Consider the following 49,306-nt stretch of genomic DNA (forward strand, 5'->3'; position numbering starts at 1 on the left):
TCGCCCAGTACATGGGCGAGTGCGCCGAGGCCCACTGCGAATGGCAGCCATGCCGGATTGCCGTCGATCCATTGGTCGATGGCAAATGTTCCCGCACTGGACATGACGACAATCGGGCCCCATGCCTTGAAGCTGTTGCCCGGTGGGCACAGGTGTAGCGCGCGCACGGCCAACGACAGCAGAAAGAAGACGAGGCCGAGAGTGAACCAGCGGCCGAGCCAGTGTTGTCCGGCCCAGGTGCCGTAGAACGCTGCTACGACGAATGCGAACGAATGAGTGGCACCTCGATGGCCGCCCGAAATCCGTGAGATCAGTGTGCAAGCCGAATGTGTGATCGGCCCGAGTGTGTGGGCGATTGTGCCGTTCGGATGGTCGGCGTCGGGCAACAGTGCGGCGCCGGCGGTGAGGAACACTCCCAACAGCAGATCGGCCACGCCGAGTTGCCCGACTGCGTCCTGAGCCACGGGGTAGGACAGAACAGTGGCCGGTAGCATTGTCGCAGCCGCGGACCATGCCAGTGCGCCGCTGGTTGCGTGTGAGTGTCCAAGCACCAGTTGGACAGTAGTTCAGCTGGCCCTCTATTCGCGAACACAGCGTCGTCACCTTCGACGACAGCAGTCGGTCGAAAGCGTTCGTGCTGTGCGTAATTCCTGGTGAGTTGCCGATCCAGTGGTTGCACGGTAGTTCTCGAAGTCACAGTAGCTCACGAAGCGCAGGGGCGTACGGGATCGTGCCGAGTGTGTCCGAGTCAGGGGAGAGAGCTGCCGGTTCGGGATCCTCGATGCCGCGCCGAGTGTCGAACGTCAGTCAGCCGTATGACTTTCTGCCCTATAGACCTGTCCGAGCAAAATGATGGCATGTCATCTTGCGGGTAGTGGGGGAGCGAAAGGAAGGGTCGGATCACGTGAGTTCGTCCGAATCGCGGTCGACCGAGGTAGCCGCGGAGGTATCGCTGGTCGATGTGGCGCGCGAGATCATCGAGTTGGATCGGGCCCAAGCCATGCGTCTGTTGTCGAGTGCGCCGTTGGGGCGGGTGGTGTTCACCCGTGACGCGTTGCCGGCGATCCGCCCGGTCAATCATCTGGTCGACGCAGATGGGGACATCATCGTGCGTACCCGGCTCACCTCGCGGTTGACCAGTGCCGTGCGGGGCAACTCGGCAGTTGTGGTTGCCTACGAAGCCGACGACATCGACCCTGTGCGACACACCGGGTGGTCTGTCGTGGTGACCGGACTTGCCCAGCCGATTACTGATCCGGAGTCGATCGCCCGCTACGAGAAGCTGTTGCATCCGTGGGTCGACAAGGTCATGGACACCGTGATCACCATTCATCCCGAGATCGTCAGTGGCATCAGGCTTGTCGAAAAATGAAGACGGACAGCGATGTGAGCATCTATCCGGCGCGACAGGTGGCGCCGTGGCCGGCATGGTCTCTGCTCATCGGGGGAGTGATCGGGTGGGTCGCCTCGCTGGCGTTGACCATCGAAAAGTTCAATCTGCTCACCGAACCCGGCTACATACCGTCGTGCAGTCTCAACCCGATCGTGTCGTGCGGGTCGGTGATCGCCAGTAGTCAGGCAGCCGTGTTCGGATTTCCGAACCCCATCATCGGGGTCGTCGGGTTTTCCGTGGTCGTCACAGTGGGCGTGCAGGCGGTCGCGGGTGCAGTTGTTCCGCGGTGGATCTGGTCCGGTCTGTGGCTGGGTGTTGCATGCGGTGTCGGATTCGTTTGCTGGCTGATCTTTCAGGCGTTGTATCGGATCAACGCTCTGTGCCCGTACTGCATGGTGGTGTGGGCGGTGACTCCAGCGCTGCTCGCTGTGGTCACCGGTCGCTGGGAGAGTCCACGGCTTCTGGTGGCGTGGGTGACGCAGTGGCGGTGGACCATGCTAGTGGTGTTCTACGCCGTTGTGACGACATTGGTGTTCGTACGGTTTCAGGACTACTGGCTGACCCTTGTGTGAGCAACAGCGACCAGTCTCGGCATGCTGGTCATCGGTTCGTCGCTGTGTTTCGCGAGTATTGTTCTCGTCGGACGAGTGACGGCCCGCTTCTCCCGGTTGGTGATCATTGTGATCGCGGAGTTCGGCATGATTGCCGCGATTGTCGTGTTGTGGTCGCTCGTGGGGCGTTCGTGGCCGATCTGCCTGCATCGGGTGGGGAGGCCCGGAAGACCTCTAGTTGACATAATGTAGATTATCGGCGTTGTAAGCCAGTGGGGTCACGGCTTGCTCGTCATTGCGGCATGTGTGGATGTCGCAATGAATCCGGGGTGTGGCGGGTGGCGGGTATCGAGCGCCTTGTGTGCCTGCAATCGCGTGGAGTCGACGTACATGGTGGGAGGCGGATCTGTTGTTGCCGCGAATGGGAGAAAATTCGATCAAAACGTCACCGTGACATTTTGCTGGAATATTGCCCCGCATTCGTATGAATACGGTGATAATCGTCGTTGTGTGTCCGGATGATGTCCGCGCTGGTCTGCTTGGAGGGCGCATGCGTAGTGCAGTGCGTGCGTTGGCTGTCGCGAGCATGATCGGTGTCGCACTTGCTGCAACGTCGTTCTCCTCCGCGGCGCCGATGTCGGCATTCGCCGAGTATGTCGCGCTCGGTGACTCATGGGCTGCCGATGTTACGTTCAGTCAGACGACGTCCGAGTTCGTGCCGTTGGGTTGCGTGCAGAGCCGGTCCAGCTATGCGAAGCAGGTTGCGGACGCACTTGCGGTGCCGAAATTTCGGGATGCGGCATGCGACTCGGCGACAACCGTCGAAATGACCGCTCCGCAGATCACGCCCGCCGGGGTGAATGCGCCGCAGTTCGATCGCCTCTCCCCCACCACCGATCTGGTGAGTATGGAAATCGGTGGCAATGATGCGGGATTGGCTGCTGCTGTCCGACAGTGTGTGACCGCCGACCCGGCGGTGTCGCCGTGTCATGACACGTTCGTGGTCGACGGAGTGGACCGGATGTCGGCGAATGTGGCCGCATCCGAACCGAAGGTCGTTGCTGCGATCTTGGGCATCCGTGCGAGGTCGCCGCATGCTCGGATCGTGTTGCTGGACTACTTGCAGGGTGTGAGCATCGGGCCGGGGTGTTATCCGAGTATCCCGATCTCACCGATCGATGCGGAGTGGCTGGGCCGCAAACTCGTCGAGTTGAATGCCATGCTGTCGCGAGCGGCGGCTGTGGCCGGTGTGCAGTTCGTCGACACCTATACCTCCAGTGCTGGGCACGATGCTTGTCAGCCGATGGGCACTCGATGGGTGGAGGGTTTGGTTCCGTATTCCGCGCATCCGATGGGTCCGGCGGTGCCGTTTCATCCGAATCAGCTCGGCGCGGATCATCAGGCCAGAATGCTCCTGGCAGCATTGGGTCGATAATTCGATCTGTCCCTGAATATTGCGCTCGTCACACGAGTGGCTGTGGTGGAACCGGCGGCGCTGGGACGTCCGACTAGTGGACACAGGGGATGGGTCGGCCCGGCGCGGGTCGCCACGGTCGAAGGGACATGGCATGACAGTTGGGGCGATCTCGGCGCGAACGGTCTGGTTCGTCTCGATGTTCGGTGCGGTGGTGCTGCTCGTCGTGGCGGCCTGGTCCGCGCAGGACTTTCCGTATCGTGCCGCTGGTACGGCGTATCCGGGACTGGGCCATGCGGCGCTGTACACCGTGTTGCGGGCGGTGGCGATGGTGGCGGGTTCGGTGACCGTGGGCGCGTTGGTGTATTCGGCCTGCTGTACGGCGGTTGGCAAGCACGGTCGGCTCGGTGTGGACGGCTATGCGGGAATCCGTGTGGTCGAACGCGCCAGCGTGGTCTGGGTGGCGGCCGCGGTGGCGCTGATACCGGTGACGGCAGCCGACGTGGGTGGGATCGCGGTGTCGGAGATGCTGCGCGGTGGTGCACTCGGATCGTTGATCGACGCGAGCGAGAAGCCGAAGGCGTGGATGGTGGTAGCCGCACTGGCGGCCGTTGTCGCGGTGGGGTCGAGATTCTCTCTGTCGTGGGTCGTGACGGTGGCTCTGGCGTGGATTGCTGCGATCGGTGTCGTGCCGCCATTTGTTGTTGGCAATGCGGGCGAAGGCCCCGGTCATGACTATGCGACCGGGGCCGCGCTAGTTCTGGTCGTGGCGATGTCGGTTCCCATTGGGTTGTTGTGGTGTGTGAGTGCTCATCTCGGTCGTGGAGGAGACGATGCGGTGGCGTTGGTGCGCCGCACACGGTTCATCGTCGTGTTGTGTCTGAGCGTCGCAGCGATCTGCGGTGTCGTGTTGGTCGCGGTACTGGTGCCGCCATCTCAGGTGTTCGTCACCGGGTACGGGCGTCTGGTGCTGGGGGCGGGATTGTCGGCGTTACTGGTCGCGGTGCTCGTGGGGAGGATGGGTTGCGGCCCGAAGCGCGATGCGGTGGTGTGCGCGGTAGCGGGCGGCGCCGCGCTCGTCGCGATGTCAGCGTTGAGCGGGGCGGGGGTAGGTCCGGCTCCGGCGTTCGCCGATCGGCAGTTCACGGCTCATCAGGTCGGTCTCGGCTTCGATATTGCCGATCCGCCGTCTGCCCTGCGGTTGCTCACGTTTTGGCGATTTGACATCGTGCTCGGCGGCGCGGCGTTGGTCGGGATCGGGATGTATGTCCTGGGGGTACTGCGGCTGCGGCGGCGGGGTGATGCCTGGTCGGTGTGGCGGACGGTGTCGTGGGTCGGTGGGTGTGTCGTGTTGTCGATGGCGACGTCCTCGGGGATCGGCGCGTACGGATATGCCATGTTCAGTTGGCACATGGTGACCCATATGGCGTTGAACATGGTGGTGCCGGTGTTGCTCGTGCTCGGCGCGCCGGCCACGTTGCTGTTGCGTGCGCTGCCCGCGGCGCCGCGCGGGGCGCTGTGGGGTGTCCGTGAGGGGGTATTGGCGTTGGTGCATTCGCGGCTGGCTGCGCTGTTGTCCCATCCGGTGTTTTCGGTGACGGCGTTTGTCGTTTCGCTCTACGGTCTGTATTTCACACCGGCGTTCGAGAGCTTGATCCCCTATCACTGGGGACATGTCTTCATGAACATGCATTTTCTGATCGTGGGCTATTTGTACTATTGGGCGATCATCGGCATCGACCCGGGGCCACGGCGGCTGCCTCATGTGGGCCGGCTCGGGGTCTTGTTTGCTGTCATGCCGTTTCACGCGTTCTTCGGTGTTTCGGTCATGTCGATGACCACGGTCATCGGGGAGCGGTTCTATGCGAAACTGCAATTGCCGTGGGGGGTGGATCTGCTGGCGGATCAGCGTGTCGGTGGCGCTATCGCGTGGGTGGCCGGTGAGGTTCCGATTTTGATCGTCGTGGGTGCGCTGCTCACGCAGTGGGTCGCCCAGGATCGCCGGGTGGCGGTGCGCACCGATCGCAAAGATGATGTGTACGGCGATTCCGACCTCGATGCATACAATGCGATGTTGGTCGAGTTGGCGCGCACGCGTGGTCGGTAGCCTCGCGAGTTACTCGAGTTCTGGGCTTGTCCGGCCTGGGTGTATCCGGCCTGGGTGTATCCGGCGCAGTCGCAAGCTGTTGGTGACGACGAAGAACGAGGAGAAGGCCATTGCGGCGCCGGCGACCAGTGGGTTCAGCCAGCCGATGGTGGCGACGGGTATGGCGATGATGTTGTAGCCGAATGCCCATGCCAGGTTGCCTTTGATGGTGCGTAGCGTGGCGTGTGCGAGTTCGATGGCGTCGGGCACGGTATTCAGGTCGCTGCGGACCAGGATCACATCCGCGGCGGCGATCGCGACGTCGGTCCCGGCGCCGACGGCCATGCCGAGGTCGGCGGTGGCCAGCGCGGCGGCGTCGTTGATGCCGTCACCGACCATGACCACTCTGTTGCCCTGTGCCTGCAGGTGCACGATAGTGGCTACCTTGTCCTGGGGAAGCAGATCGGCGGCGACGTCGGTGATACCGACCTGCCGAGCGATGGCGCGGGCTGCAGGTTCGTTGTCGCCGGTCAGCATGATGGTGCGCAGTCCGCTGCGGTGAAGGCGCGCGATCGCTTCTGCGGCAGTGTCTTTCACGCGATCGGCGACGGCGACGGCGGCGACGACCGCGCCGTCGACTGCGACGAAAACCACGGTGTGGCCGACTGCGGCGTGGTGGTTGCGGTGCGCGTCGAGTACTGGGGGCATGGTGAGTCCGTGGTCGGACATCAGCTGTGGTCGTCCGACGAGTACGTGCTTGCCGAGCACGATGCCGCGGGCGCCGAGTCCGGGTAGTGCTTCGAAGGATTGGGCCTCGAAGGATTGGGCTATGGGTAGGTTCGTGTGTCGGCGCGCGTATTCGGTGACGGCTTTGGCGATGGCGTGTTCGGATGCGGCTTCGATTGCACCTGCGAGGCGCAGTGCCTCGCAGGTGTCGAATCCGTTGGTGACCGTGAAGTCGACGACATGCATCGTGCCTTCGGTGATGGTGCCAGTTTTGTCGAGTACTACGATGTCTACGTCACGGGTGGACTCGAGGGCTTGATGACCCTTGATGAAGATGCCCAGTTGCGCTCCGCGCCCGGAGGCAACCATCAGTGCTGTCGGGATGGCCAATCCGAGCGCGCACGGACACGCGACGACGAGTACGGCGATTGCGGCGGCTCCTGCATTGTCGGTTCCTCCGCCGAGTAGCAGCCATAGTGCGCAGGTCGTCGTGGCGATCGCAAAGACGATTGGAACGAAGACCGCCGACACACGGTCGGCGATTCGTTGCATGCGTGCCTTGCCTTGTTGGGCATGTTCGACGAGTTGGATCATGCCGGACAAGGCGGTATCGGCGCCGACTGCGGTGGCTTCGACGACGATCCGTCCAGTGAGCGACATGGTTCCGCCGATGACGCGGTCGCCGCTGGTCACGTCGACCGGTAGTGGCTCACCGGTCATGGCGCTGGCGTCGATGCTGGACATTCCGCTGGTGACCACGCCGTCGGCGGCGATCGTTTCGCCGGGTCGGACGACGAATCGTTGCCCTTTCCCGAGTTCGGTGGTTGGAATGGTGATCTCGTGGCCGTCTCGGGTGAGTACGGTGACTTCGTGTGCGGCGAGTTCGATGAGCGCACGCAGTGCACTGCCGGCTGTGCGTTTGGCTTTGGCTTCGAAGTAGCGGCCGGCGAGGACGAACGTGGTGATCCCTGCGGCGACTTCCAGGTAGATCGAATCACTGGACCAGACTGCCGCCCATACCCCCTCCGGAGCGTCGGTTCGTCCGGGGCGTAGGTACATGGTGTGTAGCGACCACAGGGTGGCGGTGAGCACGCCTACCGACACGAGGGTGTCCATACTGGCGCTCGCGTGGCGTGCGCCGGCCAGTGCTCGCCGGTGGAACGGCGCTGCGGCCCAGACGACCACGGGCACGGCGAGCACGGTGAGCAGGATCTGCCAACCGGTGAACCGTGTGTTCGGCAGCATCGCGAACATGGCCGACAGATCGGCCAGGGGAAAGAACGCGACGAGCGCGACGCCGAGGCGCCGCCGGAGATCGGCGACCACTTCTTCGTCGTCTCCCCCACCGAGGAGTGCTGGCCGGTGGACAGTTGCGGGTTCGGCGGTGTATCCGGCGGCGGACACCTCCTCGCACAGCTGCTGCACCGAGGTCGGTGCAGCAGCGTCGATGGTGGCGGCGCCGGTGGCATAGTTGACCGACGCGGTCACCCCGGCCAGTTTGTTGAGGCGGCGTTCGACCCTGCTGGCGCAGGCGGCGCAGCTCATTCCGCCCACGGCGAGGGTTACCCGCGTGGGCTGTGGTGATGCGGTGGTCTGCTCTGTGGTCATCGCGTGGTCTCCATGGTCCGTTCTGGCAGAAGGCGGTTTCGCTGGAGGTCGGCCCGTGATCGGGTGTGCGGCACTGTCAGGTAGTCGGTGGTGCGTGGTCGATGGTTCCCGCCGCAGTCGTGCGGTGTCCCGTCGCCGATCCCAGCCGCTCGGGCTGGGAGGATGATCGGGTGGAATGCTCGTTGGCACGAGAGTCGCTGTCGGTCCGGCTCGATGCGGAAGTCGAGGATGTGGCCGCGGCTCGGGTCGATGAGCATCTCGCGCGGTGCGGGCGGTGTCGTCGATGGAATGCATCGGCTGCCGAGGTCACATGGCAGGCTCGGGTGGGTGCTGTGCAGCCAGTTCCGGATCTTTTCGAGCGGATCGTGGCCGAGGTGTGCAGTGCTCGGCCTCGGCGTCGCCGGTGGGTCGGCGGCCGTGGCCGAGGTGAGGTGTGTCGGGTTCTGGCAGGGTTGGTCGGTGCGCGCCGCGGGTGATCTACGGCGCGGTATTGCCGAGGCGGAGCAAGTCGGATACGTCGCTGGCGGATAGTTCGGGTGTCGGGGTGGTGTGGTCGGAAGTCCAGTCGGGGTCGAATCCCGCCAACTGGATGTCGCACCATCGTTGGACTGCGGTGCGCAGTGGTGGGTCGATGTCTTCGCATGCGCTGATCTCGGCGCGCCAGCGTGCCAACGGAATCGTGGTGGTGTGCAGGGTGGTGGCGTGTGCCAGGACAGCGGCGACGGCGATCGGTTCGGGACCGAGGAGATCGAGTATGCGTGGCGTGGTCGTGGCAGCTTCTTTCGTTGCTTCGATGATGGTCTGGGCGGCGACGTCTGCGCGAACCATCGGCTCGCGTACTTCGGTGTGTGGTAGTGCTCCGACCGCGGTGGCGGCTGTTGCCAGATCGTGGAGGAAATCGTGGTCGGGGTCGCGTGGGTCGCTGGGATGTGGGAGCACGCGACCCAATCGCGCGATGGTCGACGGGACTGCGAATTCGGTTGCGGCGACGGCGAATAGATGCTCGGCGACGCATTTGCTTTGTGCATATCCTGTCGGCAGTGTGGCCGGGGCGGCCAGTGCACCTCGGGGTCCGGCAGCTGTGGCAGTCGATACCAGGGTGAGTGCTGCCCCGCAGTCTCGGGCAAGACGCAGTGTGTGGTGGGCGGCAGTGACATTGACGGTCCGTAGGCTCTGGTAGGAGCGCACCGCGCTGATTGCTGCCGCGTTGTGCACGATGTGACTCACTCCGGCGAATGCGGCGGATTCGGCGCCGAAGTTCGGTGTGGTGCAGTCACCGAGGACGATCGACAGTCGGCGCGCGTTCCAGGCCGTGTGGAAGTGATGCGCGGCGGATACCGCGGTGAATGCGCCGCGCAGCCGATCGTAGGCGTGGTCGGTGGAGTCGGCTCGGATCAGGGCCACGATGTCGTGGTCGGTGGATGCCAGCAATTCTGCCAGCAAGTACGCGCCGAGAAAGCCGGTGGCGCCGGTCAGCAGTACTCGTCCTGGGGAGGGTGTCGTGGGAGGGGCCGGTGGTGAGGAGGCGGCCAGGAGGGTGCGCAGGGTCGCGATTTCTCGGTCCATATCGGGGGTATCGGTGCGGGCTGTGTGGTCGGTGGTTCGGGCGGCGAGGTCGGCGGCGGTCGGGTGGGCGAGGATCTCGTCCACGGTGATCGGGTGCCCGGTGAGGACGGTCAGCCGGTTGGCGAGGGCGATGGTCTGCATGCTGGTTCCGCCGGCTGCGAAGAAATCTTCTTCGGCGGTGAGGTCGTCGCGTCCGAGGACGGTTCGGAAGACGCGCAAGATCTGGTCGGTACCGGATGCGGTGCGGGATTCGTGGCGGGTTTCGGGCGCGTCGAGGGCGGTGCGGTCGGCCTTGAGGTTGGAGGTGCGTGGCAAATGGTCGACCGCGATGATTCGTGCCGGGACCCATGCTGGGGGTATGTGGTCGGACAGGCGTTGTCGTAGCGTGTCGAGCCATTCGGGTGGGTGGGGTATGTCGAGTGTCACCAGAGCGTCGAGGGCGAATTCGCCGCGTCGGGTGACCAGCGCGTCGGACACTCCGGGTTCGCGGCGCAGGATGTCTTCGATGGTGCGGATGCCGACACGGTGGCCGGCGATTTTGACGACGCCGTCACTGCGTTCGATGAACTCGAGTATGCCGTTGGCGTGCACGCGGACCCGGTCACCGGTCGCGAACGCGCGAATCGACTCGTGCTGAAGCTGGACGGTCCGGAAGCCGGTTGCGGTGTTGGCGGGCAGGTACCCGTCGGCGAGCATCGGCCCGTAGAGGTGGAGGTGGCCGACTGTTGGGCCGTGGTCGGGGTCGAAGCGGTCGACGGCGAGGAACGCGCCGATGCGGGGGAACAGCCGCCCCAGTGGTACGGGATGTTGCGGGTCGTGGTCGGCCGAGATGTCGGTACTGGCGCAGACGACCGCCGCCTCACTGGGACCATAGCTATTGTGCAGTACGGGGTTGTCGCGGCGTGACCAGCGTGCTACGAGCTCTGGTGATGCCTCTTCTCCGCCGATCACGATCTGACGGATCGTCGCGGGCAGCGTGATGGCGCCGGCGTCGACTGCTATGGCCAGTTCGTGCCAGATGGCGGTCGGTAGGTCGAGTACGGTCGCTTCGGTGCGGTGGGCATGGTCGAGCAGGTCGGTCAACGAGCGCCGTTGGGTGGGGTTGGTGGCAATGACACATGCCCCGGCGGCCAGGGTTGGGAAGATCTCTTCGATGCTGGTGTCTGCGTGTAGCGGTCCGAATTGCACGACCCGGTCCTGTGGTTGCCACTGGTAGCGGTCCACGGCGTCGGCGGCGAATGCAGCGAGCGCGGCGCCGCTGACCCGCACCGCTTTCGGCGTTCCGGTGGTTCCGGAGGTCAGCACCGCATAGCCGGCTGCTCGTCGGGACGGCGTGGGTTCGGGCTGGGCGGTTTCAGGGAGGGCGGTGGCCGGTGGCTGTGTGGTGGGAAACGCTATCGCTGTGATACCGGGGGCCACTGCGGCAGCGAGATCGATGTGGCGTGGACTGCGGATCACCGTCGAGGGCGCGAGGGCTTCCAGCAGCGCGCGCAGGTCCTCGACTGGCATGGTGAGGTCGAGCGCGACATGCGCGGCGCCGGCGAGTTGGGTTGCCAGGATGGAGATGATGTCGCTGCAGCCGTCGCCGGAGGGCAGTATCGCGACGATGTCGTCGTCATCGACTCCTATGGCGATCAGTTCGCTGGCGCGGGAGTGGGACTGAGCGAGTAGCTCGGCCCGTGACAGACGGTGTTCGCCGGTGACGAGCGCCGGGGCGGTCGGGTCGAGGGCGGCCCACCGGCGGAATCGAGTGATCGGGTCGAGTGCCGGGTTCGGGCGTGGAGCCTGGATCGGGACGAACGTGACGCCGAGGTCACGGACCGGGCGGGTGTTGTGGGTGGCGGCCGATTCGAGGGCGTGGACGAGAGCATCGGCGTGGTGGTCGAGTTCTTGCGGGGTATAGCTGCGTGGGTTGGCATCCACGACGAGTTCGGCGGCGCCGCCACGTAGGTAGAGGTTGATCGACAGATCTTCCACGGGTCCGGCGCTCAGGTTGTGTGCTCGTGCCTCGATGCCGGGCAGCGCCAGGTCGTAGTCGAAGGGCATGATATTGACGATCGGGCCCAGCAGGCGGCGTCCGCGACCGATCAGACCGAGTTCAGCGCGGAGTCGTTCGTGCCGGTAGCGCCCATGCCGCCGCGCCGTGCGCAGTCGGGTGGCGATTCGGGTGGCGAGGTCGGCGACGGTGTCCTCCGGTTCGACCTGCACCGGTAGAGCCACGGCGTTGAGCACGGTGCACGGCACGGTGGCGGCGGCTGATCCGATGCGATTCATCATGGGTACGCCGAGTACGACGTCGTTTTCTGCGGTGCGGCGTGCGAGATAGATCGCGGCGGCGGCCACCATCGCCTCCACGACGCCGAAGTCGCTGCCGGGGGTCGGCTTCCATCTGGTGGGGGTGCGTCGGGTCCGCAGTGGTCGGGCCGTCGGTGGGCTCGGGGTCGTCGACAGCGTGGGGGCGCTGCGGTGGGTGAGCGTGGTCTGCCAGTAGGTTCCGTCTTCGGCGCACCGGCTGGATGCGTGATAGGCGTGGTCTTCGGCGATCACGTCGGCGAGGTCGGTGGTGAGGGGGGCCACTGTGGTGTCGGCTGTGGTGAGCGCGCGGTAGTGGTCGGCTACGCGTGTGGCGCACAAGGCGAAACCGTAGCCGTCCAACGCCACATGGTGTGTCCGGTGGTGCCAATAGACTCGGTCGGGGGCGAGTACCAGTATGTGGTGGCGCGTGGTCACGCTGCGATACGGGTCCGCTGGCTGGCTGCGATCGTCGTGCATGAACTGCAGCGCCGCGGCGTCGGGAGCATCGAGGTGGGTGAGGTCGTGTATGGATACGGGCACCGTGTGCGGGGGCTCGATCACCTGGCGGGGGCCGTTGGGGGTGGCTACCAGCCGGATGCGTTGCGCGGCGACGTCGGTGATCATTCGACCGATCGCCTCGGCGAGTATGTCGGGGTCGATGGGGCCGCGTAGTTCGAGGTATTCGGCGACCATGAACGTGTGTGGGTCGGGCCACAGGCGCTGGGCGTCGGCGATACCGTGCTGGGCTGCGGTGAGTGGGAGGGCGTGTGTGGGTTGGTGGGTCATGCCGATCCGGTCGACGTGCTGTGGTCAGCGTGCTGCATCGGTCAACGTGAGTAGCCACACCCCTACGACTGGTTTGTCGGCCAGTTCGGCGAAGCCGACCTGTGCGCCGGACGCGCGCCAGCGGTCGACGAGTGTGGTGAGCCGGATCGAGTCGAGTCCGAGATCGGTCAAGTCGGTATCGGTGTGCAGTTCGGTCGGTTCGGTGTGGAGTACGTCGGCGATGTCGGCGATCACGCGTTCTCGGCTCAAGCGCATTCGGTGGTCCTCTTTTCGACGCTGACACGGTGGGCCGTGTCAGCGGTGTACGGGTCGTGGTGGGTGGGTTTCAGTTGACGCGCCGGTAGCGGTCGGCCCAATACGGTTCGCGCAGTTCGCGGCGCAGGATCTTGCCGCTGGGGTTGCGCGGAATGGCATCGACGAACTCGTACTGGGTCGGGGTTTTGAAGGTGGCGAGTCGGCCGTGCAGGAATCGCGCCAGGTCCGAGGTTCGCAGGTCCATGTCCGGGTGGGCGACGACGAACGCCTGCACGCGTTCACCCCAGGTGTCGTCGGGGGCGCCGACCACCGCGGCGTCGTACACCGCGGGATGTTCGGTGAGCGTCTTCTCCACTTCGGCGGGGTAGACGTTTTCGCCGCCGACGATGATGAGGTCTTTGATCCGGTCGCGGATCACGAGATAGCCGTCCGCATCGAGATATCCGGCATCGCCGGTGCGAATCCAGCCGTCGGACAAGGTTGCTGCGGTGGCCTCGGGGTCGGCGAAGTACTCGACCATTCGCGCCGGGCTGCGCACGAACACCTCCCCCGATTCTCCTATCTCGGTAGGCGTTCCGTCCGTGGTGCGGATCTGGATGTCCACCCCCGGATACGGTTTTCCCGCAGCATGCAGGCGTGGAGCTTCGCCGATGTGCTCGGCGGGCGGGAGACACAGTGCGGTGTTTCCGGTCTCGGTCAGCCCGTAGATTTGAGCGAACTCACAGCCGAAGGTGTCGAGGGCATGCGCGAGTAGGTGTGGTCCGATCGGCGCGCCGCCGTAGACGATCTTGCGTAGCGAGGTGAACCGTGTCGCGCCGACGTCGGGTTCCGACAGCATCATCGACAGCATTGCCGGGACCAGGCAGGTGGTGGTGACCGCGTTGCGTTGGATCGTCGCGATCGCGGTGGCCGGGGTGAAGGCGGGAATCACCACGTTGGTCACACCAGCGTTGAGACCTTGGGTGGCCCACCACAATCCACCGATGTGGAATGCCGGCAGTGCGATCAAGTTGATATCGGTCTCGCGCCAATCGATCCAGTCCAGTCCGGCGCTCTCCAGCAGTGCGCGTACCGCGAAGAAGCTACGGTGGGCCAGTACCACGCCTTTGGGTCTGCCGGTTGTGCCGCTGGTGTACATCTGTACGACAGGTGTGTCCGGGGTCGCTGCGAACACGGTGTCGTCGCTGTGATGGGTTCTCGTGCGCCACGACTGCAGTTGGGTGAGTGTCAGAACCGGGCAGGTGGCAGTGGTGGTGCGGGTGGGGTCGTCGGTGATGACGATGCGAGGGTGACTGTGGTCGAGGATAGCGGCGATTTCATCGGCAGCCAGCCGCCAGCTGATCGGAACCAGTACGGCGCCGAGGGTGGCGCAGGCATAGAGCAGTTCGAAGACCGCGGGGGTGTCTTTGGCCACGTGCACGACTCGGTCGCCCTCGCCGACGCCGGTATCGCGCAGGGCTGCGGCGAGCGCGGCCGCATGGTCGGCGAGGGCGGCGTAAGTGGTGGTCGTGGGTGCGTCGATCGATACGGGGTGGTCGATCAGTGCGGGGTGGTCGGCGTGGGTGGTTGCGTGCTGTCGCAGGATGGTGACCAGCGTGGGCGGCCGAGTCATCGGTCGGCCTTCGGGTGGGCTCGGCCGGTTTTCGGGTGCGTATGGGCTGGCGGGTCCACCAGGACGATTTCGACATCGCCACTGGCGCTGCCGGCGCCGGAGTCGGTGAATTCGATGTGGGTGTGCAGGGCGAGCAGTGGTTGGGAACGATGCCGGAATTCGATGTCGTCGATGGTCAGCTCGGCGCGGTAGGCGCGCGAGTTCACCGGTCGACGGAATCGACTGTGGAATGTGCTGATGAGCACCGAGGGCAGCTGGCGTGCCCAGTAATCGGTCAGGGTCCAGTCCACCAGGTGAGGGATGGATCGGTCTCGGATCGCCGCGGCCAGGGTGTAGTAGAACAGCTGGTTGTAGGAAATGTTGAACTCGACGGCGTTGAAGTGGCCGGTATCGGTGATGTAACAGGATTCTGCGATGGAGAACGCGCCTACTCCGACGACCTGGTCGCCGCGGCGGTGCGCTGCAGCGTGTCGGAGGTAGATGGTGCCTTTGTCGGCGTATGGGCGCATGGCGCGTTCGAGGAGTGCGCTGTCGTCGGGCGCGCTGTCGGACCGGGGTGCGGTTGCCGGTGAGGTGGCGGTCATGTGGGCTCCTGGGCGCTGAGGGGGTGGTCGTCGAGTACGGTCACGCGCCAGGACTCGGTTGCCTCGTTGCCCGGATTGTGCAGCGCGCGGTGGACGAGTGTGCGGTTGTCCCACAGAACCAAGTCGCCGGGCTCATAGGATTGTAGGAAGATGTTGTCGTGGGCACAGTGTTCGTCGAGCTGTCCGCATTCGGCGAGTATCTGTGACAGGAGTGACTCCGGAAGCGGTTGTCCAGAGGCGTGTTCGATGGCGTAGGTGAATGCCTCCGACAGGTACAGCACCCGTTCCCCGGTAATCGGATGGATCAGTACGGAAGGCCATCGTTGTGCGGGGGTGATGCGTTCGACGTCCGCGATGACCTCGGCGAGGGGGCGGAACACATCCGTGGGGCGGATCTTGACGTATCGTCGGGCGCTGTGCCAGCAGAATGTGTCGGTGATCGCTTCGCGCAACTGCGGAGTGAGTCGTCGATATGCGTCGGCCATGTCGATGAAATAGGTGCCGCGGCTGGCGGTGGGCAATTGTTGTGGGTAGAACAGGGTGACAGCGAACGGTGTGGGCATGAATTGGTAGTCGCAGTGCCAGAATGCCCCGGTCTTGGGGACGCCTATTCGTCCGGTTTCGCGGTGAACGTTCGAGGAGACGAAGACGAACTCGCTGTCGGGGTGGTGGTACATGGGTTCGTAGTACGGCACCGGGGTGCCGAATTCTGCTCCCAAAGCTACGAAATCGGCGCTGTCGAGCGTTTGACTTTTGAGTACGACGATCTTGTCGTGGTAGATGTGTCGGCGTAGCGTTGCCAGATCGTCCGAGCTGGCCGTGGCCGAGGCGAATTCGTGGACTTCGACGCCGCGACGCTGCCCGGGGCGGGTGACGACCTTCATATGACCTCTCTAGTTTTCCTTGTGGCCCAGCAGTTGTGCTTCGTCGGTTTCGGTTCCTGTTGTTGTGGTGGTCTATTCGTGTCGGCGCGCCTGCGGCGGCGCGTATACCGCCGCAGGGTGGTACTCAGATGTCCCAGACGCGGCCCAGTGTCGTCACGGTATCGCCGGAATCACTGACGACGGTGACGTACGGTTGGACGGTCGCCGGGCCCACGACACCGGTCACGGTGCCGAGAAAGTTCACGATCCTGATGTATCCCTCGGAGCCGGAGATCGGGCCGCTGGCGATTTCCACTTGCTCGACACCGGGACCGAAACCGACTTCGATCTCGCCGGTAAGGCTCGGGATGAGGCTGCCGTTGAAACCGAGACCGGGCTGCATCATGTTGACATTGAAGCCGAACGAGGGAGTGGTGTAGCCGACTTTGATCTTACCGCCGACCGTGGCCGGATAGCCGATGAGATAGCCGATCTTGATGGTGCCGGTGAAGTCCTCTGCCATGTCGCCGGACACCGCGAACTCGGCCTTGCCCTCGTGCAGCCACTGGCGGGTCAGCGGATTGCGGTCCAACGGAGGCACACCCCGTACCACGGTGTCGGCTTGGATCGCACTGATCGAGCGCTCGTGTGCATCGACGACACTGTCGATGCTGTCGGTGGCCGCGGCCGCGGCGCCACCGCCGAGAGTGAGCGCTACCGCGGTGGCGAGCCCCATGACCGTCAGCCTGGTGCGGCGGCCGGTGTATGGGTGCGCGTTGACTGTCTTCATTCTTCCCTTTTCATCTCTGTATCCGTCGCCGGCGTTGGCGGGGCAGATCATCGGGCGCGGTGCCGATGGCGGGCGCGGGACCGATGGTCGGGCGCGGGACCGGTCGGATCATGAAAGGTCCGAGGTTCGGGCCGACTCGAAGCACAAGTCGGATGGGTAGCGGTCCTGGTTCCGGCGGCGCACTGTGCGGTGTGTCACGGTGGTGTCGATGGATCGTCGTCGCGCGCTGTGGCGGTGCTGGTTTCGCGCGCTGTGGCGGTGCTGGTTTCGGGGGGAAGCCCCATCACGACGTGCGGACGCCCGGTGAGCGGGTTGTCGATCACTCGCGCGCAGACACCGAATACGCGCAGCAGCAGGTCCGCGGTGATGGTGGCCACCGGCTCGCCCGCCGCGGCCACCCGCCCGTCCTGCAGGACGATCACATGGTCGGCATAGGCCAGGGCCAGGCCGAGGTCGTGAATCGCGAGAACGATTGTCGTATCGAGTTCTCGCAGTAGATGCAGCAACGCCAACTGGGCATGAATATCGAGGTGATTGGTGGGTTCGTCGAGCAGGATCACCGGAGCTTGTTGCGCCAACGCACGTGCGAGCAGAACCCGTTGGCGTTCCCCGCCCGACAGGGCGGTGAACGGACGCTCGGCGAAGCCGTCGACGCCGACGCGCCGCATCGCGGCGAAGACGATGTCGCGGTCGCTGTCGGAATCACGCTGTAGGTAGCTCTTGTGCGGCGCACGTCCCATGGCCACGACCTCGGCGACGGTGAAATCGGCAGTGTCACCCTGATGTTGGGTGACCACCGCGCGGATACGCGCCATCTGCTTGGTCGAGGACTTCCATACGTCACGCCCATCGATATAGGCCGCACCCGCGCTCGGTTTGCACGCGCGATAGACCGTGCGCAGCAGCGTCGACTTCCCCGAGCCGTTCGGGCCGACGATCGCGGTGACCTGCTTCGGCGCGGCGGTCAGGTCGATGGACTCCACCAGCGTCGCACCGTCGATGGTCACACCCAACCCTTCGACGTTCACCGCGACACCCGGGTCGATGGCACCGTCGGGTGTGGTCATACCGCGCCTCCAGATCTGCTGCGTTTGAGCAGCCACAGGAAGAAGGGCCCGCCGAGTGCCGCAGTGAAGATGGTCAACGGGTATTCGTTCGGGGTGTCGATCGCACGGGCGGCGAGGTCGATCACGATGAGAAACGCCGCACCGAATACTGCTGCGGCGGGCAGGAGTCGGCGATAGTCCGCCCCCGCCGCGAACCGGGCGAGATGGGGGATGATCAGGCCCACGAATCCGACGCCGCCGGCAATGCTCACCGACAGCCCGGTGAGCACCGCGACGATCACGATCAACTTCAGGCGTAACCGGTGCACGTCGATGCCCAAGGCCACTGCGTCGTCGTCGCCCATCGACAGTGCGTTGAGCCCGCGACCTTGCATGAGCAACCATCCCAGGCAGGCCACGGCCAGCGCAGCGGGCAGTGCCAGCGCGCCGGGTCGCGCATCGGCGACACTGCCCATCATCCAGAACAAGATGCCGCGTATCTCCGCAGGTTCCGAGCGCAGCTGAATCAGACTCGTCGCCGCTGCGGCGACCTGTCCTACCGCGACACCGGCCAGCACGATGCGGGGGCCGGTGAATTGGCCGTTGTGGTGGGCGAACAGCAGGACCAGCAACAGCGCTGCGCTCGCCCCGACGAACCCGGCCACCGGGACGCCGAGATTGCGAATCCACAGCGCCGATGCCGAGGACATCACCGCCACGGCGGCCAACGCCGCACCCGAGGAGACACCCAACACGAACGGGTCGGCCAAGGGGTTGCGCACCATGCCTTGCAGGACCGCACCCGCGACCGACAGCGCTGCACCGACGACCATCGCAGCGAGCACCCGCGGTAGCCGCAACTGCCAGACGATCATCGCCGACAGGGGGTCTGGCTCCGGGCCCAGGTGCAGGGCGTGGAATCGTATCGTGGCCCATACCTCGCTCAGCGCAACTGGAACCGAGCCGAGCGCTATCGCCGCCAGGCACGCCAGCGCGACGGTGAGTGCGCCGACGGTGAGAATCCCGGTGGGCGTGAGGCGCCCGGAGCGCGCCCAGCGGGTGGGCGGTGGGTCAGAACGCCGAAGGGTGGGCGACACGGGCGATTTTCTCGATCGCATCAGCGTTTGCAGGCCCGAGGTAGATGCCATCGGAAACCTTTGCGTAGGTGTTGTTCTTCGAGGCATTCCAGTGCGGATAGGCGGCGAACAGTTTCGCGGCTTCGGCGTCGAGATCCTCATCGGCGCTGAGGGCTCCGATGATGAGCACATCGACCTCGGCGTTGGCCAGTTGTTCGGCGCTGAGGTTTCCGGTGAGTTCCCAGCCGCCGTCGGGGAAAGTCGGCTCGCCCCCGGCAGCGCGCACGACCGAGTCGTAGATGTTTCCGGAGAAGATCGCAGGTAGTCCGCCAGCGTTCATGCTGCTCATGCCAGGAAACGCAATGAGCATTCGCTTCGGTGGGCGTCCGGCGACCGCGTCACGCACGGAGTCGATGCGCGCGCGCAGCTCGGTCGCCACTCGGTCGGCTCGATCCGTTACAGCGAAGACCTCGCCGATCAGGGTGAGGAATTCGAAGGACGATTCCACCGACCCGTTGCGGTAGGCCTGTTCTTCGGCGGGCGTGATGTCGTGTGGTTTGCCGTAGGCGCAGTTGACCGGATTCACCAAGGTCCGGATTCCGGCCTCGTGCAGCATGTCCCGGCTGGCGAAGCCGTACTTCGGATCGAAACCGCCCGACCAGGTGGACACGACCAGGTCCGGGCGCAGTGCCAGGGCCTGTTCGGCGGGAACGTCGCCGGCCCGATTGAGGGTCAGGGCGCCTCGAGGTAGCGCATCGACCTTGTCGGCCATGCCCGGGATGTCGGAGACTCCGTACTGTTGGGTGTTGGCGAGGATCGTCGCTTCCAGGCCCAGCGAGATGAAGGTCTCGACTTCGCCGACCGAGGCGCCCTGCAGGACCATCACGCGTTGCGGCGGACTCTCGAAGGTTTGCTGGAAACCACAGTTGTCCACCGTGACCGGATAACTACCGGGTTCGGTGGTCGAGGGGGTGGTGGCCGTGGTTTCGGCCGACTGGGACTGACAAGCTCCCAGAAGTGCGGAGCTGGCGATCAGCAGCCCGCACAGGGCCGATCGGGAAATGCTTGGTGTGCTCACGCCGTGTACCCATCCTCCGCGATGTCGGTTGCGCCGAGCGGTATTCCAGCTCGGTCGACAGATAGTCGTGCAACCCCACCGGTACGGTTCCCGTGGTGTATATCACATCATGGTCGATGCACGTGGGGCATGGCGTCGACCAGCGCCGGGCTGGCGATCCTCGCGGGCGCGACGGCAAGTGATGCGGCGCCGCCTCGGGCGACACGCGGATGCACTGCCCTGGCCGCTGGTCGCCGCGGCGAGGATGCGACGATGGGCAGCGTTATGAGACCTACGCACACATCCCCGGCGATCCGGTTGTGTCGTGCAATGGTGTTCGCGGTGCTCTGTGTGGTGCTCTCGGCAACCGGTCATTCGCTCAGCTCCGGTCATGTGGTTTCGTGGTCGGCGCTGATACTGGCCACTGCCGTCACTACCGCGGGAACGTGGGCGGTCGCGGGCTGTCAACGCGGCTTGTGCGCGATCACTTTCGGAGTGCTCGCGGCCCAGGGGTTGCTGCACCTATGGTTCAGCATCGCCCCGGTCTCGGCCGGTCATCACCGGGCCGCGGAGGTCACGACCGCCGAACTGGTCGCCGAGGCGCAATCGCTACCGATGCTGTGCGCGCACCTGGTGGCCGGTGTGGTGTGTGGGGTGTGGCTCTGGTTCGGAGAGAGCACGATGTTCGCGCTCGTTCGGACGCTGTATGTGCGAACGATGCTGCCGCTGCTGCTTCTGCTGGTGCATCCGATCGTTGGTTCGGGTCCCGCGGCGCTGGTGCCGGCCGACCCGAGGGTGGGGGCCGGGCCGGTCACTGTATTGCGGTATGCCATGGCCCGTCGTGGTCCCCCGAACGTGTTCGCCTGCGAAGAGTCCGTCCTGTCCCCCTGATCTGTGCTCGCCTGTCGAGAGGCGAGTCGCTGCTGGGGTGACGTGACGGATGCCTGCCCGCACAGTGGTACCGCCGCTGGTGCGGTCGTTCACCGAGCCTGTGGCGCCATGATCGTGTGGTGCGCTCAGGCGCCGACGAGACTCCGATGCCGCTGTGCGTGCGTCCCGAACCGAAGATTCGACATGAACTGGCGACCCGTTGTGCTGCGCCGACGCAGCAGATCCCACTCCCCTGCCCTCGACCGCCCGCCCCGGCGTCAGCGCTTTCCCGGCGGTGGGGAGGCGACACCAGCACCCGAGGACCCGTTGACCGCGTTGGCCATGGCAGCCGGCGCAGGTGATCGCGTCGCGCTGGAAGGGTTCATCCGTGCCACCCAGGCGGATGTCTGGCGATTCGTCGCCCACCTGACGGATGTGCAGTCCGCCGATGACCTGACCCAGGAAACCTACCTTCGAGCGATGGGCAGCCTTCCCCGGTTCGCGGGCAGGTCGAGCGCGCGCACCTGGTTGCTGTCGATTGCGCGGCGGGTGGTGATCGATCGGTTGCGCAGCGCCGCGGCCCGACCGCGCACCACTCACAGCGCCGACTGGGAGGCTGCGATCGAGCGTCGACGCGACCGTCACGACACCGAAGTCGGTGAAGAGATGATGGTCGCCGACCTGCTGCGCCGCCTTCCCGAGGAGCGTCGTGAGGCGTTCGTGCTCACTCAGATCCTCGGACTGTCCTACTCGGAGGCGGCGCATGCGGCCGACTGTCCGGTTGGCACCATTCGATCGCGGGTCGCGCGAGCGCGTGAAGCGCTCGTGGAGTTGTGGCACGGGATCGATGCGGAATCCACCATGGCGCAGGTTTTTCCCGCCGAGGGGCCGGGTTCGGCGCGGCTACGAGTCGCGGGAGCGCGCTGATCGCTACGGTTTCGGGTCGATCCCGTGCCGGGTGTGTGCCTCGCGCCCAGGTGCGGTGGGCAGACCCGGCGCGGCGCTGGTCACCGAGTGGGTTCGTGTGCCTGCTTGTCGTGGAATTCGCCGATCGCGGCGAGGGTCTGCTCGGGGGCTTCCAGATTGGGATAGTGGCCGATCCCGGGCAGTTCCACCACGTCGGCGTCGGTGATCAGCTCGCGGTAGCGGCGCACCATGTGGGCGCCGGAAATCGGGTCGGCGACTCCGTCGACGAACCGGATCGGGATCGCGCTGCGCTGCAGCGCGCCGACCCACCGGTCGCGGTGGGTGCGGCGCTCGGCCAGGTAGCGAATCAGGATGTGGCCGTTGCGATGACCGTGCTTGTTGGTCCACAGCAGCCACAACCGATGCAGTTCTCGGCTGGATGGTTTGGTGTCGGGGCCGAATATCGCGGCGAGGTTGTGATGGAAGGCGCGTTCGGTGCCCAGCACCCCGACCAGTGGTCCCAGCCGACTGGCCAGCAGGCGTTGGGCCGGCCGTGGGCGGTGCACTTCGGGAAACAGTCCACCGTTGAGCAGACATACCGACTGCAGTGTCAGTGATTCGTCACCGGCGTTGCGGCGCTCCGCATCCCGTGCCAACAACTCTTGAGCGACCGTGTCGCCGTAGTCGTGGGCCACGATGTGGAATCGGTCGATGCCCTGCTCGCGGAGGAGTCCCTCGTGCAGATCGGCCTGGTCGGCGATGGTGTAGTCGTAGTGGCGTGGTTTGGCCGACCAACCGAACCCGATCATGTCCGCGGCGATCACCCGGGTGAAGCGGTTGCACAGACCGGGCCAGAGGCGATGGTAGTCCCAGGACGCGGAGGGAAATCCGTGGATACAGACCATGACTCCGTCGTCGCCTTGTCCGTCCTCGCGCCAGAAGATCTGGTGGCCGCGATGGGTGAATCGGTGGCCGTTGGCCCGCCAGGATGTGAACTCTTCCATATCTGTCTCCTTGTCGGCGGTGCCGCGCGCGGCCGAATCGGGGTCTGCCGAGGTGCCACCGCGCTCCGTCATGGCCGGGCGTGGGAGTAGATCAAGCGCGCGTATTCGGCCAGCAGCCCGTCCAAGGACAAGTCTTCTCCGCTGGCCGCGAGTTGCTGGTAGCCCACGAGCATTGCCATACCGAGCGAGGTGACCGTGTGTGCGGTGTCGGGGTCGTCGACGATGCCGATGACCGCCTTGTACACCGTGCGTCGACGCGATTCGTCGACGCGTTTGAGCGCGAGGGTGACCGATTCGTCGTTCGCCGCCCACGCCCGAATAGCGGCCTCGGCGATGTGGTGCAGGCCTGCGGCGAGGTCGGACATGGTGCGAATGTCGTCGTCCGGATTGCCTTGGTTGAACGGCATCGTGGCCAGGATGCGTACCTGACGCTGTTCCCAATGGTCGAGCAATGCGTCGACGAACCCTTGCCAGCTACCGAAATGGTGGTAGAACGATCCGCTGGTGACGCCGAGCCGCCGGCACAATACCCCGATGTTGAGGCCTTTGAAGCCCAATTCGGCGAGGACTTCCAATCCTGTGTCGAAGTACTGCTCCTTGGTGACCACACGTGACATTCGCGGCGCCGTTCTGTTCGTTCGGGCAGGGGCGGGACCGAACAGTACCCCATCTCGGCGTCGCCCGGACCCGAGCTGATAAAAGTCCCTACCCTGGGATTCGCCGATGTCGTGGGGTGGCTACCGCGCCGGAATGGGTCGGTGGCGGTGGGTGTTCGAGCTCGACGCGGATGCTCGGGGTCCCCGGGTGTGCTACAGCTGGATGCCGAGCAGCGCGTCGACCGCGGTGGCGATCATGCCGGTCGCGTCGGTGTCCTTGCCGCCGTAGTCGAGAGTCTGGCGTGCCCAATTGTCCACGGCATCCAGCGCTCGGGGGGTGTCGAGGTCGTCGGCCACATGGTGGCGCACTCGCGCGATGGTGTCGGCGGCCGCTGGACCCGCTACCGCACCCGTGGCGTCGCGCCACATCTGCAGGCGTCGCTGCGCGTGGTCGAGCAGCCCGGCGGTCCACATCCGGTCCTGACGGTAGTGTCCGGCGAGCAGCCCGAGACGGATCGCGGCGGGATCGACGCCGTCGCTGAGCAAGGCCGACACCAGCACCAGGTTGCCGCGGGATTTGGACATCTTCTCGCCATCGAGCCCGATCATCCCGGTGTGTACGTAATGGCGGGCGAATCGACGGCCCGCGACCAGAGATTCGGCGTGGGCGGCGGAGTATTCGTGATGGGGATAGATCAGGTCGCTGCCACCGCCCTGGATGTCGAATTCCGGGCCGAGGCGATTCAAGGCGATCGCCGAACACTCGATGTGCCAGCCGGGACGGCCCGCACCGAACGGTGCGGGCCATGACGGCTCGCCGGGACGGGCCGCACGCCACAGCAGCGGGTCGAGTCGATCGCGTTTACCCGAACGGTCCGGGTCACCGCCGCGCTCGGCGAACAGTCGCATCATGGTGGTGCGGTCGTAGCCGGATTCGTACCCGAACTGCTCGGTGGCGTCGGTGCGGAAGTAGACGTCGGGAAAGTCGGCGTCCTCCACGCTGTAGGCGGCGCCCGACACCAGCAGCTTGCCCACGAATTCGACGACCTCGTCGACGGTTTCGATGGCGCCGACGTAGTCGCGGGGCGGCACGACCCGCAGCGCGGTCATGTCCCGACGGAACAGGTCGATCTCCGCGGCGCCCAACGCGCGCCAGTCCACGCCGTCGCGGGCGGCGCGCTCGAACAGTGGGTCGTCGACGTCGGTAACGTTCTGCACGTAGTGCACTGCGTGGTCGTTGTCGCGCCAGATTCGATTGATCAGATCGAAGGTCAGGTAGGTTGCGGCGTGCCCGAGATGGGTGGCGTCGTACGGGGTGATTCCACAGACGTACATGGTGGCGCTCGCGCCCGCGGACACCGGCCGGACCCGACGGTCCGCGGTGTCGTACAACCGCAGCGGCGGTCCTGCTCCGGGGACGGTCGGGAGCGTGATGTCGGGCCAGGACTGCATGCCTACGAGCGTAGAGGTGCAGCGAACTCGCGCGGTGCCCGGGCCGTCTCGGTCAGCGGTGTGATGTGGTGACCTGCGGTGTCGGCGCTGTGGTGTGCGGTGATGTGACCGCCAGCGCGGCGCGGCGGGTCACAGTGCGGGCCACGGGATGGGGCGTGCGGTGCGTGGAACCGGCATCACCGGGTCGGCCAGCAGGTGTCGCGTGCGCTGGATCAGCGCATCGATCTCGGTGTCGGTGATGTGTTCGCTCAGGGCGTCGGCGACGGCGCCGGGCAGCGCTCGCGCGAAGGCGGTGACATCCGCGATCAGACCGGCCCCGATCGGTTGACCGGCCCAACCCCACAACACCGTGCGCAATTTGTGTTCGGTGTGCAAGCAGATACCGTGGTCGACGCCGTATACCTGCCCATCGAGACTTTCGAGGGCGTGCCCGCCCTTGCGGTCGGCGTTGTTGAGCACGATGTCCAGCACCGCCATGCGCTGCAACCGCGGATCGTCGGCATGGATCAGCGATATCTCGCTGCCCTCGCGATCCAGCGCCCGCAGGACCTCACGGAACCCGTCGGGCACCGCGGCCGTGGGGCACACGTCGATGAGGTCGAGACGATCACCGCGATCGGTGTGGTTGTCGACGCCGTGTACCCAGCGCTGCACCATGCCCGGCCCGAAAGGACCCTCGCGCATGATGGTTTCGGGGATCACGCCCCATCCGATCGCCTCGGAAACCAGATACGATGCCACTTCGCGGCCGGCCAGGGTGCCGTCGGGGAAGTCCCACAGAGGTTGTTCGCCGCGAATCGGTTTGTACACCACTCGCAGGGGCTGGCTGTCGGGGTGGGTGCTGGTGGTGGCGATCTCGCAGACCAACGTCACGTTGCTGGCGGTGTTCACCCGCCCGATCACCGTCAGCTCGCCGCTGTGGAGCCGCTCGCCGGTCTCGATCACCGCGTCACTCTTCCAATTCGGCGGCGCCGAAGATGTCACCGCGTTTGTAGCCGTTGGTGCGCACACACATATGGCCCCGCGCCGACAGTGGCTCACCGCACAGCGGGCACGGGGGACGGCCCGCGGCGATCACCCGTGTGGAGCGCAAGGCGAATTCGCGCGCCTGGATGGGGGTGAGGAACACCCGCACCGCATCGGGTCCTTCTTCGGTGTCGTCGAGCACCACCGATTCGTCGACTTCGGTTTCGGTGATCGCCAACAACTCCACCACCACGGCACCCGCGTCCGCGTCCCAGCCCAGGCCCATCGTGCCGACCCGGAATTCGGCGTCGATCGGGGTGACCAACGGCGCGGTGTCGGTGACGTCTTCGGCTTGGGGCGGCACCTGCGCGCCGAATCGGCGCGCCACCTCGTCCAGCAGCAAACCCATCCGGTCGGCGAGAACTTTCACCTGCTGCTTTTCCAGCAGCACGCTGACCACGCGCGGTTCTTGGACCGCTTGCAGATAGAAGGCGCGATCGCCCGGCTCACCGACGGTCCCGGCGACGAAACGATCGGGGGTGCGGAATACATGGATTGCGCGTGACACGTGCACCTCCTGATACGTGACCCTGATCGGCTGCCCGCAGCGCGCGATCCTGTGATCCGACAGCGTTGACAACGACAGCGTGGACAACGATAGGTGGATGTTCACGAGGAATCTCGGCGCTGTGCATCCCCATTATCCGCACTCCCGGTTGCGCCGACCTCTCCGCCGGGCACCGACGTCGAGGTCTGGTCGGTCGCCGACCCGGACTCGCGCCCGCCAGCCGGGGCGAGGGCCGACAGGTCGGCGCCGGTGTCGTTGATCCGCCACACGTACGGCGCGGTCGGGGTGTAGCGCACCACACTGATCGAGGCCGGTTCGACCACGATCCGTTGGAAGCCGTCGAGGTGGATACCCAGAGCGTCGGCCAGTACCGACTTGATCACGTCGCCATGAGTGCAGGCCACCCACAACGCGTCACGGCCGTGCTGGTCGGCCAGGGCGCGATCGTGGTCACGGATCGCGGCGACCGACCGAGCCTGAACCTGTGCCAAGCCCTCGCCGCCGGGGAACACTGCGCCCGATGCGTGCCGTTGCACGACTTTCCACAGCGGTTCGGTGACCAGCTCTGCCAGCGGTCGGCCGGTCCATTCACCATAGTCGACTTCGAGGAGTCGGTCATCGACGACCGGGTCGAGTCCGAACTTCTCCGCCAGTGGGGCCACCGACCGCGCACAGCGTGGCAGCGGGGAGTGCACGATGCGTTCGATGGGCAGTTGGCCGAGTCGTTCGGCGACCGCGCGGGCCTGGTCCTCGCCGTGCTCGGTGAGCTCGACGCCGGCACTACGACCGGCCAGGGTCCGGGCGGTGTTCGACGTCGACACCCCATGTCGCAGCAGGATCACCGTCATGCGGCAAGCCTAGCGATCATGTCGCCGACACCACGCCACCTGCCAGCAGCGCCATGATGGTCGCCCCGAGCACGATGCGGTAGCCCACGAACCAGTTCAGTGAATGGCGCGCGACGAAACGCAACAGCCACGCCACCGAGGCGTAGCCGACGGCGAACGCCAGCAGGGTCGCCACCAACAGTTGCGCGCCGCTGGCGTTGAGTCCTGCGCCGGCGGGTTCGAACGCATCCGGCAGGCTGAACAGCCCCGAGGCGGTCACCGCGGGGATGGCCAGCAGAAACGAAAACCGTACCGCGGCCTCGCGCTCGAGGCCCAGAAACAGCCCCGCGGTCGAGGTTGCGCCGGATCGGGAGACCCCGGGGATCAGCGCGAGGCATTGCGCGAACCCCATGACCAGGCCATCGCGCGTGGTCAGCTGTTGGATCGGACGCTGTTTGCGGCCGTAGTGTTCACCGGCGGCGATGACCAGGGCAAAGGCGATCAGCATGAACGACACCAGCCACAGATTGCGTGCCCCGGTGCGGATCTGGTCTTTGAACAGCAGCCCGAGCACACCGATCGGGATGGTGGCGATGATCACATACCAGCCGATGCGGTAGTCCAACCCGCGGCGGGCGGCGTCGGTCAGTCCGCCCAGCCATGCTCGTACGATCCGCGCAATATCCTTGGCGAAATATACCAGCACCGCGGCCTCGGTGCCGAGTTGAGTGACCGCAGTGAACGACGCCCCCGCGTCGTCTCCGAAGAACACCGACGACACGATGCGCAGGTGCGCCGACGACGAGACCGGCAGGAACTCCGTCAACCCTTGCACCAGACCGAGTACCAGTGCCTGCACCCAGGTCATCGACTCGCCCACGAACTCCCTCTCTACCCGAAACTGTCGATCCGACTGGCTGATTGGCTCATCCGCGCCAGTTCCGCCGAAATCTCGCAGCGAGAGTACAGTGCCGAGTTGCGGGTGCGGTGTCGGGCTGTGCGCGCTCGGGCCGCGGGTGCGACCCGCGCGTGTGTGGGGCTCGACTCGGGGGGACACGCTCTAGGCTTGGCGCGTGACGAAACCACGGACACGGTGATGGAGCAGCGCACGGTCGGGCGCAGCGGCCTGCGGGTATCGCGGATGGGCCTGGCGACCCACACCTGGGGCCTGCACACCGACATCGACCAAGCCGCGGTGCAGTTGGTGGCGTTCGTCGATGCGGGCGGCACGCTGGTGGATACCTCGCCGGCCTACGCCGGCGGCGCCGCGCAGCGCATCCTCGCGCAATTGCTGGGTGACCTGGTATCCCGTGACGACATCGTGCTCAGTGGATGCGCGGGAATCGGAACGACGACAGTGGTCGCGGCCGGGCAGCCGGCGGCGGCGCACCTCGCCGCGGACGCCTCGCGTCGGACGTTGCTGCGCCACCTGGATCGTACGTTGTTGGAGTTCGGTACCGATCACCTCGACCTGTGGAATGTCGCGGTGTGGGATCCGTGCACCCCGCTCGAAGAAGTCGCCGCGACACTGGAGCAGGCGCTGCGTACCGGGCGGATCCGCTATGCAGGAGTTCGCGGGTTCGAAGCATGGCAGCTGGCGAGTTTGGCGGCGGTCGCGCCGGTGACCGCGGCGCAGACGCCGTATTCGTTGCTGGCGCGTGGCGCGGAGGCCGCCACCGTTCCCGCTGCCCGCTATCACGGCGCCGGGGTGATCGCCGCGGTGCCCTTGGCCGGCGGCATCCTCACCGGGAAGTACCGCACCGGGGTTCCGGCCGACTCGCGCGGCGCCGACGAAGCGACCGCGGCGGAAATCCGCAGCAGCCTCGACGACCGCGCCACCCGCGTGGTCGATGCGCTGGTGACCGCCGCGGACGGGTTGGGGACCTCGCCGCTGGCGGTCGCGCTGGCCTGGATCCGTGATCGGCCCGGGATCGCGAGCACCATCGCCGGCGCCCGCGACATCGGACAGCTCACCGGGGTTCTGGCCGCCGAAACCTTGGAGTTGCCGCGCGCGATCGCGGCCGCGCTCGATGATGTCAGTGCCGCGCGTCCGGGCGCCGAACTGCGTGCCGCCGCCCCGAGCGGCACAGATTAGCCTTGCCTGCATGAGCGCTGCAGTGACCGCCGGTGGGCGTGGGTACCGAATCCGAGCCCGATGGTGGCGTGGGGTGCTGGCCGTGATCGCGGCGAGCGCGGTACTGGGTTCGGCCGCCTGCGGGGTCGACGACGGTGGTGCGGCGGCGCAACACGGGCCGGTCACGGCGACGCTGACCGACCTGGACCCCGTGCCGATCGGGCCGGCGCCCACGCCGAGGTTGCCGGTGACGGTGCAGTCGTTCGAGGGCAGTGCAGTCACCGTGACCAGCGCAGAGCGGATCATCGCGGTGGATCGTCACGGCACGCTCGCGCAGATCGTGTATGCGCTCGGGATGGGTCCGAAACTGGTGGGACGCAGCACCGCCGCAGCCTTCCCCGCGATCCGGGACGTGCCGAATGTCGCCGGCGGTACCGGGTCGCTGAATGTGGAGTCGGTGTTGGCGCTGCGGCCTTCGGTGTTCTTGACCGACACCACCAGCGCGGCGCCTGCAGTGCGTGAGCAGCTGCGCGCGGCCGGAGTCACGGTGGTCTACTTCGATCCGGCGCGCACCATGGACGGCGTGATCCCGCAGATCCATGCCGTCGCCGATGCGCTGGGGGTGCCGGAGCGTGGACGGGCGCTGGGGCAGCGTACCGGGGAGGAGATCGCGGCCGCGACAGCCGCTGTGCCCGGGCGTGAGCAGCCGTTGACGATCGCGTTTCTGTATCTGCGTTCCACCGCGATCACGATGATGGCCGGACCCGGGTCGGGTGCGGATGCGTTGATCGCGGCGTTGGGCGCTCGAGATGCGGGCACCGCCGCGGGGTTGACCGAGCCGTTCACCGCGATCACCAGCGAAGCCATGATCGGTGCTGCACCAGATGTGCTGTTGGTGATGTCGGAGGGGTTGAAATCCGTCGGTGGCGTGGAGGGACTGCGACAGGTGCCCGGTATCGCCCAGACCCCGGCCGGTCGGGCGCGGCGGGTGGTGGATATGTCCGATACGGTGGTGTTGAGTTTCGGGCCCAACACCGGGCGGGTGATCGCTGCGTTGAGCCACGCCGTGTACGGCGCCGCGCACGCATGAGTGCGCCGCCGATTCGCGCGGCCGGGCAGGAGTCTGCTGCGTCGCGGGTGGTGCAGCAGCGGGTGCGGCGAGGGGTGGTGTTCGCGGTCGCGGTCGCGGTCCTGGTGGCGTTGGCGTTGGTGTCGGCGGCGATCGGCCAGGTGCCCACGACGCCGGCCGAGGTGGCCGGCAGTGTGCTGCACCGCGTCGGCGTGGCGGCTGGGCCGCTGCCCGCCCATCCCGCGGGCGAGGTGACGTTGTGGCAGGTGCGTTTCCCGCGGGTCGTGCTGGCCGTACTGGTCGGTGCCGCCTTGGCGACTGCGGGTGCGTTGTTGCAGGGGGTGTTCGCCAATCCGTTGGCCGAGCCGGGCGTGATCGGGGTGTCGGCCGGCGCCGCGGTCGGGGCGGGCACGGTGATCGTGGTCGGTGGCGCATTCGTGGCCGCGTGGTCGGTGGCCGCCGCCGCTTTCGTCGCCGGTCTGGCGACCACGGTGTTGGTGTATGTACTCGCCCGCGCCGACGGGCGCACCGAGGTCGTCACGCTGGTGCTCACCGGCGTCGCGATCAATGCCTTCGCCGGCGGGTTGATCGCGTTGCTGTTGTTCGTCGCCTCCCCCGCCGCGCGCGACCAGATCGTGTTCTGGCAACTGGGGTCGCTCAATGGAGCGACCTGGGAGTCGGTCGGCGTGGTGGCGGTGCTGGCAGGTGTCGGGATCACCGCAGCGATCGGATTGGCCTCGCGCCTGGATCTGCTCGCGTTGGGCGAGTCCGCGGCGGGTCATCTCGGTGTCGATGTGGAGCGGTTGCGGCGGCGGGTGATCGTGGTCGTGGCGGTGTTGGCCACCGCTGGTGTGGCCTTCACCGGAATCATCTTGTTCGTCGGGCTCATCGTCCCACATGTGGTGCGCATGCTGGTCGGGCCCGCGCATCGGGTGCTCGTTCCGCTCAGTGCCATCGTCGGCGCGGTGGTGTTGGTGGGCGCCGACGTCGCGGCGCGTTCGCTGGTCGACAATGCCGATCTGCCGCTGGGCATGCTGACCTCTCTCGTCGGTGGCCCGGTCTTCTTCTGGCTGTTGCGGCGCACGCGCGCCCGTGCGGGCGGATGGGCATGACCCGGGGGGTGCGCGCGGTGTTGGGTCGGCGTTCCGGGCTGCCCGACGCACCGGCGCGTGGCGCGATCACGCTACGGGCGGCGGGGGTGAGCGTGCAACGGCGTGGCGCCGGTGGTGCGCGTGCCCGACGGGTCCTCGACGGGGTCGATTTCGAGGTCGTGGCCGGGCAGGTGGTTGCCTTGGTGGGCCCGAACGGGGCGGGCAAGTCGACACTGCTCGCGGCGTTGGCCGGGGAGCTGAACCTCAGCGCTGGGGTGATCGAGCTCGATGGACGAGCGCTGACCGAGTGGACGCCGGTGGATATGGCCCGCCGGCGCGCAGTCCTACCCCAAAGTCACACAGTGGGATTCCCGTTCACTGCTCGCGCCGTGGTGGCGATGGGGCGTGCACCGTGGGAGCAGACCCCGCGGCGGGAATTCGACGAGCAGAAGATCGCCGCCGCGATGGTTGCCGCGGACGTCGAAGGTGTGAGTGCGCGGCCGTTTCCGACGCTGTCGGGTGGGGAGCGGGCTCGGGTTGCGTTGGCGCGGGTGCTTGCCCAGGATACGGCGACGCTGCTGTTGGACGAGCCGACCGCCGCGCTGGACCTCGGTCATCAGGAGGCCGTGCTCGGGGTGGTGGCCGAGCGCGCCGCGGCTGGCGCGGCTGTCGTCGTCGTCCTGCACGATCTGGGTGTCGCGGCCGCCTACGCCGACCGGGTCGCAGTGCTCGACGGCGGCCGCATCGCTGCCGACGGGCCGCCGCGCGAGGTATTGACCACCGAATTGCTCACCCGCGTCTACCGGTATCCGATCGAGGTCCTCGATCACCCCGACACCGGCGCCCAATTGGTGCTGCCGGTGCGTGAGTGAGCGCTGGGCCACACCGCAACACCGACGAATCCGGGTGCCGGGGTCTATCGCCAGATCAGTTTCAGCACCGCGGGGGTCAGCAGCATGCGAATCACCGTGGCGTCCAGGATCAGCGCTGCGATCATTCCGTAGGCGATGTATTTCATCAACACCAGATCCGAGAACGCGAACGCGCCACAGACCACGATCAGAATGGCGGCCGCGGAAGTGATCACGCTGCCGGTGTGCGCGATGCCGCTGCGGATCGCCTCGTGCGCGGGCACGCCGGTGGCTCGCGCCTCCGATACCCGCGACAGCAGAAAGACCTCGTAGTCGGTGGACAGACCGAATACGACGGTCACGATCAGCGCCAGGACGGCGAACATCAACGGCCCTGGGGTGAAGTGGAACAGTCCCGCGCCGTGGCCTTCGACGAACATCCAGGTCAGCACCCCCAGGGTGGCGATGAGGCTCAGCGCGCTCATCGCCACGGCCTTCAGCGCCAGGACCACCGATCGGAACGCTGCATACAGCAGTGCCAGCGCGGTGGCCACCAGGATCGCCACCAGGGTCGGCAGGCCTGCGAGCAGGCCGTTGATGCTGTCGCGTTCCAGCGCCGGTACGCCGGTGACCATCACCTGCACCCCCGGCGGTTCGGGTAGGGCGCGTAATGCGGAGATCACCGTGTCGGCGTCGCGTTTGTCGACCAATCCCGTAGCGAGGACATCGATGCCGTCGGTGGTCGGCGCCGCGGGTTCGAAGCGCCCGGTCAGGCCGGGGACCTGGCTGGCAGCATGGCGAATGTCACCCAATTGCTGCGGCTGCGCGCCGACCACGACCAGTTTCACCGGTTCGATGCGCATCTGCGGGAACAGGCTGTCGAAGTCTTGCTGTGCTACTCGCGCGGGGTGGTCACGGTCGAGGTAGCGTTCGCTGAATCCGCCGAACTCGATGTGGCGCAGCGGAAGGGCCAGCGCACCCAACGCGAGCATGATCGTCACGGTCACCGTCAGCGGGCGGCGCATCGCCCACAAAGCCAGACGGGAGAACGATCCGGCGTCGATGTCGGCGGCGGTGCGGGTGCGGGCGAACCGCTTCCAGCTCAGTGCGTCGACGCGGTGCCCGAGGATGCTCAACGCCGCTGGCAGTGCGGTCACCGACAGCAGCGCGGCCAGCAGCACCGAACCGATGCCGCCGAAAGGCACCGAGCGCAGTACCCCGTTCGGGAAGATGAACAGCGCCGCGAGGCTGACTGCGATGATCGCGGCCGAGAACAGCACGGTGCGTCCCGCGGTGGCGACGGTGCGGGCGGTGGCATCGGCGACCGGGCGGCCCGCGGCGAGTTCCTCGCGGAAACGCGTCACGGTGAACAGTCCGTAGTCGATGGCCAAGCCCAGGCTGACGAGGGTCAACACAGCGCTGGCGAAGACATTGATGTCGATGTAGCCGGTCAGCAACCGCAGACCACCCTGGGTTCCCAGGATGGTCATGCCGCCGATCAGGACCGGCAGCCCCGCTGCGATCACCCCACCGAAGACGAAATACAACACGACCGCCACGAGGGGCAGGGCGATCAGTTCGGCCCGGCGGATGTCGTGTTGCATGCCGGTGTTGATGCCGGCGGCGATCGGTTGGAGCCCGGCCAGTTGCACCGTCGTGCCGCCGGGGCCGCCGCCGGTGGGACTCGCACCGAGGTGGTCTTCGATGGCGGCGTAGTTGTCGATGGCGGTGGTGCCCGAACCGCGCAGCCCGATACTGGCGAACGCGTGGGTTCGGGTGGCGTCGGTGGCGGCCGCGGAAAACGGGCTGTCCCAATAGCTGTCGATCTTCAAGATGCGGTCGGGGTGGGTGGCCAGCAGGTCGGCCAGGTGTGCGGTGACCGGGCCGCGGACCGCGGGATCGTCCACAGTCGTGCCCGGCGGGGCGGCGTAGAGCACGATCACGTCGCCGTCGGTGTCGCGGCCGAAGGTGCGGTCGGCCAGTTCGGCAGCGGCGACCGATTCGCTGCTCTGATCGAACCAACCCTCTTGGGTCAACCGCCCCGACAAGTCGTTGCCGTACCAACCCGACAGCGCCACCACCCCAATGAAGACGGCCAGCACGAGGTAGCGGTTGCGGTGCACGAACCGACCCCACCGCAGCCCAGCGAATTCGCCCATCGAGTCGTTGTCCGGCTCAGCCGCAGGCCGGCGTGTGGTAGTTCGCCGAGCGCAGGATGCCACACAGGTCGGTGCGAGAGATCTTCCATGCGTCGTCCAGACGGACGAAATGGACAATGGTGGTGCGCACTGCCGTGCCGGTGCCGTCCTTGTCCAGCCGCATGGTTGCGGTGAGTGTGCCGTCGCGGTTGTCGAACACCGGGTCGACCACGCCGTAGGTGGCGTGCGGGTTGTCCCGCATCGCTTGGTACATGTCCGGAATGGCGTCACGGAATGCATCGCCGTTCTCGATGAGGGCGGTGCGTTCGTCGTCGGGCAACGCCGGATCCAGGGCCCGCTTGATCTGGGCGTCCAGTTCCGCGGCGGTCGGCAGTGGCGGGCGGGCGGCGCTGGTGGCGGTGGCGTTGGGCGCGGCGACCGTCGACGACAACGCCGCGTTCGCCGACGAGCGGGCGGCCTCGACAGCGGCTTCGTCCAGCCCGGCGCTGCACGCTGCGACCGTCGCGGCGAGCGCCAGACCCGCCGCGACGCATACGGTCCGGGTGAATGCGGTGTGGATCATCACGTTCTCGATGCCGATGTCCTAGATTCCGTCGATGACAGATCCGATCCGGCCGAGCAGGGCTCGGACGGTCGTGCTGTCGCGCTCGGCGCCGGTCGCGGTTGCGTGCGGGACCAGGTCGTGCACCAGAGCGGCGAGGCTGCGCTCGTCGTCGAGGTCGATATCGGTGACCGTGGCGTGCGCGACCGCCAGCACATCGTCCGGACCCGGGACGGTGTCGTCCAGACCGCGGCGGTAGATCTCCAGCGTCAGTGTCGCGCGGACGGTCCGGAACGCGAAAGGGTGGCCCTCGGCGGTCGTTCCGAAACCGTGCGCGTGCGCGCCGACGGTGATGTCATCGATGGCAAACCCCGACGGATGGTCGGCTTTCACTCCGGATCTCCCTGTATCGGACGGTACGTGGACACCACCGTAACCCCAATCACCGACAGTGTGCTGGAGCCGACACCCGGTCGGTCGGTTCGATGCCCGGGCATGGTCAGATGGTGTGGTCAGGCACGTCGCTTCGCAAGAAGGAGTTCGGTGGATGCGCTCTCGCGGCTCGATGGTCTCGACATGCGCGGCACTGGGTGTGCTGGCCACGCTGATGGGATGTTCCTCCCCCATCGGTGAGCCGGATCTGCCGACCAGACAGCCGGCGACGCCCGCAATCGCGCAGGAGGCGACCACCGCGCCGGCTGGTCGCGTGCTGGCCATCGATCCGATCATGGCACTGGAATCCGACCCGGCCAGCGGGTTGCTGGCCACCGTGGACGGCGCCGTGCTCACGGTGGTCGACCCCGAGGCCCTCACGCCCGCGGTGCGTACGGTGGCGTTACCCGCGCGCGCCACCGCCCTGGCGCCGGGACGCCCCGGCGAGATGCTCGTGGCCGCGCCGGGCCGGGTGGTGCGGGTGGATCTGGCCTCCGGCGACCTCGAGGAGGTGGTCGTCGACGGCGACGTGCGATCGGTGCGCGCGCACGACGCCGGAGGGCTGCTGGTCGGCACCGCCGACGGTCGTGTGCTGCTGGTGGATGCCGCGGGCACGGTGACCGCATCGGCCTCCGGGTTGGTCTCGGCCGACGAGCTCGCCGAGATCGACGGCACGGTCACCGTCCTCGACCGGCACCAGACCGCGATCTTCGAGGTCAAGCTGGACAAAGGTCGACTGGGGTTGGCGCTGCGAGCTGGAGACGGCGCGGTGAAGATGATCGGCGACGCTCGAGGTCGGTTCGTCGTCACCGACACCGCTGGCGGTGAACTGCTGGTCTACACCTCCGCACCGCTCGTCTTGCGCCAGCGCTTCCCGGTAAACTCATCGCCTTATGCGCTCGCCTACGATCGACGCTCCGACACGGTGTGGGTGACGTGCACGCAACGCAACGAAGTCGTCGGATTCGATCTGTCGACTGGTATACCGAAAGAAGTGGGTCGCTACGCCACCGTTCGGCAACCGAATTCGGTGACCGTCCAGCACAGCACCGGGGATTTGTTCATAGGGTCCGCCACCGGTGATGGTCTGCAACGAATCGGTGCCGACGACCGAAAGGGAGGGCACTGATGGCTCGAACACCGGACCCGGCCGAGGAATCCGCATCCGCCGACTCCGCGCCGTCCCGGCAGCGCCGGCACGCGCTGCCGGCGAGCTGGGAGACCACCGGCGACGACTACGAATACGTGCCGCTGCGCCTGCCGCCGGAGCTCACTCGGGTGAGCGCGTCCATGCGGCTGGCAATCCAAGCCGAATTCGGCGGTTGGGAGCTGTCGCGAGTGCGCGCCTACACCGACGGCAGCCGGCGAGTGCTGCTGCGCCGCCGAAAATCTCTCCTACCCCAGCCAGAACCCGGAATGTGAGCCGATGTACGCCCTGCTCCTGCGACTGATGTTTCTGGTCGCGCCAGAACGTGTCCACCGTATGGCCTTCGCCGCGATCCGGTTCGCCGCCGGGCGCGCGCCACTGCGCTGGGCGCTGCGCGCGCTGTTGGTGACCGACGACCCCATGCTGCGCGTCGAGCGCTTCGGGGTGACCTTCCCCGCGCCGCTGGGTCTGGCGGCCGGATTCGACAAGGACGCCGACGGTGTCGACGCCTGGGCTGCGCTCGGGTTCGGATTCGCCGAGATCGGCACCGTCACCGCCCACCCTCAGCCGGGAAATCCTGCGCCTCGATTGTTTCGCCTGCCCGCCGACCGCGCACTGATCAACCGGATGGGCTTCAACAATCGCGGCGCCGCCGCGGCCGCGCAACGATTGCGTCGTCGGCGCGGCGAGGTCCCCATCGGAGCGAACATCGGCAAAACCAAGATCGTCGAGCCGGACGCCGCCGCCGCGGACTACGCCACCAGTGCGGCAGTGCTGGGTCCGCTGGCCGAGTTCATCGTGGTCAATGTCAGCTCCCCCAACACCCCCGGACTGCGGGACCTGCAGGCGGTCGCATCGTTGCGTCCGCTGCTACAAGCGGTGCTCGACAGCGTGCGGGTGCCGGTATTGGTGAAAATCGCGCCCGACCTGTCCGACGACGACATCGACGCGGTCGCCGACTTGGCGCTCGAGTTGGGCTTGGCCGGCATCGTGGCCACCAACACCACCATTCGGCGCGCGGGTCTGCGCACCGACCCCGACACCATCGCCGCGATCGGGGCGGGTGGCCTGTCGGGTCCGCCGGTCGCCGATCGGTCGCTCGAGATCCTGCGACGACTGTATCGACGCGTCGGTGATCAACTGGTGCTGATCTCGGTCGGCGGCATCGAAACCGTCGATCAGGCCTGGGAACGCATTCTCGCCGGCGCGACATTGTTGCAGGGCTATACCGGATTCATCTACGGCGGCCCGTTCTGGGCACGCCGGATTCATCGGGGCCTGGCCCGACGGTTACGCGCCCACGGATATCACAGCCTCGGCGAGGCGGTGGGCGCCGAGCACACTGCCCACGCCTGATCCACGCGGACCGGTGTCGTGCTCGGTCCCCACGGCTCGCGGCGATCGACCGATCCAGCCGATGTCGACCTCGCCCGCACAGTGACCTGTGTCCCCCATCTGATGCGTGTCTGCGCAGTTCAGGGCCTTGCGCGCGGCATGATGGCGGTCATGACCGAACCCACTCGTGCTTCCGCGTCGCCGCCGAACACCCGTGACGGGCTGATCGGCTATCTGCATTCGCTGCCCGCAGGCCACATCATTTCCGGACAGCACAACCGTGAACCCAGTGCCACCTACCGACCGTGGGATCCTCAACACATACCCAGCGCCGATATGAGCTACTACAACCCCTGGACCGACAAAGCCGCGGCGTTGACCGGGTACGTGCCGGGCCTGTGGGGCGGAGACTTCCTCTACGACGCGCCGTTCACCGAAGACAGCTGGCGAGGTGTGATGATCGAGCAGGCGGTGGCGCAGGCCCACGCCGGCTCACTGGTGACGTTGAGCTGGCATATGACCCCACCGAACGTGTTCGGCAGCCGCTCGACCACCTGGAGCGGTTCGGACCAGAGTGTCGACATCAGCGGTGGCACGGGGTATTGGCGGTTGGACTCCACCTGGACCGGACTGCTCGACGCTCAAGACCGCACCCCCTTGTACGCCAACTTCATCACCCGGCTCAACGAGGCCGTCCCGTTCTTCCAGGTGTTGCAGCAGGAAGGGATACCCGTGCTTTTTCGGCCCTTCCACGAGATGAACCAGAACTGGTCGTGGTGGGGCATCGACAACCAGGCGGCCACCACCAGCGATTACCAGCGCGAATACCGCAAGCAGCTCTACCGCTACACCCATGACTTCTTCGTCGGCACTCACGGATTCGACAACATCGTGTGGGCCTGGTCGATCCAAGACAGCGGTACCGGCGCCCCGGTCGACCCAAACTACCAGGCGCTCTACCCCGGAGACGACATCGTCGATGTGATCGTGCTCGACGTCTGGTCCAGCAACCAGCCGCAACAGAACTGGCACGACTCACTGGCCACGTTCGCCTCCGCCCATAACAAGGTCATTGCTCTCGGCGAGGTCGGCCAACTCCCCCACCTGAGCCTGCCCTACCAACCGGTGTGGAAGTACTTCCTGTGTTGGGCAGAGTTCATCGATGACAATCTGGCCGAAGCCTCGAAGATCAGTGGCAGAGATATCCGCTATTACTACAATTCGGCCACGTACACCAAGAGTGTGTACAACAACGCGAACGTCTTGCATCAGGGGCAGATCGGCTGAGGTGGCACATACCACCACGACGGCCGACTCGGGCCGATCGACTACGGTGACGGGCTTGCGCAGTGCCGGACCACACGCCGCCCAGTGCTACCCACGGTAGGTAGCGGTTGCGTGCATACCGGCCACCACACCGGTCCCCTCTGGATACCATGGGTGAGGCACGCCACATACGTGGCGTGCCTCACTCATGACATACCGAGAAGCTTGTCACCGCATCCTGGCGGGGTAGGAGTCTCGGAGCGAGCGCTGGTGAACACCGGCGCTCGGGGCCACGCCAGAGATATCGGAACGGTAATGACAAAAATGGATATCGGATACGCGCACGAATCGGGCAAGACGGTCTACACGGTGCCCGCGGCCTTCCAAGAAACCGCGCGACTGCGACCCCATCAGATCGCACTGCGCACCGCGGGTGGCACCCAGGAGCTCACCTGGCGCGAATACGACCGTCGTGTCCGCGCGGTCGCGGCCGGTCTGGCCGCCCTCGGCGTCGAGCGTGGCGACACCGTCGGCATCATGCTCACCAATCGCCCCGAATTCAACGTGGTCGACACCGCCGCACTGCATATGGGCGCCACCCCGTTCTCGATCTACAACACCAGCTCTTCCGAACAGATCACCCACCTGTTCACCAACGCCGGCAACAAGGTCGTCGTCACCGAGAAGGTCTTTCTCGACCGCATCACCGCCGCTGGCGTCTCGATCGACCATCTCATCGTGGTCGACGGTCCCACTGACGGTGCGGTGACCCTCGAACAGGTCGAGGCAGCACCGGCGACCGACTTCGATTTCGATGCCGCCTGGCGCGCCGTCGAGCCCGACGACTTGGCCACCTTGATCTACACCTCCGGCACCACCGGACCCTCCAAAGGGGTGGAGCTGACCCACCGCAACCTGCTCGCCCAGATCATCGCGCTGGTCAACGGCCCACTACAGGTGGGCTTGGACGACCGTGCGGTGTCCTACCTGCCGTCGGCGCATGTCGCCGACCGCGTCACCGGCCATGTGAGCAATCTGCTCACCGGCGTCCAGATCACCACCGTGGCCGACCCGCGCGAAATCGCGGCCGCGCTGCCCGACGCGCGTCCGACCGCCTTCTTCGGCGTGCCGCGAGTGTGGCAGAAGATCAAAGCCGGAATAGAAGCCAAACTCGCCACCGAGCCGAGCCCGGTCAAACGGGCGCTGGCCCACTGGGCCATCGGCATCGGTGTCGACGCCGCGCGCGCGGATCTCACCGGCAAGGGCCGCAGTCCCCTCCTGGCCACGCAACACAAGATCGCCGAGACGCTGGTGCTGTCGAAGTTGCGTGAGGCACTCGGCTTGGATCAGTTGAAGGTCGCCTCATCGGGCGCAGCGCCGATCCCGCCGGACACCCTCGAATATTTCCTCGGCCTCGGGTTCACCGTGAGCGAAGTATGGGGAATGTCGGAGACCAGTGGCATGTGCACCTTCACCGAACTGGACAAGCCGCGCCCCGGCTCGGTCGGGCGCGCGGTGGACGGCGTGGAACTGCGGCTCGCCGATGACGGCGAGGTGCTGGTGCGCGGGTCCATCATCACCCGCGGCTACCGCAACATGCCCGACAAGACCGCCGAAGCGATCGACGCCGAGGGCTGGCTGCACACCGGGGATGTCGGCACCCTCGACGCCGACGGCTATCTGCGGATCGTCGACCGCAAGAAAGAGCTGATCATCACCGAGTCCGGCAAGAACATCGCCCCCAGCAACATCGAGAACGCGATGACCGCCTCCTCGTCGCTGATCGGTCAAGCAGTTGCCATCGGCGACGCCAAACCCTACATTGCCGCGCTCATCGCGCTCGATCCCGACGTCGTGGCCGTGCGCGCCAAACAGCTCGACGCCACCGCCGAAGACATCGCCACCCTGGCCACCCACCCCGGAATCGTCGAGGAGGTGCGCGCCGCGGTGCAGGCGGGCAATGCCCGCCTGTCGCGAGCCGAGCAGATCAAACGGTTCACCATCCTCGGCACGACGTGGGAGCCGGGCGGAGACGAATTGACCCCGAAGATGTCGCTCAAGCGCGTGCCGATCGCCGCCAAATACCAGGCCGAAATCGAGGCGTTGTACGCCGAGGACATCTCCGATCAGGTGGTCAGCATCACCTAGGTCGCCGCCCTGTCCGGCGCCTACGTCCGCTGATAGGTGCCGATCAGGGTGGCCCGGGCCAGCGCATGAGAGAACAGAGTGAACCCCAGATACGCCGGCGTGGCGGTGTCGTCGACTCCCACGCTCTCCACGTCCACCGCGTGCACCACGACGAAGTAGCGGTGCGGGCCGTGACCGGGAGGCGGGGCGGCGCCGAGGTAGCGGTGGGCCCCGGCGTCGTTACGTAGCGTGATCGCCCCGGCCGGAAGGTCGCCACTGTCGCCGCTGCCCGCCCCGCTGGGCAGCGAGGTCACACTCGCCGGGATATCGGCCACCACCCAGTGCCAGAACCCCGACGCGGTGGGGGCGTCGGGGTCGAACACCGTGACCGCGAAGCTCTTGGTCTGCGCAGGAAAACCCGACCAGGTCAGCTGCGGTGAAATGTCCTTGCCGCCCGCGCCGAGTACACCGCTGACCTGAGCGCTGCTCAGCGGCTCACCATGAGTGAGGTCGGTGGAGGTGAGGGTGAACGACGGCACCTGCGGAAGCGCGTCGTAGGGGTTGTCGGTCATGAAACCTCTTTTCCGGGTCGGTTCAGCTGTGCAACAGGAAGTGTTCCAGGACCCGCGTGCCGAATTCGAGGCTCGCCACCGGCACGCGTTCATCGACACCGTGGAACAGGGCCGAGAAATCCAACTCCGCGGGCAGCTGCAGCGGCGCGAACCCGAAGCAGCGAATACCCAACCGGGCGAAGGCTTTGGCGTCCGTGCCACCCGACAACATGAACGGCACGGTGCGCGCCTGCGGATCATGCGCCAGCACGGCGGTGTTCATCGCCTCGACCAGGTCCCCGTCGAACGTCGTGGCATAGGAGTCGTGCTTGACGATCCATTCGCGCTCGACATCGGGGCCGATCAGTTCGTCCACTTCACGTTCGAATGCCTCCTGCCGCCCGGGCAGCACCCGGCAGTCCACCACCGCCTCCGCGGTCTGCGGGATCACATTGGCCTTGTACCCCGCTTTCAGCATGGTCGGGTTCGCGGTGTCGCGCAGTGTCGCCCCGACGATGCGTGAAATGGTGCCCAGTTTCGCCAATTGGCCTTCGATATCGGGCTGGGTCGGGTCGAACTGCAGGCCGGTCTCCTCGGCGACCGCGGCCAGGAACTCCGCCACCGAATCCGACAGCACCAGCGGAAAGGTGTGTTTGCCCAGCCGCGCGACCGCATCGGCGAGCAACGTGACCGCATTCTCTTCGTGCAGGAACGAGCCATGCCCAGCGCGGGCCTTGGCGCGCAGCCGCATCCAGCTGAGGTTCTTCTCGGCCGTCTGCACCAGATACAGTCGACGTTCGCTGCCGTCACGCCGCGGCACGGTCAAGGAAAATCCCCCGACCTCCCCCACCGCCTCGGTGACGCCGTCGAACAGCTCCGGGCGGTTGTCCACCAGCCAATGCGACCCCCAGGTGCCGCCGGCCTCCTCGTCGGCGATGAAGGCGAACACCAGGTCACGCGGCGGCACCGTGCCCTCGAGCTTGAACTGGCGAGCCACCGCCAGCATCATCCCCACCATGCCCTTCATATCGACCGCGCCGCGCCCCCACACGTAGCCCTCGCGCACGGCGCCGGAAAACGGGTGCACACTCCAATCGGCAGCCTCAGCCGGAACGACATCCAAATGTCCGTGGATCATCAAGGCCCCGCGATCGGGATCGGCGCCGGCCAGCCGGGCGAAGACATTGCCGCGGCCGGGTATGCCCGACTCCACGTACTCGGTGACGAAACCCGCCTCATGGAGTTGGTCGGCCACCCAGTGCGCACACTCACTCTCTCCTTGGGTCGTGGCCGGGTCGCCGGTATTGGAGGTGTCGAAGCGGATCAGCGTGCTGACCAACTCCACCACTTCCGACACCGCACGCGAGCTTCTGTTGGGGTCGACTTGTTCACCAGTTGCGGACACGTTCCCTTTCCTACCACCTCCGCAGTGAGTTCCCCGGCATCCCGCCGCCGCGCGGTCGACCCGCCCGCACCACCGCGCCGGCGATCACCACTCCGGGCAGCACCCGATCACCGGACCGGTGCGCGATTTGGTCACCACGGACCGATCCGATAACCTTGCTGGGCACACCGGTCCGGGTGGCGGAATGGCAGACGCGCTAGCTTGAGGTGCTAGTGCCCTTTATCGGGCGTGGGGGTTCAAGTCCCCCTCCGGACACAGACAGTACGCCAACCTGCGGTTGCGGGTTGGCGTACGCCGTGACTTCCTCGGTTTCGTGGTTGTAGTTCAGTTTGAGTCCGAGTTCCCGATACACCTCGAGTTTGTCGCCGGGGTCCGCGACGCGCAGGATCGCCAACAGCCCGCCCAGGGCGTCGACCAGTTGACGGATTCCATCACGGCTCATGCGTTGGGGTGGGCGGGTGTGATGTGTGGCGGCGGTGAGTTGAGCGATGAGGGCGGCTCGTTCGCGGTAGACGTCGCTGCTCCACGCGGCGATCATTGCGGGGTCGGCCCCGGCTTCCAGGGCGGCGCGGTGTTTGGCGAGTTTGCGGTCACATTCGGTGATCGAGCGTTGCAGCAGGTTCGGTGTCGCCATCGCGTCGGGTTGGGCGGCTTCGAGTTGGGTGAGTGTGTGTTCGACTAGATAGCGGCCCTCGACCTGCGCTTGGGCGGCCATCGCCGCTCGGACTCGGATCTTGATCCGGCTCCGCTTGCCTTTGGACATACCGCCGAACACGGACATGATCAGGTCGTGTGCTTCAGATTCGGGATCGATCGGACCACCGACATCGGGCACCCACAGTTCGACGCCGTAGTGCGTGAATATCGGGAAGGTCAGGGAGAACTGGTTGCCGTAGAAGGCGCGTTGCGGTTCCCCGATCACGACCGCGTCGAATCCCCGGTCGGGCTGTTTGAGCAACTCGAGCAGTTCGGCGGCTCGGGGGCGGCGTTTCCAGGGAATCGAACGCGCCTGCCCCACATCGAAGAACTCGATGACTATTTCGCCGTGGCGTTCGGTCAACGCCCGGGCTCGGGCGATTTGCCAGTTGAGTGATGTCTCGGGGTCCTGCTGATCTTCGGTGGACACTCGTCCTAGGAATGCAAAACGCTTCATCAGGCTGCTCGGCTCCCATACTCGTCGTATTCGGTTTCCGGATCGGCGAACCGGTCGGACTCGAGGGCAACATTTCGAATGGGACGCAGCAGCCGCGCAGCGGCGGACGGCGACAGCGTGGGTGCGTTGGCGGGTACCGCGATCCTGAGTTGCCTTTCGGCAGGCGGTTCCGCAGTGCTGGTCTCAGTCGTGTCTCGTACACTGTTCGAATGTGGCTGTGCTGGAGGGTAATCCATGCTGGTCCTTCGAGACGGTTGCAGGGTTGTCATGTTCTGTCCGACAGTTCGGTTTTCGATAGTGCGGGTCCATGAACGCTCCCCACACCGGCCGTCGTCAAGCCGACCCCCGATTGCCGGGGCCAGCGTGCGGGTGTTGCTGGGGAATGTTTACTGGTGACTCGTGTCACGCTGTAGCGCAACGGCTTTCGGTGTTGTGGCGCCCGGTGGCCCGATCGCACCGTCATCGGGCCGTAGGCGCGTGTTCGGGGCGGCGTGGTCGGTGATCGGTGTCCGGTGCCGGGTCGGATGCGCGACGGGCCGCCCCGCACGCGCTCTCCTGCGGTGGATGGTGTGGAGCCGGTCTCATGCCACCCGCCTGTCGAGAATTGCCTCGTCGCCTCCCTCGGCGTCGAAGTCGTCATCGCCGAGACTTACGATTGCCGTGGCGGTCTGGCCGGGGTCGGGTTCGGTGAGTGGGGCCGGTGGCGGCACCCGGTCGAGGTGGATGTCGGTGTCGCCGGTGGTGGCGAGTTCGCAGGGGTCGGTGGTGATGAGCGTGTTCTCGGTGGGTGAGGCCAGTGACGCGAACACTGCTCGGTCGGTGCCCCCGACTGCGAGTAGGCCGCTGCCGCGCGCCGCGGAGAGCAGGAATTGTTGTTCGCCTTCGGAGAGGCGGAACGCGGCGGCGACTTCGTTGATGGCTTGCGGGGCTTGGCGCAGCAGGATCTGGGTGGCGGCGTTGGAGACGATCGCGCGCCCGAGTTCGGTGGACAGAACATCGGCGCTGTCCTGGGTGGCGATGGTGAGTCCGGCCCAGTGTTTGCGGAAACTTTTCGCGGCCCGGAACAGGAATTCGGCGGCGGCGGGTTGGCGCATGAGCAGCCACGCCTCGTCCACGGTGATCATCCGGGGCCGCCGATCGGCCGGGCTCGACACGCGCCGCCAGGTCGCGTCCAGCACCAGCAGGGTCCCGATCGTCTTCAACTCCTCGGTCGAGGCCGAGGCGGTCACCGCGCCGCGAGGATCCTCGGACACCGGCGTCGCAGCACCAGCTGTCGAATCGAAGCCTGCGCCTGGCGCAGGTGTTTACGGTGATAGCGGGCACCGGCAATGGTCAGGAACAGGGTCGCAGGCCGCCGATCTGCTCTACCTCCAGCACATCATCGCCGCACCCGTCAGCGGCACCACCATCACCGCCGCGCCCGCCGACTTGAGAAAGGCTCCCGTACTGATGATTTCCCGTCCCGACCGGCAAGCCGATGCCCGTGCCCCGGCCCGGCCTGGTCACCTACCACCAGCCTGGAGAAGAGTTCGGTGGTGCGTGCGCTGACCGGGCGCGACCGCTGGATCCTGCGCATGGTGTACGAGCACCGGGTCCTGACCACCGACCACCTCGCCGACCTGGCGTTCCCGACCGCCAAGATCGCCCGCGGTAGTAGTTGTGACCGGTGCAGGCCCCGAACACGGTGGCGAGAGCGTCGGCGCGACCGCGCGCCACTGCTCGCGCCTGCGCTTTCGGCGCGATGTCGTCGGGAGATTCGGGCGGGGCGAGGGGCGTGTGGGGTCAGCCATGGGCGGGCTGGAGGAAGACGAAGACGTCGGTGTGCGCGACGGTGTGGCGCGCGGTGCCGGAGGGAGCCGAGGGATCGCGGAGTCGGCGATGGTGTTGGTATCGAGGGTCATCGGGTGTCCTTCGCTGAGGTGATCGACAACGCGCGCAACTGGATCGTGGGGATCCTCGCGTCGAGATCGATGCCCGCCTCGCGAGCGAGCTCGATGTTGGTGCGCGCCAGCTCCGGTGTTTCTGATTCGGCCAGTTCACCACGGCCAGCCAGTAACTGGGCGAGGTTCATCATGGCAGAGGGATGGCCAGCGTCGGATGCTCGACGGAGCAGGATTTCGGCAGTGTCGAGTTCGCCGCGGCGTTCGAGGATCACAGCAAGGTTGTTCATAGCGGGGAGATCGTCTGCGGCGACGGCCTTTTGGTACCAGCGCTCGGCCTCGATGATGTCGCCGCGTTTCTCCAGTGTGATAGCGACGTTGGACATCGCGCGCGGCTGACCGGCCTCCGCGGCCTCAAGGAACCACGCGTCGGCGGCAGAAGTTTCACCGCGCTGCAGGCAGCGCGCCCCGAGGTTGAACATGGCGACCGAATCGCCTGCCCGCGCTGCCTTGAGATACCAGGCTTCGGCCTCGGTGTTCTGGCGGCGCCCGTCGAGGCGAATCGCTAACCGGCACATCGCCTCCGCATGTCCGAGTTCGGCCGCATTTCGGTACCAGCTCTCGGCCTCTGGCCGGTTACCACGTCGATCATGAACAACCCCGAGGTGAAACATCGCCCTGGCGTGAGTGGTGCAGGCGGTGATGCTCTCACGCAGCCACGACTCGGCGAGGTCGAGTTGGTTTCCGAGCAGTAGCAGTACGCCCCACGCGTACATCGCTTCCGGTTCACCATCCGAAGCGGCCTGCACGATGATCGGGAAGGCCACCTGCCAGTTTTTCCGCTCCAGGGCAGTGAATCCGATCGTGAGCAGGACTTCGTTTGCCGTCTGCGCAATCACCTTCTGCCAGAACGTATCCGGAATATGTCGTGGAGCACGTCCCTGGCCGTCGGCGGCAGCCAGTAGATAATCGAAGGGCCGGTATCCTCGCGTACGGTCGTCAATGTGGCTGGAAATCAGTGCAGCGACCCGGCCGGCGCCGGTAGGTGGCTTGCGCGCCGCGACAAGCGCACGGTGCACGCACTCATGGGTGAACTCGATATCAGGCCGTGTCGAACGGATTGCCTGAGCAGCAAGATCGATCAACATCGGCTGGGGGATCGGGTCTCTGCGGCCTACGCGGGCCCAGTCGATCACGGTGTCGATCACCGCGTGCTGCAGCGGATCGGTATGGCGGGAATCGTCATACCGTGCCAGCATCTCCGGGGCTCCGGCGAGGAGCTCACCGAGCCCGTATACGCTGAAGTCGTGATCGGGATAGATCTGCGCCGCGGCGTCTTGTTCTGCGGGATCGTCGCTGGTTGCGGCGAGGTCTATCACCACGGCCCGTTCCAGCACAAGACGCGTGTTGCGATGGAATTCGCCGAGGTTGCCACGTAGACGATCACGGGCCTCCGAGCGTAAGGTCGCTATCACCGTCGTCGGGCCGTTGCGTGCGAACAGTCGTGCAAGCAGGACCGGGGTGAGTGCATTGGTATGGGTCAAGAACCGGTCCAAATCATCGAGCCAGACTACTATCGGATCGCTAGTTGCCGAGATCCGCGAGTGCCACACGAGGATGTGGAGCATGCTCGGAGCGGGCGCGACCAGGGCCGCAGTGGGGCACCCAGTGCGGATGGCCTCGAATGCGGTCCGGGTCTTCCCGGCTTTCGAAGGCCCGGTCACGATCACTATACGCGGATCGTGCAGCGCATGGGCCACGCGGGCGTCGACGGCGTTGAAGGTCCTCGGCACGTAGGGATCGCGGAGACCATAGTCTCCGTGGTTGCCGAACCGGGATGGCGTGGCACCGAGGCTGTAGGGATCCAATGACGCGACAATGGGCAACCCGCGGTCGGCGAGTGTCTCCACCATGGTCTCGATCCCGGGTGCCGGCAAAGACTTCGACTGTTCTGATTGAACCATACTGTCGCAGTTGGTGATCAGAGCGACGGCAGAGTGTTCGTCCGTGCTCGGTAGTAGGTTGTCGGGTATTGGCAACCGATCCGGGTACTGCGCTTCGGCCGGACCGTCGACACTACCGAGGCGATGGGCCACCCAGTTCTCGTGCGCGGCTTTGATGTTGTGAAGTTCGTCCACACTCCAGCGGTTAGGTTGGGAATCGATAAGCTGATGGTGTTGATTGCACAACAGGATCAGGTTTTCGTAGCGGTCACGGTCGGCGCGGGTCAACGGCGAGTCACCTCGTGGTCCCCGGACACTGGCGGCGACGATATGCGCGATCTCACCGAGCACCACCAGCGGATCCACTGGTGTAGCTTCGGCTGTCAGGGACACGCTGCAGCCGGGGAAGGCGCACATGTTGCCGGACCGTTGAAACAGTTTGCGCTGCTCAGGTAGTGGTATACCCACCGCCAACCCTCCCCGTACGCGAAGTCCGTCCTTAACCGGCAATTTAGGTGTTGTCAGCGTTGTATCGCCGACGTTCCCGGCGAAGAGTATCGTGCCAGAACCCAGACCTGAACCGCCGGATCCGCTTACGCCACAACCCTAGCCGGAGTTCAGGTCGGATCTGTAGCAGAGGCAAGATGCCGATCATGACTGTGCCGTAACATTTTCGGCGGCGCCGCGCGACTTGTCCATGCTCAGCCCTCGCGGCGCCGGCCGCTGCGGTGTCGTTTAACGGTCGGCTTTCCCGTTACTCGATCGTTGCCGCGTGGGCAAGTCTCTATGACACGCTCTCGCTGAGCTCTCACCCTAATGTCACCACGTTGACAATGGCAGTCGAGCCCGTAGATGCGCGCGGATACCTGAGGATGAACTACCGGACGGACCCCGAAGGCTGAAGTGCAACCATTCAGCTCGCGGGCGACCTGCTACACGTCGCCGCAAACGCTGCATGCGGCTACCTCCATGGCCAGACCGATCATCTGACGGACTGGTACGACCGGTACCGTACCCTGCCATCGCCTGCCGGGGCCGCCACGGACACCAACACTTCCGTGCCCACCGCCTAGTGTGCCGCGCCAGGAATTTATTATCTATTTTCTGTATAGGCGGCGTGTCGGCGTGCGGCTGGATCCCGGGATGACGATGCTTGTGGTTGTGGCCGAGCGTGGACGTCCGAGACAGCCGTTGGTGTTGACCGAGGAGGAGCGGAAGGTGCTCACCGGGTGGGTGCGTCGGCGGAAGTCGGCGCAGGCGTTGGCGCAGCGGTCGAGGATCGTGCTGGCGTGTGCGGAGGGGTTGTCGAATACGGATGTCGCGGCGCGGGAGCGTGTTTCGCTTCCGACGGTGGGTAAGTGGCGTAAGCGGTTCCTCGAGCGGCG

Annotated in this window: 42 protein-coding genes, 1 tRNA gene and 1 pseudogene (1 of these 44 only partly in view); 18 read left to right on the plus strand and 26 right to left on the minus strand. The window is 66.2% G+C overall.

Annotated features, from left to right (window positions below; translation table 11 throughout):
• Window positions 1-551 carry the 5' portion of a metal-dependent hydrolase gene (locus tag K940_RS0112400; RefSeq protein ID WP_028477820.1) on the minus strand. 163 nt of this gene lie to the left of the window's left edge, so 551 of the gene's 714 nt are visible here — the first part of the coding sequence; the start codon lies at window positions 549-551; its stop codon lies beyond the left edge, outside the window.
• A gap of 449 nt (window positions 552-1,000) precedes the next feature.
• Between K940_RS0112400 and K940_RS0112405 the strand changes: the two genes are divergently transcribed.
• The 4 genes from K940_RS0112405 to K940_RS0112425 all read left to right on the plus strand — a co-directional run bounded on the left by K940_RS0112405 (window position 1,001) and on the right by K940_RS0112425 (window position 5,465).
• Window positions 1,001-1,372, plus strand: coding sequence for a pyridoxamine 5'-phosphate oxidase family protein (locus K940_RS0112405; protein WP_081706327.1), 372 nt, complete (start codon window positions 1,001-1,003; stop codon window positions 1,370-1,372).
• Complete coding sequence (locus K940_RS0112410) at window positions 1,369-1,965, plus strand: vitamin K epoxide reductase family protein (RefSeq protein WP_036528385.1); 597 nt, start codon at window positions 1,369-1,371, stop codon at window positions 1,963-1,965. Before K940_RS0112405 ends, K940_RS0112410 begins: the two co-directional genes overlap by 4 nt.
• A 529-nt stretch (window positions 1,966-2,494) precedes the next feature.
• Window positions 2,495-3,379, plus strand: a complete 885-nt coding sequence (locus tag K940_RS0112420; RefSeq protein WP_036528387.1) for an SGNH/GDSL hydrolase family protein — start codon at window positions 2,495-2,497, stop codon at window positions 3,377-3,379.
• A gap of 133 nt (window positions 3,380-3,512) precedes the next feature.
• On the plus strand, window positions 3,513-5,465 hold the full coding sequence (locus K940_RS0112425; protein WP_036528389.1) for a cytochrome c oxidase assembly protein: 1,953 nt from the start codon (window positions 3,513-3,515) through the stop codon (window positions 5,463-5,465).
• Between the two features lie 9 nt (window positions 5,466-5,474).
• On the opposite strand, the gene K940_RS28015 is transcribed toward K940_RS0112425, so the two are convergent.
• Window positions 5,475-7,778: a cation-translocating P-type ATPase gene (locus tag K940_RS28015; protein WP_051407123.1), complete on the minus strand. Its 2,304-nt coding sequence runs from the start codon at window positions 7,776-7,778 to the stop codon at window positions 5,475-5,477.
• A 101-nt stretch (window positions 7,779-7,879) separates the two neighbouring features.
• On the opposite strand from K940_RS28015, the gene K940_RS0112435 reads away from it, so the two are divergent.
• On the plus strand, window positions 7,880-8,254 hold the full coding sequence (locus K940_RS0112435; RefSeq protein ID WP_028477826.1) for a zf-HC2 domain-containing protein: 375 nt from the start codon (window positions 7,880-7,882) through the stop codon (window positions 8,252-8,254).
• Window position 8,255: 1 nt separating this feature from the next.
• On the opposite strand, the gene K940_RS0112440 is transcribed toward K940_RS0112435, so the two are convergent.
• The 9 genes from K940_RS0112440 to K940_RS0112480 all read right to left on the minus strand — a co-directional run bounded on the left by K940_RS0112440 (window position 8,256) and on the right by K940_RS0112480 (window position 19,729).
• On the minus strand, window positions 8,256-12,425 hold the full coding sequence (locus K940_RS0112440) for an AMP-binding protein (protein WP_028477827.1): 4,170 nt from the start codon (window positions 12,423-12,425) through the stop codon (window positions 8,256-8,258).
• A 24-nt stretch (window positions 12,426-12,449) separates the two neighbouring features.
• The gene (locus K940_RS0112445) at window positions 12,450-12,680 is read right to left on the minus strand and encodes a phosphopantetheine-binding protein (protein ID WP_028477828.1); all 231 of its coding nucleotides are present in this window, start codon (window positions 12,678-12,680) and stop codon (window positions 12,450-12,452) included.
• Window positions 12,681-12,750: 70 nt separating this feature from the next.
• On the minus strand, window positions 12,751-14,292 hold the full coding sequence (locus K940_RS0112450) for a long-chain-fatty-acid--CoA ligase (protein ID WP_028477829.1): 1,542 nt from the start codon (window positions 14,290-14,292) through the stop codon (window positions 12,751-12,753).
• Window positions 14,289-14,876 carry an FcoT family thioesterase gene (locus K940_RS28020; protein ID WP_051407124.1) on the minus strand — a complete coding sequence of 196 codons (588 nt, stop codon included), beginning with the start codon at window positions 14,874-14,876 and terminating at the stop codon, window positions 14,289-14,291. The genes K940_RS0112450 and K940_RS28020 overlap by 4 nt, the downstream gene beginning before the upstream one ends.
• A complete protein-coding gene (locus K940_RS0112460; RefSeq protein ID WP_028477830.1) occupies window positions 14,873-15,760 on the minus strand; it encodes a TauD/TfdA family dioxygenase in 888 nt (295 codons plus the stop codon). The genes K940_RS28020 and K940_RS0112460 overlap by 4 nt, the downstream gene beginning before the upstream one ends.
• Before the next feature lie 124 nt (window positions 15,761-15,884).
• Entirely contained in the window at window positions 15,885-16,529 is a 645-nt protein-coding gene (locus K940_RS0112465) for an MspA family porin (protein ID WP_028477831.1), read from the minus strand.
• A gap of 194 nt (window positions 16,530-16,723) precedes the next feature.
• The gene (locus K940_RS28025) at window positions 16,724-17,596 is read right to left on the minus strand and encodes an ABC transporter ATP-binding protein (RefSeq protein WP_051407125.1); all 873 of its coding nucleotides are present in this window, start codon (window positions 17,594-17,596) and stop codon (window positions 16,724-16,726) included.
• A complete protein-coding gene (locus K940_RS0112475) occupies window positions 17,593-18,672 on the minus strand; it encodes an iron ABC transporter permease (RefSeq protein ID WP_196812178.1) in 1,080 nt (359 codons plus the stop codon). Before K940_RS0112475 ends, K940_RS28025 begins: the two co-directional genes overlap by 4 nt.
• Window positions 18,647-19,729 (minus strand): ABC transporter substrate-binding protein, encoded by a 1,083-nt coding sequence (locus tag K940_RS0112480; protein ID WP_028477833.1) that lies wholly within the window; start codon window positions 19,727-19,729, stop codon window positions 18,647-18,649. The genes K940_RS0112475 and K940_RS0112480 overlap by 26 nt, the downstream gene beginning before the upstream one ends.
• A 252-nt stretch (window positions 19,730-19,981) precedes the next feature.
• On the opposite strand from K940_RS0112480, the gene K940_RS28030 reads away from it, so the two are divergent.
• Window positions 19,982-20,599 (plus strand): hypothetical protein, encoded by a 618-nt coding sequence (locus tag K940_RS28030; protein ID WP_231390351.1) that lies wholly within the window; start codon window positions 19,982-19,984, stop codon window positions 20,597-20,599.
• A 321-nt stretch (window positions 20,600-20,920) separates the two neighbouring features.
• Complete coding sequence (locus K940_RS28035; protein WP_231390353.1) at window positions 20,921-21,505, plus strand: sigma-70 family RNA polymerase sigma factor; 585 nt, start codon at window positions 20,921-20,923, stop codon at window positions 21,503-21,505.
• A gap of 80 nt (window positions 21,506-21,585) precedes the next feature.
• Here the strand turns inward: K940_RS28035 and K940_RS28040 are convergent, their stop codons facing one another.
• The 7 genes from K940_RS28040 to K940_RS0112525 form a co-directional block, all read right to left on the minus strand.
• Window positions 21,586-22,488, minus strand: coding sequence for an alpha/beta fold hydrolase (locus tag K940_RS28040; protein WP_036528440.1), 903 nt, complete (start codon window positions 22,486-22,488; stop codon window positions 21,586-21,588).
• Window positions 22,489-22,556: 68 nt separating this feature from the next.
• Window positions 22,557-23,105, minus strand: coding sequence for a TetR/AcrR family transcriptional regulator (locus K940_RS0112500; protein ID WP_028477834.1), 549 nt, complete (start codon window positions 23,103-23,105; stop codon window positions 22,557-22,559).
• 192 nt (window positions 23,106-23,297) lie between these two features.
• Window positions 23,298-24,536, minus strand: a complete 1,239-nt coding sequence (mshC, locus tag K940_RS0112505; protein WP_028477835.1) for a cysteine--1-D-myo-inosityl 2-amino-2-deoxy-alpha-D-glucopyranoside ligase — start codon at window positions 24,534-24,536, stop codon at window positions 23,298-23,300.
• Between the two features lie 129 nt (window positions 24,537-24,665).
• Complete coding sequence (locus K940_RS0112510; RefSeq protein ID WP_028477836.1) at window positions 24,666-25,481, minus strand: SCO1664 family protein; 816 nt, start codon at window positions 25,479-25,481, stop codon at window positions 24,666-24,668.
• Window positions 25,482-25,485: 4 nt separating this feature from the next.
• Window positions 25,486-26,070, minus strand: a complete 585-nt coding sequence (locus tag K940_RS0112515) for a DUF3090 domain-containing protein (protein WP_028477837.1) — start codon at window positions 26,068-26,070, stop codon at window positions 25,486-25,488.
• Window positions 26,071-26,171: 101 nt separating this feature from the next.
• Window positions 26,172-26,918 carry a histidine phosphatase family protein gene (locus K940_RS0112520; RefSeq protein WP_028477838.1) on the minus strand — a complete coding sequence of 249 codons (747 nt, stop codon included), beginning with the start codon at window positions 26,916-26,918 and terminating at the stop codon, window positions 26,172-26,174.
• A 16-nt stretch (window positions 26,919-26,934) separates the two neighbouring features.
• The gene (locus tag K940_RS0112525) at window positions 26,935-27,777 is read right to left on the minus strand and encodes an undecaprenyl-diphosphate phosphatase (RefSeq protein ID WP_036528392.1); all 843 of its coding nucleotides are present in this window, start codon (window positions 27,775-27,777) and stop codon (window positions 26,935-26,937) included.
• 216 nt (window positions 27,778-27,993) lie between these two features.
• On the opposite strand from K940_RS0112525, the gene K940_RS28045 reads away from it, so the two are divergent.
• Genes K940_RS28045 through K940_RS0112545 form a run of 4 tightly spaced genes read left to right on the plus strand, consistent with a single transcriptional unit; the run spans window position 27,994 to window position 32,003 of the window.
• Window positions 27,994-28,992, plus strand: a complete 999-nt coding sequence (locus tag K940_RS28045) for an aldo/keto reductase (protein ID WP_051407138.1) — start codon at window positions 27,994-27,996, stop codon at window positions 28,990-28,992.
• A gap of 10 nt (window positions 28,993-29,002) precedes the next feature.
• Window positions 29,003-30,061, plus strand: coding sequence for a hemin ABC transporter substrate-binding protein (locus tag K940_RS0112535; protein WP_196812179.1), 1,059 nt, complete (start codon window positions 29,003-29,005; stop codon window positions 30,059-30,061).
• Window positions 30,058-31,152: an iron ABC transporter permease gene (locus K940_RS0112540; protein ID WP_028477841.1), complete on the plus strand. Its 1,095-nt coding sequence runs from the start codon at window positions 30,058-30,060 to the stop codon at window positions 31,150-31,152. The genes K940_RS0112535 and K940_RS0112540 overlap by 4 nt, the downstream gene beginning before the upstream one ends.
• The gene (locus K940_RS0112545) at window positions 31,143-32,003 is read left to right on the plus strand and encodes a heme ABC transporter ATP-binding protein (RefSeq protein ID WP_155980829.1); all 861 of its coding nucleotides are present in this window, start codon (window positions 31,143-31,145) and stop codon (window positions 32,001-32,003) included. The genes K940_RS0112540 and K940_RS0112545 overlap by 10 nt, the downstream gene beginning before the upstream one ends.
• A 44-nt stretch (window positions 32,004-32,047) precedes the next feature.
• On the opposite strand, the gene K940_RS0112550 is transcribed toward K940_RS0112545, so the two are convergent.
• The 3 genes from K940_RS0112550 to K940_RS0112560 are packed head-to-tail and all read right to left on the minus strand — an operon-like array spanning window position 32,048 to window position 35,075.
• Complete coding sequence (locus K940_RS0112550) at window positions 32,048-34,141, minus strand: MMPL family transporter (RefSeq protein WP_028477843.1); 2,094 nt, start codon at window positions 34,139-34,141, stop codon at window positions 32,048-32,050.
• Window positions 34,142-34,157: 16 nt separating this feature from the next.
• Window positions 34,158-34,703 carry a hypothetical protein gene (locus tag K940_RS0112555; RefSeq protein ID WP_028477844.1) on the minus strand — a complete coding sequence of 182 codons (546 nt, stop codon included), beginning with the start codon at window positions 34,701-34,703 and terminating at the stop codon, window positions 34,158-34,160.
• A gap of 21 nt (window positions 34,704-34,724) precedes the next feature.
• Entirely contained in the window at window positions 34,725-35,075 is a 351-nt protein-coding gene (locus K940_RS0112560) for a hypothetical protein (RefSeq protein ID WP_028477845.1), read from the minus strand.
• Between the two features lie 154 nt (window positions 35,076-35,229).
• Between K940_RS0112560 and K940_RS0112565 the strand changes: the two genes are divergently transcribed.
• From K940_RS0112565 to K940_RS0112585, 5 genes are all read left to right on the plus strand, one after another.
• Complete coding sequence (locus K940_RS0112565) at window positions 35,230-36,243, plus strand: hypothetical protein (RefSeq protein WP_028477846.1); 1,014 nt, start codon at window positions 35,230-35,232, stop codon at window positions 36,241-36,243.
• Entirely contained in the window at window positions 36,243-36,536 is a 294-nt protein-coding gene (locus K940_RS0112570; protein WP_231390352.1) for a DUF5703 family protein, read from the plus strand. The genes K940_RS0112565 and K940_RS0112570 overlap by 1 nt, the downstream gene beginning before the upstream one ends.
• 4 nt (window positions 36,537-36,540) lie before the next feature.
• Window positions 36,541-37,617 carry a quinone-dependent dihydroorotate dehydrogenase gene (locus K940_RS0112575; protein ID WP_028477848.1) on the plus strand — a complete coding sequence of 359 codons (1,077 nt, stop codon included), beginning with the start codon at window positions 36,541-36,543 and terminating at the stop codon, window positions 37,615-37,617.
• Between the two features lie 150 nt (window positions 37,618-37,767).
• Window positions 37,768-38,883, plus strand: a complete 1,116-nt coding sequence (locus tag K940_RS0112580) for a glycoside hydrolase family 26 protein (RefSeq protein ID WP_196812180.1) — start codon at window positions 37,768-37,770, stop codon at window positions 38,881-38,883.
• A 294-nt stretch (window positions 38,884-39,177) separates the two neighbouring features.
• The gene (locus tag K940_RS0112585) at window positions 39,178-41,010 is read left to right on the plus strand and encodes a long-chain fatty acid--CoA ligase (protein ID WP_028477850.1); all 1,833 of its coding nucleotides are present in this window, start codon (window positions 39,178-39,180) and stop codon (window positions 41,008-41,010) included.
• 20 nt (window positions 41,011-41,030) lie between these two features.
• On the opposite strand, the gene K940_RS0112590 is transcribed toward K940_RS0112585, so the two are convergent.
• Complete coding sequence (locus K940_RS0112590) at window positions 41,031-41,561, minus strand: YbhB/YbcL family Raf kinase inhibitor-like protein (RefSeq protein ID WP_028477851.1); 531 nt, start codon at window positions 41,559-41,561, stop codon at window positions 41,031-41,033.
• 22 nt (window positions 41,562-41,583) lie between these two features.
• Entirely contained in the window at window positions 41,584-42,945 is a 1,362-nt protein-coding gene (locus tag K940_RS0112595) for a M20/M25/M40 family metallo-hydrolase (protein WP_028477852.1), read from the minus strand.
• A gap of 170 nt (window positions 42,946-43,115) precedes the next feature.
• On the opposite strand from K940_RS0112595, the gene K940_RS0112605 reads away from it, so the two are divergent.
• A tRNA-Leu gene (locus K940_RS0112605) sits at window positions 43,116-43,200 on the plus strand.
• A 502-nt stretch (window positions 43,201-43,702) separates the two neighbouring features.
• On the opposite strand, the pseudogene K940_RS32985 reads toward K940_RS0112605, so the two are convergent.
• The 3 genes and pseudogenes from K940_RS32985 to K940_RS30750 all read right to left on the minus strand — a co-directional run.
• Window positions 43,703-44,098: pseudogene (locus K940_RS32985) on the minus strand (recombinase family protein); the annotation flags it as partial.
• Window positions 44,099-44,679: 581 nt separating this feature from the next.
• Window positions 44,680-45,351 (minus strand): hypothetical protein, encoded by a 672-nt coding sequence (locus tag K940_RS0112625; protein WP_028477856.1) that lies wholly within the window; start codon window positions 45,349-45,351, stop codon window positions 44,680-44,682.
• 644 nt (window positions 45,352-45,995) lie between these two features.
• The gene (locus K940_RS30750; RefSeq protein WP_155980830.1) at window positions 45,996-48,389 is read right to left on the minus strand and encodes a tetratricopeptide repeat protein; all 2,394 of its coding nucleotides are present in this window, start codon (window positions 48,387-48,389) and stop codon (window positions 45,996-45,998) included.
• 675 nt (window positions 48,390-49,064) lie between these two features.
• On the opposite strand from K940_RS30750, the gene K940_RS0112640 reads away from it, so the two are divergent.
• Window positions 49,065-49,306 (plus strand): helix-turn-helix domain-containing protein (locus K940_RS0112640; protein ID WP_028477000.1); only part of this gene is annotated, 242 nt, incomplete at its 3' end.

Source organism: Nocardia sp. CNY236 (assembly GCF_000482385.1).
Lineage (GTDB): Bacteria > Actinomycetota > Actinomycetes > Mycobacteriales > Mycobacteriaceae > Nocardia.

Excerpts from the sequence above, each read along its gene's own strand:
- K940_RS0112405 (WP_081706327.1), top strand. The coding sequence starts at position 1,001 with ATGCGTCTGTTGTCGAGTGCGCCGTTGGGGCGGGTGGTGTTCACCCGT.
- K940_RS0112410 (WP_036528385.1), top strand. The coding sequence starts at position 1,369 with ATGAAGACGGACAGCGATGTGAGCATCTATCCGGCGCGACAGGTGGCG.
- K940_RS0112420 (WP_036528387.1), top strand. The coding sequence starts at position 2,495 with ATGCGTAGTGCAGTGCGTGCGTTGGCTGTCGCGAGCATGATCGGTGTC.
- K940_RS0112425 (WP_036528389.1), top strand. The coding sequence starts at position 3,513 with ATGACAGTTGGGGCGATCTCGGCGCGAACGGTCTGGTTCGTCTCGATG.
- K940_RS28015 (WP_051407123.1), bottom strand. The coding sequence starts at position 7,778 with ATGACCACAGAGCAGACCACCGCATCACCACAGCCCACGCGGGTAACC.
- K940_RS0112435 (WP_028477826.1), top strand. The coding sequence starts at position 7,880 with ATGGTTCCCGCCGCAGTCGTGCGGTGTCCCGTCGCCGATCCCAGCCGC.
- K940_RS0112440 (WP_028477827.1), bottom strand. The coding sequence starts at position 12,425 with ATGACCCACCAACCCACACACGCCCTCCCACTCACCGCAGCCCAGCAC.
- K940_RS0112445 (WP_028477828.1), bottom strand. The coding sequence starts at position 12,680 with ATGCGCTTGAGCCGAGAACGCGTGATCGCCGACATCGCCGACGTACTC.
- K940_RS0112450 (WP_028477829.1), bottom strand. The coding sequence starts at position 14,292 with ATGACTCGGCCGCCCACGCTGGTCACCATCCTGCGACAGCACGCAACC.
- K940_RS28020 (WP_051407124.1), bottom strand. The coding sequence starts at position 14,876 with ATGACCGCCACCTCACCGGCAACCGCACCCCGGTCCGACAGCGCGCCC.
- K940_RS0112460 (WP_028477830.1), bottom strand. The coding sequence starts at position 15,760 with ATGAAGGTCGTCACCCGCCCCGGGCAGCGTCGCGGCGTCGAAGTCCAC.
- K940_RS0112465 (WP_028477831.1), bottom strand. The coding sequence starts at position 16,529 with ATGAAGACAGTCAACGCGCACCCATACACCGGCCGCCGCACCAGGCTG.
- K940_RS28025 (WP_051407125.1), bottom strand. The coding sequence starts at position 17,596 with ATGACCACACCCGACGGTGCCATCGACCCGGGTGTCGCGGTGAACGTC.
- K940_RS28030 (WP_231390351.1), top strand. The coding sequence starts at position 19,982 with ATGGGCAGCGTTATGAGACCTACGCACACATCCCCGGCGATCCGGTTG.
- K940_RS28035 (WP_231390353.1), top strand. The coding sequence starts at position 20,921 with ATGGCAGCCGGCGCAGGTGATCGCGTCGCGCTGGAAGGGTTCATCCGT.
- K940_RS28040 (WP_036528440.1), bottom strand. The coding sequence starts at position 22,488 with ATGGAAGAGTTCACATCCTGGCGGGCCAACGGCCACCGATTCACCCAT.
- K940_RS0112500 (WP_028477834.1), bottom strand. The coding sequence starts at position 23,105 with ATGTCACGTGTGGTCACCAAGGAGCAGTACTTCGACACAGGATTGGAA.
- mshC (WP_028477835.1), bottom strand. The coding sequence starts at position 24,536 with ATGCAGTCCTGGCCCGACATCACGCTCCCGACCGTCCCCGGAGCAGGA.
- K940_RS0112520 (WP_028477838.1), bottom strand. The coding sequence starts at position 26,918 with ATGACGGTGATCCTGCTGCGACATGGGGTGTCGACGTCGAACACCGCC.
- K940_RS28045 (WP_051407138.1), top strand. The coding sequence starts at position 27,994 with ATGGAGCAGCGCACGGTCGGGCGCAGCGGCCTGCGGGTATCGCGGATG.
- K940_RS0112535 (WP_196812179.1), top strand. The coding sequence starts at position 29,003 with ATGAGCGCTGCAGTGACCGCCGGTGGGCGTGGGTACCGAATCCGAGCC.
- K940_RS0112540 (WP_028477841.1), top strand. The coding sequence starts at position 30,058 with ATGAGTGCGCCGCCGATTCGCGCGGCCGGGCAGGAGTCTGCTGCGTCG.
- K940_RS0112545 (WP_155980829.1), top strand. The coding sequence starts at position 31,143 with ATGGGCATGACCCGGGGGGTGCGCGCGGTGTTGGGTCGGCGTTCCGGG.
- K940_RS0112550 (WP_028477843.1), bottom strand. The coding sequence starts at position 34,141 with ATGGGCGAATTCGCTGGGCTGCGGTGGGGTCGGTTCGTGCACCGCAAC.
- K940_RS0112555 (WP_028477844.1), bottom strand. The coding sequence starts at position 34,703 with ATGATCCACACCGCATTCACCCGGACCGTATGCGTCGCGGCGGGTCTG.
- K940_RS0112565 (WP_028477846.1), top strand. The coding sequence starts at position 35,230 with ATGCGCTCTCGCGGCTCGATGGTCTCGACATGCGCGGCACTGGGTGTG.
- K940_RS0112570 (WP_231390352.1), top strand. The coding sequence starts at position 36,243 with ATGGCTCGAACACCGGACCCGGCCGAGGAATCCGCATCCGCCGACTCC.
- K940_RS0112575 (WP_028477848.1), top strand. The coding sequence starts at position 36,541 with ATGTACGCCCTGCTCCTGCGACTGATGTTTCTGGTCGCGCCAGAACGT.
- K940_RS0112580 (WP_196812180.1), top strand. The coding sequence starts at position 37,768 with ATGACCGAACCCACTCGTGCTTCCGCGTCGCCGCCGAACACCCGTGAC.
- K940_RS0112585 (WP_028477850.1), top strand. The coding sequence starts at position 39,178 with ATGACAAAAATGGATATCGGATACGCGCACGAATCGGGCAAGACGGTC.
- K940_RS0112590 (WP_028477851.1), bottom strand. The coding sequence starts at position 41,561 with ATGACCGACAACCCCTACGACGCGCTTCCGCAGGTGCCGTCGTTCACC.